This is a genomic window from Paraburkholderia tuberum STM678, assembly GCF_902833905.1.
Taxonomy (GTDB): Bacteria; Pseudomonadota; Gammaproteobacteria; order Burkholderiales; family Burkholderiaceae; genus Paraburkholderia; species Paraburkholderia tuberum.
The window spans coordinates 29,606-86,696 of sequence record NZ_CADFGP010000036.1 but is presented as its reverse complement, the minus strand read 5'-3'; the positions used below and the strand labels follow the sequence as shown (position 1 = coordinate 86,696).

General features: G+C 63.6%; 52 protein-coding genes and 3 pseudogenes. 22 read left to right on the top strand and 33 right to left on the bottom strand.

Annotated elements, in window-relative coordinates:
- Nucleotides 1-4: 4 nt before the first annotated feature.
- Nucleotides 5-157 carry an IS4 family transposase gene (locus HWY30_RS27245; protein ID WP_425199405.1) on the top strand — a complete coding sequence of 51 codons (153 nt, stop codon included), beginning with the start codon at nt 5-7 and terminating at the stop codon, nt 155-157.
- A gap of 156 nt (nt 158-313) precedes the next feature.
- Here HWY30_RS27245 and HWY30_RS27240 read toward each other — a convergent pair whose 3' ends face one another.
- The 3 genes from HWY30_RS27240 to HWY30_RS27230 are packed head-to-tail and all read right to left on the bottom strand — an operon-like array spanning nt 314 to nt 1,756.
- On the bottom strand, nt 314-766 hold the full coding sequence (locus HWY30_RS27240) for a hypothetical protein (protein WP_143037272.1): 453 nt from the start codon (nt 764-766) through the stop codon (nt 314-316).
- The gene (locus HWY30_RS27235) at nt 750-1,313 is read right to left on the bottom strand and encodes a lysozyme (protein WP_090809552.1); all 564 of its coding nucleotides are present in this window, start codon (nt 1,311-1,313) and stop codon (nt 750-752) included. Before HWY30_RS27235 ends, HWY30_RS27240 begins: the two co-directional genes overlap by 17 nt.
- Nucleotides 1,313-1,756 (bottom strand): hypothetical protein, encoded by a 444-nt coding sequence (locus HWY30_RS27230; RefSeq protein WP_090810489.1) that lies wholly within the window; start codon nt 1,754-1,756, stop codon nt 1,313-1,315. The genes HWY30_RS27235 and HWY30_RS27230 overlap by 1 nt, the downstream gene beginning before the upstream one ends.
- Nucleotides 1,757-2,014: 258 nt before the next feature.
- On the opposite strand from HWY30_RS27230, the pseudogene HWY30_RS27225 reads away from it, so the two are divergent.
- Nucleotides 2,015-2,395, top strand: a pseudogene (locus HWY30_RS27225) (transposase domain-containing protein); the annotation flags it as partial.
- 123 nt (nt 2,396-2,518) lie between these two features.
- Here HWY30_RS27225 and HWY30_RS27215 read toward each other — a convergent pair.
- The 3 genes from HWY30_RS27215 to HWY30_RS27205 all read right to left on the bottom strand — a co-directional run bounded on the left by HWY30_RS27215 (nt 2,519) and on the right by HWY30_RS27205 (nt 4,927).
- Nucleotides 2,519-2,917 (bottom strand): hypothetical protein, encoded by a 399-nt coding sequence (locus HWY30_RS27215; protein ID WP_244145025.1) that lies wholly within the window; start codon nt 2,915-2,917, stop codon nt 2,519-2,521.
- Nucleotides 2,918-3,126: 209 nt separating this feature from the next.
- Nucleotides 3,127-4,077, bottom strand: a complete 951-nt coding sequence (locus tag HWY30_RS27210) for a hypothetical protein (RefSeq protein ID WP_090809551.1) — start codon at nt 4,075-4,077, stop codon at nt 3,127-3,129.
- A gap of 271 nt (nt 4,078-4,348) precedes the next feature.
- Nucleotides 4,349-4,927, bottom strand: coding sequence for a hypothetical protein (locus HWY30_RS27205; RefSeq protein ID WP_090809549.1), 579 nt, complete (start codon nt 4,925-4,927; stop codon nt 4,349-4,351).
- A 241-nt stretch (nt 4,928-5,168) separates the two neighbouring features.
- Between HWY30_RS27205 and HWY30_RS27200 the strand changes: the two genes are divergently transcribed.
- Entirely contained in the window at nt 5,169-5,444 is a 276-nt protein-coding gene (locus HWY30_RS27200; protein ID WP_090809546.1) for a metal/formaldehyde-sensitive transcriptional repressor, read from the top strand.
- Between the two features lie 6 nt (nt 5,445-5,450).
- Nucleotides 5,451-6,368 (top strand): CDF family Co(II)/Ni(II) efflux transporter DmeF, encoded by a 918-nt coding sequence (gene dmeF / locus HWY30_RS27195; protein WP_090809544.1) that lies wholly within the window; start codon nt 5,451-5,453, stop codon nt 6,366-6,368.
- Nucleotides 6,369-6,510: 142 nt separating this feature from the next.
- Here the strand turns inward: dmeF and pcaF are convergent, their stop codons facing one another.
- The 7 genes from pcaF to HWY30_RS27160 all read right to left on the bottom strand — a co-directional run bounded on the left by pcaF (nt 6,511) and on the right by HWY30_RS27160 (nt 13,610).
- A complete protein-coding gene (gene pcaF, locus HWY30_RS27190) occupies nt 6,511-7,713 on the bottom strand; it encodes a 3-oxoadipyl-CoA thiolase (RefSeq protein WP_090810485.1) in 1,203 nt (400 codons plus the stop codon).
- A gap of 366 nt (nt 7,714-8,079) precedes the next feature.
- Nucleotides 8,080-9,060, bottom strand: coding sequence for a D-erythronate dehydrogenase (denD, locus tag HWY30_RS27185; protein WP_090809542.1), 981 nt, complete (start codon nt 9,058-9,060; stop codon nt 8,080-8,082).
- 33 nt (nt 9,061-9,093) lie between these two features.
- Entirely contained in the window at nt 9,094-9,894 is an 801-nt protein-coding gene (otnI, locus tag HWY30_RS27180; protein ID WP_090809539.1) for a 2-oxo-tetronate isomerase, read from the bottom strand.
- A gap of 61 nt (nt 9,895-9,955) precedes the next feature.
- Nucleotides 9,956-10,618, bottom strand: a complete 663-nt coding sequence (otnC, locus tag HWY30_RS27175; RefSeq protein WP_090809537.1) for a 3-oxo-tetronate 4-phosphate decarboxylase — start codon at nt 10,616-10,618, stop codon at nt 9,956-9,958.
- On the bottom strand, nt 10,615-11,928 hold the full coding sequence (gene otnK / locus HWY30_RS27170) for a 3-oxo-tetronate kinase (RefSeq protein ID WP_090810483.1): 1,314 nt from the start codon (nt 11,926-11,928) through the stop codon (nt 10,615-10,617). The genes otnC and otnK overlap by 4 nt, the downstream gene beginning before the upstream one ends.
- 14 nt (nt 11,929-11,942) lie before the next feature.
- Nucleotides 11,943-12,833, bottom strand: coding sequence for an L-threonate dehydrogenase (ltnD, locus tag HWY30_RS27165; protein ID WP_090809535.1), 891 nt, complete (start codon nt 12,831-12,833; stop codon nt 11,943-11,945).
- Nucleotides 12,834-12,905: 72 nt separating this feature from the next.
- Nucleotides 12,906-13,610 carry a FadR/GntR family transcriptional regulator gene (locus tag HWY30_RS27160; RefSeq protein WP_090809533.1) on the bottom strand — a complete coding sequence of 235 codons (705 nt, stop codon included), beginning with the start codon at nt 13,608-13,610 and terminating at the stop codon, nt 12,906-12,908.
- A gap of 244 nt (nt 13,611-13,854) precedes the next feature.
- On the opposite strand from HWY30_RS27160, the gene HWY30_RS27155 reads away from it, so the two are divergent.
- Nucleotides 13,855-14,679 (top strand): IclR family transcriptional regulator, encoded by an 825-nt coding sequence (locus HWY30_RS27155; protein WP_090810481.1) that lies wholly within the window; start codon nt 13,855-13,857, stop codon nt 14,677-14,679.
- Nucleotides 14,680-14,763: 84 nt separating this feature from the next.
- On the opposite strand, the gene HWY30_RS27150 is transcribed toward HWY30_RS27155, so the two are convergent.
- Nucleotides 14,764-15,954 (bottom strand): M20 aminoacylase family protein, encoded by a 1,191-nt coding sequence (locus HWY30_RS27150; protein WP_090809531.1) that lies wholly within the window; start codon nt 15,952-15,954, stop codon nt 14,764-14,766.
- A gap of 111 nt (nt 15,955-16,065) precedes the next feature.
- On the opposite strand from HWY30_RS27150, the gene HWY30_RS27145 reads away from it, so the two are divergent.
- On the top strand, nt 16,066-16,974 hold the full coding sequence (locus HWY30_RS27145; RefSeq protein WP_090809528.1) for a LysR family transcriptional regulator: 909 nt from the start codon (nt 16,066-16,068) through the stop codon (nt 16,972-16,974).
- A gap of 15 nt (nt 16,975-16,989) precedes the next feature.
- On the opposite strand, the gene phnN is transcribed toward HWY30_RS27145, so the two are convergent.
- Genes phnN through phnF form a run of 3 tightly spaced genes read right to left on the bottom strand, consistent with a single transcriptional unit; the run spans nt 16,990 to nt 19,057 of the window.
- The gene (gene phnN / locus HWY30_RS27140) at nt 16,990-17,541 is read right to left on the bottom strand and encodes a phosphonate metabolism protein/1,5-bisphosphokinase (PRPP-forming) PhnN (RefSeq protein ID WP_090809526.1); all 552 of its coding nucleotides are present in this window, start codon (nt 17,539-17,541) and stop codon (nt 16,990-16,992) included.
- Nucleotides 17,538-18,302 carry a DUF1045 domain-containing protein gene (locus HWY30_RS27135; RefSeq protein ID WP_090809523.1) on the bottom strand — a complete coding sequence of 255 codons (765 nt, stop codon included), beginning with the start codon at nt 18,300-18,302 and terminating at the stop codon, nt 17,538-17,540. The genes phnN and HWY30_RS27135 overlap by 4 nt, the downstream gene beginning before the upstream one ends.
- Complete coding sequence (phnF, locus tag HWY30_RS27130; RefSeq protein ID WP_090809521.1) at nt 18,299-19,057, bottom strand: phosphonate metabolism transcriptional regulator PhnF; 759 nt, start codon at nt 19,055-19,057, stop codon at nt 18,299-18,301. The genes HWY30_RS27135 and phnF overlap by 4 nt, the downstream gene beginning before the upstream one ends.
- A gap of 179 nt (nt 19,058-19,236) precedes the next feature.
- On the opposite strand from phnF, the gene phnG reads away from it, so the two are divergent.
- From phnG to HWY30_RS27095, 7 genes are read left to right on the top strand one after another with little or no spacing between them, the layout of a single operon-like run.
- Nucleotides 19,237-19,752 carry a phosphonate C-P lyase system protein PhnG gene (gene phnG / locus HWY30_RS27125; RefSeq protein ID WP_090809519.1) on the top strand — a complete coding sequence of 172 codons (516 nt, stop codon included), beginning with the start codon at nt 19,237-19,239 and terminating at the stop codon, nt 19,750-19,752.
- Nucleotides 19,752-20,363, top strand: a complete 612-nt coding sequence (gene phnH / locus HWY30_RS27120) for a phosphonate C-P lyase system protein PhnH (RefSeq protein ID WP_090809517.1) — start codon at nt 19,752-19,754, stop codon at nt 20,361-20,363. The genes phnG and phnH overlap by 1 nt, the downstream gene beginning before the upstream one ends.
- A complete protein-coding gene (locus tag HWY30_RS27115) occupies nt 20,363-21,499 on the top strand; it encodes a carbon-phosphorus lyase complex subunit (RefSeq protein ID WP_090809515.1) in 1,137 nt (378 codons plus the stop codon). Before phnH ends, HWY30_RS27115 begins: the two co-directional genes overlap by 1 nt.
- Complete coding sequence (locus HWY30_RS27110; RefSeq protein WP_090809513.1) at nt 21,496-22,434, top strand: alpha-D-ribose 1-methylphosphonate 5-phosphate C-P-lyase PhnJ; 939 nt, start codon at nt 21,496-21,498, stop codon at nt 22,432-22,434. The genes HWY30_RS27115 and HWY30_RS27110 overlap by 4 nt, the downstream gene beginning before the upstream one ends.
- Nucleotides 22,431-23,201 carry a phosphonate C-P lyase system protein PhnK gene (phnK, locus tag HWY30_RS27105; RefSeq protein ID WP_090809511.1) on the top strand — a complete coding sequence of 257 codons (771 nt, stop codon included), beginning with the start codon at nt 22,431-22,433 and terminating at the stop codon, nt 23,199-23,201. The genes HWY30_RS27110 and phnK overlap by 4 nt, the downstream gene beginning before the upstream one ends.
- An 8-nt stretch (nt 23,202-23,209) precedes the next feature.
- Nucleotides 23,210-23,986 carry a phosphonate C-P lyase system protein PhnL gene (gene phnL, locus HWY30_RS27100; protein ID WP_090809509.1) on the top strand — a complete coding sequence of 259 codons (777 nt, stop codon included), beginning with the start codon at nt 23,210-23,212 and terminating at the stop codon, nt 23,984-23,986.
- Between the two features lie 36 nt (nt 23,987-24,022).
- Nucleotides 24,023-25,156: an alpha-D-ribose 1-methylphosphonate 5-triphosphate diphosphatase gene (locus tag HWY30_RS27095; protein ID WP_090809508.1), complete on the top strand. Its 1,134-nt coding sequence runs from the start codon at nt 24,023-24,025 to the stop codon at nt 25,154-25,156.
- A gap of 26 nt (nt 25,157-25,182) precedes the next feature.
- Here the strand turns inward: HWY30_RS27095 and HWY30_RS27090 are convergent.
- The 3 genes and pseudogenes from HWY30_RS27090 to HWY30_RS27080 form a co-directional block, all read right to left on the bottom strand.
- Nucleotides 25,183-25,380: pseudogene (locus HWY30_RS27090) on the bottom strand (FCD domain-containing protein); the annotation flags it as partial.
- Between the two features lie 31 nt (nt 25,381-25,411).
- Nucleotides 25,412-27,250, bottom strand: coding sequence for a diguanylate cyclase domain-containing protein (locus tag HWY30_RS27085; RefSeq protein ID WP_090810479.1), 1,839 nt, complete (start codon nt 27,248-27,250; stop codon nt 25,412-25,414).
- Nucleotides 27,250-28,491: an extracellular solute-binding protein gene (locus HWY30_RS27080; RefSeq protein WP_425199404.1), complete on the bottom strand. Its 1,242-nt coding sequence runs from the start codon at nt 28,489-28,491 to the stop codon at nt 27,250-27,252. Before HWY30_RS27080 ends, HWY30_RS27085 begins: the two co-directional genes overlap by 1 nt.
- Before the next feature lie 652 nt (nt 28,492-29,143).
- On the opposite strand from HWY30_RS27080, the gene HWY30_RS27075 reads away from it, so the two are divergent.
- The 5 genes from HWY30_RS27075 (at nt 29,144) to HWY30_RS27055 (ending at nt 35,571) form a co-directional block, all read left to right on the top strand.
- A complete protein-coding gene (locus HWY30_RS27075; protein WP_090809506.1) occupies nt 29,144-29,926 on the top strand; it encodes an ABC transporter substrate-binding protein in 783 nt (260 codons plus the stop codon).
- 266 nt (nt 29,927-30,192) lie between these two features.
- Nucleotides 30,193-31,308 carry a succinylglutamate desuccinylase/aspartoacylase family protein gene (locus tag HWY30_RS27070; protein WP_090809504.1) on the top strand — a complete coding sequence of 372 codons (1,116 nt, stop codon included), beginning with the start codon at nt 30,193-30,195 and terminating at the stop codon, nt 31,306-31,308.
- 329 nt (nt 31,309-31,637) lie between these two features.
- Nucleotides 31,638-32,816, top strand: coding sequence for a porin (locus tag HWY30_RS27065; protein ID WP_090809502.1), 1,179 nt, complete (start codon nt 31,638-31,640; stop codon nt 32,814-32,816).
- A gap of 363 nt (nt 32,817-33,179) precedes the next feature.
- Complete coding sequence (locus HWY30_RS27060) at nt 33,180-34,472, top strand: MFS transporter (RefSeq protein ID WP_090809498.1); 1,293 nt, start codon at nt 33,180-33,182, stop codon at nt 34,470-34,472.
- A 43-nt stretch (nt 34,473-34,515) separates the two neighbouring features.
- A complete protein-coding gene (locus HWY30_RS27055) occupies nt 34,516-35,571 on the top strand; it encodes a serine hydrolase domain-containing protein (protein WP_090809496.1) in 1,056 nt (351 codons plus the stop codon).
- A gap of 130 nt (nt 35,572-35,701) precedes the next feature.
- Here the strand turns inward: HWY30_RS27055 and HWY30_RS27050 are convergent, their stop codons facing one another.
- From HWY30_RS27050 to HWY30_RS27040, 3 genes are all read right to left on the bottom strand, one after another.
- On the bottom strand, nt 35,702-37,435 hold the full coding sequence (locus tag HWY30_RS27050) for an IlvD/Edd family dehydratase (protein WP_090809494.1): 1,734 nt from the start codon (nt 37,433-37,435) through the stop codon (nt 35,702-35,704).
- Between the two features lie 225 nt (nt 37,436-37,660).
- On the bottom strand, nt 37,661-38,086 hold the full coding sequence (locus tag HWY30_RS27045; protein ID WP_090809492.1) for a DUF1801 domain-containing protein: 426 nt from the start codon (nt 38,084-38,086) through the stop codon (nt 37,661-37,663).
- A 182-nt stretch (nt 38,087-38,268) separates the two neighbouring features.
- Nucleotides 38,269-40,470, bottom strand: a complete 2,202-nt coding sequence (locus tag HWY30_RS27040; protein WP_244145023.1) for a winged helix-turn-helix domain-containing protein — start codon at nt 40,468-40,470, stop codon at nt 38,269-38,271.
- A gap of 243 nt (nt 40,471-40,713) precedes the next feature.
- Here HWY30_RS27040 and HWY30_RS41870 point away from each other — a divergent pair, with 243 nt between their 5' ends.
- On the top strand, nt 40,714-40,947 hold the full coding sequence (locus tag HWY30_RS41870; protein ID WP_244145022.1) for a hypothetical protein: 234 nt from the start codon (nt 40,714-40,716) through the stop codon (nt 40,945-40,947).
- 1,291 nt (nt 40,948-42,238) lie between these two features.
- The gene (locus tag HWY30_RS27035; protein ID WP_244145021.1) at nt 42,239-42,787 is read left to right on the top strand and encodes a LysR family transcriptional regulator; all 549 of its coding nucleotides are present in this window, start codon (nt 42,239-42,241) and stop codon (nt 42,785-42,787) included.
- A 299-nt stretch (nt 42,788-43,086) separates the two neighbouring features.
- Here the strand turns inward: HWY30_RS27035 and HWY30_RS27030 are convergent.
- A pseudogene (locus HWY30_RS27030) lies at nt 43,087-44,112 on the bottom strand (IS110 family RNA-guided transposase).
- Between the two features lie 154 nt (nt 44,113-44,266).
- Between HWY30_RS27030 and HWY30_RS27025 the strand changes: the two are divergent.
- The gene (locus tag HWY30_RS27025; RefSeq protein ID WP_090809488.1) at nt 44,267-45,244 is read left to right on the top strand and encodes an IS5 family transposase; all 978 of its coding nucleotides are present in this window, start codon (nt 44,267-44,269) and stop codon (nt 45,242-45,244) included.
- A 460-nt stretch (nt 45,245-45,704) separates the two neighbouring features.
- Here HWY30_RS27025 and HWY30_RS27020 read toward each other — a convergent pair whose 3' ends face one another.
- The 9 genes from HWY30_RS27020 to HWY30_RS41865 all read right to left on the bottom strand — a co-directional run bounded on the left by HWY30_RS27020 (nt 45,705) and on the right by HWY30_RS41865 (nt 56,221).
- Nucleotides 45,705-46,478: a response regulator transcription factor gene (locus HWY30_RS27020; protein ID WP_090809486.1), complete on the bottom strand. Its 774-nt coding sequence runs from the start codon at nt 46,476-46,478 to the stop codon at nt 45,705-45,707.
- A gap of 373 nt (nt 46,479-46,851) precedes the next feature.
- On the bottom strand, nt 46,852-47,979 hold the full coding sequence (locus tag HWY30_RS27015) for a DUF2827 domain-containing protein (RefSeq protein WP_090809484.1): 1,128 nt from the start codon (nt 47,977-47,979) through the stop codon (nt 46,852-46,854).
- Nucleotides 47,976-48,467: a DUF4019 domain-containing protein gene (locus tag HWY30_RS27010; protein ID WP_244145020.1), complete on the bottom strand. Its 492-nt coding sequence runs from the start codon at nt 48,465-48,467 to the stop codon at nt 47,976-47,978. The genes HWY30_RS27015 and HWY30_RS27010 overlap by 4 nt, the downstream gene beginning before the upstream one ends.
- A gap of 87 nt (nt 48,468-48,554) precedes the next feature.
- Complete coding sequence (locus HWY30_RS27005) at nt 48,555-49,709, bottom strand: DUF2827 domain-containing protein (protein ID WP_090809482.1); 1,155 nt, start codon at nt 49,707-49,709, stop codon at nt 48,555-48,557.
- Nucleotides 49,706-50,881, bottom strand: a complete 1,176-nt coding sequence (locus tag HWY30_RS27000) for a DUF2827 domain-containing protein (protein WP_090809480.1) — start codon at nt 50,879-50,881, stop codon at nt 49,706-49,708. Before HWY30_RS27000 ends, HWY30_RS27005 begins: the two co-directional genes overlap by 4 nt.
- Before the next feature lie 21 nt (nt 50,882-50,902).
- Nucleotides 50,903-52,612 (bottom strand): tetratricopeptide repeat protein, encoded by a 1,710-nt coding sequence (locus HWY30_RS26995; protein ID WP_090809479.1) that lies wholly within the window; start codon nt 52,610-52,612, stop codon nt 50,903-50,905.
- A complete protein-coding gene (locus HWY30_RS26990; protein WP_244145019.1) occupies nt 52,612-54,444 on the bottom strand; it encodes a tetratricopeptide repeat protein in 1,833 nt (610 codons plus the stop codon). Before HWY30_RS26990 ends, HWY30_RS26995 begins: the two co-directional genes overlap by 1 nt.
- 207 nt (nt 54,445-54,651) lie before the next feature.
- The gene (locus HWY30_RS26985; RefSeq protein ID WP_090809477.1) at nt 54,652-54,981 is read right to left on the bottom strand and encodes a hypothetical protein; all 330 of its coding nucleotides are present in this window, start codon (nt 54,979-54,981) and stop codon (nt 54,652-54,654) included.
- Between the two features lie 28 nt (nt 54,982-55,009).
- Nucleotides 55,010-56,221, bottom strand: coding sequence for a YadA family autotransporter adhesin (locus tag HWY30_RS41865; protein WP_244145018.1), 1,212 nt, complete (start codon nt 56,219-56,221; stop codon nt 55,010-55,012).
- 22 nt (nt 56,222-56,243) lie between these two features.
- Here HWY30_RS41865 and HWY30_RS41860 point away from each other — a divergent pair.
- A partial coding sequence (locus HWY30_RS41860) for a hypothetical protein (RefSeq protein WP_244145017.1) occupies nt 56,244-57,091 on the top strand: 848 nt, incomplete at its 3' end.

The following is a 57,091-nucleotide window of genomic DNA, read 5'->3' as shown; positions in this document are numbered from 1 at the left end:
CACTGTGAATGAGGTCGTGCGGCTGATTGCGCAAATCGGTGGTTTCCTCGGCCGAAAGAGCGACGGTGAACCGGGTGCCAAGACCATCTGGCGAGGGCTCGATCAGGTACTCGCTGCCGCTGACACGCTACGCGCGCTCCGCGACGGGCTCGGCTAAGGACTTATGTATAACGCTATGGCCTATGCCCAGTCGTGGTGATGCCGCTTGCCTGCATGACCTGCCCTTAAATGGCCCCGTCGAAACGGGTCGTTCAACCCGTTTTTATTGGATAGAGGTCGACACAAATTCATTGCGTCACTCTCGCAATCCTTTCTACTGACTTCTCCGAAGTAATTTATTGATCGCAGCACATTTTGGAATTTTTGATGTTTCCATATCTCCAGGACAAGCCAGCCACTTATAGAATTCCATTTCCTGCGACGCGATCTTCAACCGGCATTCCGCAACCTGAAAACCAGTATCAGGAGCATAGCGATCACTCCATTCGTTAAACGAATAAGCAATTAAAGTACAGTCCGATGATATTTTTTCATCCCATACTTCAAAATTCCTGTCTAGAGCAATTTGTTTATCTCCCGTCGTGATCTTCCTGATGCCTCGATACAGCTTCTCTGCGTCAGCGAGAATTTTTTCTGTGTCGGCGTTAGTGCAGGCAAGAAAATCGTTTCGCGTTTTTGCCTTTTCTTCACATGACGTATCCGCAAACACGGAAATAGATGCCGATACAATTAATACGGCCACGATGGCTTTAATGGCTGTGGTCATAATTTCCGTCCTTGAAAAGACTACCTTCTGAGCGACGTCGCTTGATCAGTCCACGCGGACGCACACCACCGGCCATCGTGTACTCTAAAAATTTGGCCGGCACGCGGTCATAATGACCCGAGTTAACAAGATTCAGCAAGCCGGCATTACCACTTGGAAGATTATATACAAAGCAAACGAGTGCGTCGTACTCGAACTGATATAGTGGCACGCGAATGTTTTTATTTACAATGCGTTCCGGGTATTCAAGATCAAGCAGCAATAATTCTCGCGCCTGCGCAATTGTTATGCCATTACGAAACGGCACTTCAGGCGCCGCACCAGATATTGGCCCCATATGAACCAGATGCCCATATCCAACAGTTGCATTACCTCCTTTACCAGCCCCGTCATTGTCATATATATGCGGCATGAAAGCTTCCCAGCCTGCAATGAAAGTTATCCCATGTTGCGATATCTTCCAGGGTTTGCCTAGTCGTCTGGATTGGACCACCAGATTCGAATCCGGATTTGTATTCGTTACCGCTGTTCCAAGTGCGTCAGGCATTACGCCTCCTCTCTGTGACCAAGATAAATATGTATGGATTGAGCGCCGTTTGTTTTGTAGCGTTTAGTGCGCCCCAGCCCATCCGTTACGCCGTGGACGAGCGAACCGGACGGCAGACGAACCGTGTAATACGTGTCGGGCATAACGCGGCCGTCACCATCTTTGAGTGTGTATTGTTCGTCGTGAGTGCGATCCTTCGACGTTAGCGCCGGCGCTGCCTTCCGCCCGCGACAGTCGCACGCCCATGCGTAACCCAGGGCTTCGGCCATGTCGTAACCGTTTGAATACGATCTCAGCCTATCGAACGGAAACCATTCGCCGGTTTCGGCGTTCAGCGCCATGGCGGACGACATTGGCGGGAAGTTTGAGTAGATTGAATAGGTGATACGGCAAAGCTGGCACTCTTCCTTGCCGCCGGTTTTATCCTGTTTCTGCTGTCCCATTTGACCTTTGCTGATTTTCCAGAACACACGCAGAGAATTAACCATCTAACACACGACACGGTCAACGACTTTAATTTGAGATAAAACCATTTTTACAAATGTTTTCGATTCTGATGATTCCAGGCATCTCATCCAGTGCATTTTTCCGATATCACGGCCCAACAAAAATGGCGGCATTGTGCCCTAATGCCGTTCAGTTAAGCGACTGAACGGCATTTTGTTTCCTGCGCAAAGTAGTTGTAAACGGGGCGTGGCGATTACCGACACCAGTCAATCAGCGAGGTCGTCGATGAACTGGACCTTGCGTTACCTGTGGCCGATGCGTCGTTTGTCAGCAGGAGTGCCATCACCCAGGCGCGGTAGCGCGTCGGCGAGGCGCCATTGGCGCGGCTGTTTCACGAATCAGCCAGAAACTGGGTTGCGCAGGATCAGCACCGATACCTCTTCAAGGGATTCTCGCTGTTCGCGATGGATGGCACCACGCTGCGCCCCGCCGACAGTGCCGCCAACCGCAGACATTTCGGCGCCTCTGCCGCTGCTCATGGCCGCAGTGGTAGCTACCCCCAACTGCGCGCGGTTACGCTCACCGCGCTTGCCACGCATCTGGAGCCGGGCTATCGCCGCATGCGTCTCGACACGCTGCCGACGATGCAAGCGGCGCTCGGCCTCTACGCATCGCTGGGATTCGAGCCCATCGACGCCTACGTGTTCAATCCGATCCCCGGCGCGATTTTTCTGGAACGCGATCTGACGCGGCCGCGTTCAATGTAATGGCGGTGCAGGCCTGACCCGGCCTGCAGGTATGCACTCGCTCATTGCCCCGTTCTGCTGGCTCAAGCCACGCACGACCACCTCGGACGATTTGCCGTCACGCCGCGCGAGTTCGGCCAGATCGAGCAACGCGGCGTAGCGCGCGGAACAGTCGCTCGCCGCGCCGGCGGCGGGGTTCGCGCGAAGGTCGTCGTTGGCGTCGCCGGCGTCGATGACTGCGTTGACCGCCAGCAACGTCGCCACGACGATCGTCGCGAGCGCGACCGTTTTGCGGAGCGCGCCCCGCGCAGCCCTTTGCGCTCGCGAGTGACGCTCCCCCTCAGCAGCGGGGTTCGCGCGAAGGTCGTCGTTGGCGTCGCCGGCGTCGATGACTGCGTTGACCGCCAGCAACGTCGCCACGACGATCGTCGCGAGCGCGACCGTTTTGCGGAGCGCGCCCCGCGCAGCCCTTTGCGCTCGCGAGTGACGCTCCCCCTCAGCAGATGGTGGACACGAGCCCGCCATTTCGCACATCGCGTCGCACATCGCGTCGCACCGCGCGGCGCGACGTGAGCGCCACGATTCTACGCAGGTTCTGATTCTCATCGCCGCGCTCATCGTCAGGCCCAATGCGCCGGCACCCACACGCGCCCGACCCAATGGCCCGGCACCCAGACCACAGCCCGCGGCGCGACATACACGGGACGCGGCGCGACGTAGACGGCCGGCGGCGGGGGCGGCGCCACGACCACCACCGGCGGCGGAGCATAGGCCGGCGGAGGCGTCACCACGACCGGCGGCGGCACGTACACGACCGGCGGCGGGACGACGACCGGCGGAGGCGGCGCCACGACCACCACCGGCTTCGGCGCAACGACCACGGTCGTACCGGTCGCCGTCGTGGTCCCGCCCGCGACCACCACGCCGCCTGTTACCACCGTACCGCTCGACGTCACCGTGTGGCCTTGCGTGCCGGTCACGCTCGTCGAAGTCGTCACGACGCCGGGCGCGACCCGCGTCGCGGTGCCTGAGTGATAGACGTTGTTGTTGTCCGGACCCGTCACCGTGCCCGAGCGCGCGCAGGTCGACCCCGCGCAATTCGTCGACGCAGAATGATTGACCGTATTGCCGTTCGATCCGGTGATCGAGCCCGACGACGAATACTGGCCCGGCGCGGTGCGCGTCACGTCGCCGGACGTCGTCGCCGTTTTGCCGTCGGGACCGGTCAGCGTGCCGCTATGCGAGCAGGAGCCGCCCGCGCAACTGGTGTCGCCCGAGTGCTGCACCGAGTTGGTGTAGCGGCCCGTCGCGGTACCCGAGTTCGAGAACTGGCCGGGCGCCGTGCGCGTGACCGTGCCAGTGTTGCTCGCGACGCCGCCATAGGGGCCGGCCACGCTGCCCGCATGCGAGCAGCTACCGCCGCCGCACGAGCCGTAGTGCGCGCCGTTATAGACGCCCCGCGACGTGTACGCGGTGCCGTGACCCGACCACGCGAACGCCGATGCGCTGCCGAGCGCGAGCACGGCGGCGGCCGCGCCGAGCACCGCGTTGCGCAGCGCGCCTCGCGCCATGCTGGCGCAGACCCTCTCGGAACCTGCGAATGAACGATTTTTCACGGTATGTCCTTGCTGGATTCGGGCCACTTGCGTCACTGCCGCGTGGCGACGAACGGACTATAGAAAAACACTCCGCGGAAATCATCACGGAACATATGTCGCGCTGTTTCACCGCGACGCGGGCCCGCCAGGCAAGGTTTTGCGGGCATTCGGCGGGAGCCGTGACATATTTCGACATAGTTTGCGAAACAGATGCGGCCGCCGGAATCGACTGCGGCCCCGCCGCTCACTGCCCGACCGGCGTCACCTGCACCGCGGCGGCCGACACGAACGCCGCATGCACGGTGTCGCCGACCTTCACGTCGCTCAAATCGACGTCGGGCGCTGCTTCGAAGGTCTGGGTCTGATACGCGCCGCGCAGCGTCACGAGGCGCTGCTTGCGATCGATCTTCAGCACGGTCGCGAGCACCTCGGTCTGCCGCGCCGACTCGTACCCACCCGACGCCGGCGCATAGCTCCGCCGGTCCACCCGCTCGCGAATCCCCTTGCCCGCGCTGCTTGCCTTCTCGACCTTGGTGAGCAACGCATTCTTGTACAGCACGTCGACGCGATCGCCGATCTTCATCTGATCGAAACCGGCGACCTGCTGGCTGACGAGCACGATCGCGACGTCGCCATGCGGGCCCTTCAATGTCAGCGAGCGGTTGCCCGCATCGATGGCGACGATCTCCGCCGTCATATGCACGGGCTGCGCCGCGCTGAGCACCGCTTGCGCGGTGCTCGCCATGTCGTCCTGCGCTCGCGCCGGCGGGGCCGCGGCCACCACCGCGCTGACCAATGCTGCAGCTATCGTCGCTGTTTTCATCCGCGTTCTCCTCCTGCAAGGTATCAATACGGCTTGACGGTCGGTCATGCGCGTCGAGCGCAATCGCTTCGTGCTACGCAGCATTCGTGCCCAGCGTCATGAACCCGCGTCTACAGGACAACCACGGCCAACAGTATGACGCGAACGATTTGCCGACGTATGCATCGGCATGGCCGCCGACAGCCATCAGAAACGCCATCTCTGTACCGTGCTATCCTATATACCCATAGGGGGTATATGTATGGCACATCTGAGCATACACAAAGACGGCTTATTGAAACGCGTTCGTCGCATCGCGGGCCAGGTTCAGGCTATCGAGCGTTCACTGGAGTCGGACGCCGATTGCGAAAAAGTCCTGCACCTGGTGGCCGCGACCCGCGGCGCAATGAACGGCCTGCTCGACGAGATCGTCGAGGCGCACGCGCGCGAACATGTCGCGCATCCGGACCTGACGGCCAGCCAGCGCAAGAAGGGAGTTGATGCATTGATCGGCGCAATCCGCCGCTATTCGAAGTAAGTTTGTATGACTGACCATCTGATCCGCAAACACGAGCACTCGTTTCTCGGCAGCTCGCACGACGACAACGCGCGCCGGACCCGCTTCGTCGTCGCGCTCACCGTTGTCATGATGATCGGCGAAATCGCGGCCGGTTACGTGACCGGCTCGATGGCGCTGCTCGCCGATGGCTTCCACATGGCGACGCATGCCGGCGCGCTTGGCATTGCCGCGCTCGCGTATGCGTTCGCGAGACGCAACTCGGCAAACCGCGCGTTCAGTTTCGGAACGGGAAAAGTGGGCGAGCTTGCCGGCTTCGCTTCGGCGCTGATTCTCGCGCTGGTGTCGCTTGGCATCGGCATCGAATCGGCGATCCGGCTCGTTCATCCCACCGGTGTCGCGTTCGGGCAGGCCGCGGTGATTGCGGCGATCGGGCTGGTCGTGAACATCGTCAGCGCGCTGCTGTTGTCGGGCGGCCATGCGCACCATGGGCATCACGATCATCACCATCATCACGACCATGCGCATGGGTCCGACAACAACCTGCGCTCGGCCTATGTGCACGTGCTCGCCGATGCGCTGACCTCGGTGCTGGCGATCGTGGCCATGCTGGCCGGCCGCTATCTCGGGTGGGTCTGGACGGACCCGCTGATGGGCATCGTCGGATCGATCGTCATCGCGCGCTGGGCATGGACGCTGATGCGCGACACGGCCGACGTGCTGCTCGACAGAACCGACGAGCACGTGGCCGGCGAAATCCGCGAAATCCTGGATTCGCACGGCGACGCCGAGATCGCCGACCTGCACGTCTGGCAGATCGGCCCGCAGGCGCGAGCGGCGATCGTCAGCGTGCGCACGCATGGCGGCGTTACGGCCGAGACGATCCGCGCGCGGCTCGCACCGGTGCATGAGGTCATACATCTGACCGTCGAAGCGGCGTCATAACGCCTGCGCCCGGCGCAACAAGGCGCGATCAAAACAAAGGGCCGGCGTGTCTCGACGCCGGCCCTTCTGCTTTTTACTATTCAGCTTGCGCGGAGACCCGCCTAGCGCGGGGACCGAAGCTCGCGCTAAACCAGCTCACGCATCACACGCGCTCGATCGCGATCGCGATGCCTTGGCCGACGCCGATACACATCGTGCACAGCGCGAAGCGGCCCTGCGTGCGTTGCAGCTGATACGTCGCGGTCGTCACCAGACGCGCGCCGCTCATGCCGAGCGGGTGGCCGAGCGCAATCGCGCCGCCGTTCGGGTTCACGCGGGGATCGTCGTCGGCGACGCCGAGGGCGCGCAGCACCGCGATACCTTGCGAGGCGAACGCTTCGTTCAGTTCGATCACGTCGAACTGATCGATCGTCATGCCCAGACGCGCGAGCAGCTTCTGCGTGGCGGGTGCCGGGCCGATGCCCATCACGCGCGGCTCGACGCCGGCGGTGGCCACACCGAGCACGCGGGCGCGCGGCGTGAGGCCGAAGCGCTTCGTGGTCTCTTCATTGGCAAGCAGCAACGCCGCCGCGCCGTCGTTCACGCCCGATGCATTACCGGCCGTCACCGTGCCGTCCGGACGCACGACGCCCTTCAGCTTCGCGAGCGTTTCGAGGCTCGTTTCGCGCGGATGCTCGTCCTGCATGACCGTGATCGGATCGCCCTTCTTCTGCGCGATCGTCACGCCGACGATCTCCTGCGCGAGCGTGCCGTCGCGTTGCGCGCGCGCCGCCTTCTGCTGGCTGCGCAGCGCGAATGCGTCCTGGTCGGCGCGGCTGATGTTGTAGTCGGTCGCGACGTTTTCGCCGGTTTCCGGCATCGAGTCGACGCCGTACAGCTTCTTCATCAGCGGATTCACGAAACGCCAGCCGATCGTCGTGTCGTAGACCTCGTTCTGACGCGAGAACGCGCTGGTCGCCTTGGGCATCACGAACGGCGCGCGGCTCATGCTTTCGACGCCGCCGGCAATCATCAGCGCGGCCTCGCCCGACTTGATCGCGCGCGCGGCGATGCCGACCGCATCCATGCCCGAGCCGCACAGACGGTTGACCGTCGAGCCCGGCACGTCCTTCGGCAGACCCGCGAGCAGCAGCGACATGCGCGCGACGTTGCGGTTGTCGTCACCGGCCTGGTTCGCGCAGCCGTAGATGAGGTCGTCGATCGCGGTCCAGTCGACGTTCTTGTTGCGCTCCATCAGCGCCTTGAGCGGCACCGCGCCCAGGTCGTCGGCGCGCACCGACGACAGCGAACCCGCATAGCGGCCAATGGGGGTGCGAATCGCGTCGCACAGAAATGCTTCGGTCATGGGATGTCTCCAGTTGAGATGCTGCGTGCGCTGCGCCTCGGCCGGCTTCGCACCGATGAGGCCGGTTCGAGGCGCCGAGGCATCGGCCCTGGGCGCCAACGGCCGCGGACGGGCAACTGCAAAATGGCGGCGGCGTAGCGCGCCGACACGTCGAAGCAGCTTAGCGCAGGATCGTGAACGATGGGCTTGGGATTGACGACCGATACGGCTGTCGCCTCTTCTTCGCCCTGCCTCATGTTCTATATACGAACACAAGGTCATATATCGAACAAAACAGCCTCGATAATAGGCGGGGGCGCGAAAGCATGTCAAGCACGGCCGCAGCCGTGCCAAGCGACACCAGGGAATACGCGGAGGGGGTGATCTTCAGCGAACTTCGATTCCTTCATCGGCGATGTAGCCGCGAATCACGTCCGCGAAACTGCGCTCGGTCGCGAGCCCGAGCCGTTCGGCGCGCGACGTATCCCACGCGCCGGGCCAGCTCCCAACGATCTTCTCGATGCGCTCGTCGGGCTGCCGCACAATGCGGCTCGCGACCGCCTCGCCCGCGACCTCGCGCAGTGCCGCGATCATCTCGTCGACGCTGACCGACAAGCCCGGCAGGTTCAGCACGCGTTGCTTGCCAAGCGCGGCGCCATCGAGTTCGAGGCCGGCGATAAGACCCTCGATCGCCTTGCGCGGCGACAGCAACCACAGCCGCGTCGAACCGGCGACCGGACACACGGCCTCCTCGCCATTGAGCGGCTCGCGGACGATGCCGCTCGCGAACGACGACGCCGCCGCATTCGGCCGCCCCGGCCGCACGCTGATGGTCGGCAGCCGCAGCACGCGGCCGTCGACGAAACCGCGCCGCGAATAATCGTTGAGCAGCAGCTCCGCGATCGCCTTCTGCGCGCCGTACGACGACTGCGGATTGAGCGCGGTGTCGTCCTGCACGACCGCAGGCAGATCGCCACCGTAGACCGCGACCGAACTGGTGAACACGACGCGCGGTTGGTGCCCGCGCTGCCGGCAGATTTCGAGCAGCAGCCGCGACGCATCGAGATTGATGCGCATGCCGAGATCGAAGTCCGCCTCGGCCTGGCCGCTGACGATCGCAGCGAGGTGAAAGATCGCCGAGGTTTGATCGTCGATCACGCGTTCGAGCACACTGCGCTCCGCGATATCGCCGACTTCGGTGCGCACGCGCGCATCGCCGAAATCGTGTGCGCGCACGACGTCGAGCAACACGAGCCCGGTAATCGCTTGCGGTGCGCCGTGCGCATCTTTCAGTGCGCCGCGCGCGAGCAGTTCGCGCGCGAGACGCTGGCCGAGAAAACCGGCACCACCGGTGATCAGTACTTTCATGGTTACGTGTGCGTCAGTGGTTGTCGGAAAGCGTCAACGCCCCGCATCGAGATAAGGCTTCAGCCAGCCAAGCCCCGCCGAGGTCCCCGCGCGCGGCCGGTATTCGCAGCCGATGTAGCCGTCGTAGCCGAGCGCATCGATCAGATCGAACAGGTACGGGTAGTTCAGCTCACCGATGTCGGGCTCGTGCCGCTCGGGCACACCCGCAACCTGGATGTGACCGATGCCGGCCATATCGCGTTTGAGCTTCGTCGCGAGATCGCCCTCGACGATCTGGCAGTGATAGCAATCGAACTGCACCTTCAGATTCGGCGCGCCGACTTCGGCGCAGATCGCTTGCGCGTCGTCCTGTCGATTGAGGAAATAGCCGGGCATGTCGCGCGTATTGATCGGCTCGATGACGACCGTGATCTGTTCGGCTTGCGCGGCCCGCGCGGCATAGACGAGGTTGTTCAGGTACACGTCGCGTTGTGTTTTGCGCTGCGTTTCGCCCGCTCGATCGCCGGCGATCAACCCCGCCATCACATGCAGCTTGCGATTGCCGAGCACGCGCGCGTACTCGAGTGCCGTGTCGATGCCGCGGCGGAACTCGTCCTCACGGCCCGGCAACGACGCAAGGCCGCGCTCGCCGCCGCTCCAGTCGCCGGGTGGCGCATTGAACAGCGCCTGCGTGAGGCCATGCGCGTCGAGCCGCGCCTTCAGCTCGCCCGGGCGGAACTCGTAGGGAAACAGGAATTCGACCGCGTTGAAGCCGTCGCGCGCGGCGGCGGCGAAGCGATCGAGGAACGCGTGCTCGTTGTACATCATCGACAGATTGGCGGCGAAGCGAGGCATGGCGGCAGCTCCTTCAAGACAGTTCGATACGGTGCGCGGCGTTCATCGGTCATGCGCGCTGCTACCAGCGCGCGCCGAACGCGGCACGGAGTTGTTCGATCGCGGCGGCGTCGAGCGGCGCGGGCCGCGGATTCGTCATCAGCCACAGGCGCGCGGTCTCCTCGAGTTCTTCGAGCGCATACGACGCGCGCGCGACCGAGCGCTCCCACACTACCGGCCCCAGACGTTCGAGCAACACCGCGCGCACCCGATCGGCCAGCGCGGCGATCTGCGCGGCCACTCGGGGATCACCCGGGCGTTCGTAGCGAATCAGCGGTACGTGGCCCACTTTCATCACGTAGTACGGTGTGATCGGCGGCAACACGTCCGCTTCGCTCCATACGCCCGCGAGCGTCAACGCGACCAGATGCGTTGAATGGGTATGGACGATGCCGCGCGCCTCGCCGTTGCGCGCATAGATACCGCGATGCAGCGCCAGCGTTTTCGACGGCTTGCCGCCCGACACCGCGTGGCCGTTTGCATCGACCTTCGCGATGTCGGCGGGATCGAGGCGGCCGAGGCACGCGTCGGTCGGGGTGATCAGCCAGCCGTCGTCGAGCCGCGCGCTGATGTTGCCGGCGCTGCCGACCGTATAGCCGCGCTGATACAGGCTCGCGCCGACCGCGCAGATTTCCTCGCGAACGCGCGCTTCGGCGCAGGTGTGAAGTGCCGGTGCGTCGCTCATTGCGCGGCTCCGTCGAGATGGCGCAGGGCCTTGTCGAAGAAGTCGGTGGTGCCGAAATTGCCGGATTTCAGCGCGAGTGCGAGCGGCTCGGCGCCGGTCGTCGCCGTGGCCGGCACGCCCGGATCGATCTGTGCGCCGATGCGCAGCATGCGCACGTCGAGCGCCTGCACGACGGCGCCCGAAGTCTCGCCGCCCGCGACGACGAACTTGCGCACACCCCGTTCGCGCAGACCGCGCGCAATCGCCGCCAACGTCTTCTCGACCAGATGCCCGGCCTCGTTGACGCCGAGTTCGCGCTGCACGGCCTGCACTTCGTCGGGCGATGCGGTCGCATAGACCAGCACCGGTTCCGCGTGCACGAAGCGCTGTTGTGCGAACGCGAGCGCCTCGCCGACGACGTCCTCGCCGCGCGCCGCCGCGAGCGGATCGATGCGGAACGCGGGCCGTGTCGCGCACCAGGCGGCGACCTGCGCGTTGGTCGCCGTCGACGCACTGCCCGCGAGCACCGCCGACAAACCTTCTATACGCGGCAATTGCGCGGCATGGGTTTGCTCGCCGAGCAGACCCGCGCGCCGGAAGTTGGCCGGCAAACCAAGCGCGACGCCGGAGCCGCCGGTGATCAGCGCGAGGTCCGCGCAGGCCAAGCCGAGCGTGTGCAGATCGGCGTCGGACACCGCATCGGCAATCGCGATGCGCACGCCGTCGGCGCGCAACGCGGCGAATGCGGCACGCACGGCCGCATCGCCTTGCGCGAGCTGGTCGTAACGCACGAGCCCGACCTTCGATTGCGTTTGCCGCCGCAGCACGCGCACGAGGTTCGCGTCGCGCATCGGCGTCAGCGGATGGTTTTCCATGCCCGACTCGTTGAGCAGCGCATCGCCGACGAACAGATGACCGCGAAAAATCGTGCGGCCGTTCTCGGGAAACGCGGGACACGCGATCGTGAACGACGCGCGCTGAGCGAACTCGGCGGACAGCGCATTCAGCAACGCATCGGTCACCGGGCCGATGTTGCCCGCATCGGTCGAATCGAAGGTCGAGCAGTACTTGAAGAAGAATTGCCGGCACCCTTGCGCGCGCAGCCAGACGAGCGCGGCCAGCGATTGCGCGACCGCGTCGGCGGCCGGGATCGTGCGCGACTTCAGCGCGACGACGAGCGCGTCGGCGCCAAGCGCTGCGTTGGAGGTGGGCACGCCGATCGTCTGCACCGTGCGCATGCCACCGCGCACGAGCATGTTGGCGAGATCGGTGGCGCCGGTGAAGTCGTCGGCGATGCAGCCGAGCAGCGCGGGTTTCGTTTGAGCCGTCATGACCTCTTCCACGCCTATTGCTTCGTCGGCAATTCGATGCCTGGGAAAATCTTCACGACCGCCGAGTCGTCTTCGCCACCGTGGCCCGCCGTCGACGCCATCATGAACATCTGATGCGCTGCCGCCGACAGCGGCAGCGGAAACTTCGTGCGACGCGCGGTATCGAGCACGAGGCCGAGGTCCTTGACAAAAATATCGACCGCCGACAGCGGCGTGTAGTCGCCCGCGAGAATATGCGGCACGCGGTTCTCGAACATCCACGAATTGCCCGCGCTGTGCGTGATCACGTCGTACAGCGCGTCCGGGTCGACACCTTCGCGCAGGCCGAGCGCCATTGCCTCGGCGGCCACCGCGATATGCACGCCGGCCAGCAGCTGGTTGATGATCTTCACCTTCGAGCCTGCGCCATGCGTGGCGCCAAGCCGATACACGTTGCCGGCAATCGCGGCGAGCGCGTCTTCGCACGCGGCATAAGCGGCCGCGGGACCGGACGTCATCATCGTCATCTCGCCCGACGCCGCGCGCGCCGCGCCGCCCGACACCGGCGCATCGAGCATCTGCAGACCGGCCGCCTCGACGCGCTTGCCGAGATCGCTCGCGAACTCCGGCGCGACCGTGGCACTCGCGATCACGACGCCGCCCGGCTTCATGGCCGCGAGCGCGCCGTGCTCACCGAACAGCACGGCCTCGGTTTGCGCCGCATTCACGACCAGCGTGATCACGACCTCGCACTGCGCGCCGAGCTCCGCGGGCGTCGCACAGCCGATGCCCCCTTCATCGACGAACGCCTGCAGCGCGTCGCGCCGCAAGTCGCACGCGTGGACCCTGAAGCCCGCACGCAACAGCGAGCGCGCGACGCCGAGCCCCATGGCCCCCAAGCCAATGACACCGACATTTCTCGACATGCATGACCTCTATGGATGGGTGCCGCATTCGTGAGTTCGCGCGCGTCGGAATCACCGCGCGCCTTCAGCGCGTCAGACGATGCCCGCCTCGGCAAGCCGCCGCGCCGCGTTGTACAGATGCGTCTGCGCGGCATTGCGCGCCGCCATCGGATCGCCGGCGCGAATCGCCGCGGCGATCGCCGCGTGCTCCTCGCGCACCTGCCGCGAGAAGTCCTCGCGCAGCGCCTCGTTGCGGCGCGTGACGACCGTGCCCGCTTCGAGGTACTGATTGAGGAACGTCAGCGTCTTCAGGAAATACGGATTGCCCGTAGCCGCCGCGATCGCGCGATGAAACGCGACGTCTTCGGCGACGCCGTCTTCGCCATTGCCGACCGCGCGCTCGATGCGCGCGAGCGCGGCGTCGATCGCGGCCATCTCGGCATCGCTGCGGCGCATCGCGGCTTCCGACGCGACCTCCGCCTCGATCGCGCGACGCAGCGCGAGGATCTGCACGACCGAGCCCGGCTCCACGGCTTGCGCGTAGTCGATTCGCAGCGGGCGGATCGCGCCGTGCCCGGCGACGAACACGCCACTGCCCTGGCGCGGCTCGACCACCCCCTCGTTCTTCAGTCGCGACAGCGCCTCGCGAATCACCGTGCGGCTTACGCCGAACTGTTGTGCGAGCACGGCTTCGGTCGGCAGCCTGGCGCCGCGCGCGAAGGTGCCCTTGTCGATCTGCTTCAGCAGTTGCTGCGCGACGGTGTCGCTCAAAGCGCGCGCGGGAATCTTGTCGAACATGGCGGATCGGTTGGACCGGGTGTCTCGAACTAGTCAGGTTATCGGGTCATCATACAAATTTGGAGTGGGAATCGCATCCACGCAAACCCTGGGGTTTTTGCACGAATCGGCGTTATTTGGCGAAATAGAAGGCTTAAGCTATCGTCTCGCCTTTGCGCCGCAACGCAAAACGCGTCGCCGCATCGAAACGATCGCGCGTCGCGCGTCCTTCGCGCGCACTCTTCCGAACCCACGATCAAGGTCCATGAGCAAAGCCCTGCCGCCGTCTTCCGTCGCGCCCGCCAACGCCGAACCGGCCCCGGAGAAACCGGGCGACTCGTACGTGCAGTCGTTCGCGCGCGGCCTCGCGGTCATCCGCGCGTTCGACGCGACGCGGCCTGAACAGACGCTCACCGACGTCGCCGCGGCGACTGGCCTCACGCGCGCCGGCGCGCGCCGGATCCTGCTGACGCTGCAAACACTCGGCTATGTGGAAGCCGAGGGACGCCTGTTTCGTCTGACGCCGAAGATCCTCGACCTCGGCTTCGCGTATCTGACCTCGATGCCGTTCTGGAATCTCGCCGAACCGGTGATGGAAAGCCTGTCGGCGCAGGTGCACGAAAGCTGCTCCGCGGCCGTGCTCGATCGCACCGAGATCGTCTACGTGCTGCGCGTGCCGACTCACAAGATCATGACGATCAACCTGTCGATCGGCAGCCGCCTGCCCGCCTACTGCACGTCGATGGGCCGCGTGCTGCTTGCCTCGCTCGACGACGAGACGCTCGACGCGACGCTGAACTCGACGCCGCTCTACTCGCACACGCCGCGCACCGTCACCGACAAGCAAGAGTTGAAGAAGCTGATCGAGCAGGTGCGTCGCCAGGGGTGGGCGATCGTCGATCAGGAGCTCGAAGGCGGCTTGATTTCGCTGTCCGCGCCGATTCGCAATCGCCAGGGCCGCGTGATCGCCGCGATGAACATCAGCGGCAACGCACAGCGCAATTCGGCCAAACAGATGGTGAAGGCGTTCCTGGAACCGCTGCAGCGAGCCGCACAGACAGTCTCGGAGATGGTCGCGCGGCGCGGCTAATGAACGCTTCGTGGCTCTGGCCGCGCGGTGATGAGCAGCCGGGCGCGCACGCCTCGTGCGCGCCGCGTCGTTTGCATCAAGCGCTCACTGCGCGAGATAGCGCTCCACCAACCGCGCCCAGAACGCCGCGCCGATCGGCAGACTGCTGTCGTTGAAGTCGTAGTGCGGGTTGTGCACCATGCAACCTTCCTCGCCGACGCCATTGCCAATGCGCAGGAACGTGCCCGGCCGCTTCTGCAGCATGAATGCGAAGTCCTCGCTGCCCATCAGGATGTCGGTCTGCTCGACCACCTTGTCGTCGCCCACCAGTTCGCGCGCGACCTGCACCGCGAAATCCGTTTCGGCATCCGTATTGATGACGACCGGATAGCCTTCGATGTACTCGACGTGCGCTTTGCCGCCATAGCTTGCGGCCTGCGACTCGGCCAGTTCGGTGATGCGCCTCTTCAGCAACGCGCGCACCTCGGGGCTGAACGAGCGCACGCTGAGTTCGAGCCGCGCGCTGCTGGAAATCACGTTGTTCGCGGTGCCCGCGTGCATCGAGCCGACCGTCACCACGGCGGGCTGCGACGGATCGACGTTGCGCGCGACGATCGTTTGTAGCGCCATCACGATGCTCGCGGCGACCACGACCGGATCGACGGTCAGATGCGGACGCGCCGCATGGCCGCCGACGCCTTCGATCGTGATGATCGCCTTGTCGCCCGCCGACATGAACGGTCCCTTGCGGAACAGCAACACGCCCGGCTCGGCTCCCGGATGGTTGTGCAGGCCGAACACGGCGTCGCACGGGAAGCGCTCGAACAGGCCGTCGTCGATCATCTTCAGCGCACCGCTGTCGATGCCGCTTTCCTCGGCCGGCTGGAAATACAAATGCACGGTGCCCGAGAAATTGCGCGTGGCCGCGAGACGTTGCGCGGCGCCGAGCAGGATCGTGGTGTGACCGTCGTGGCCGCACGCGTGCATCTTGCCGTGGGTGCCGCTCGCGTACGGCAGGCCGGTCTGTTCGATGATCGGCAACGCGTCCATGTCCGCGCGAATGCCGATGCTGCGCTTGCCGCCACGCTCTTTCAGCGTGCCGACCACGCCGGTCTTGCCGACCCCGCGCGTGACCTGCCAGCCCCACTGTTCGAGTTTTTCCGCGACGAGCGCCGCGGTCTGCACTTCCTCGTACGCGAGTTCCGGATGGTGGTGAATCTGATGGCGAATCTCGCGCAGGCTCGCGGCGGCGGGTTCCAGATCGGACACTTCGGTCAAACGCGGGGTCTCGTTCATAGCTTGTATGGCTCCAGTGAGTAGCCTCGCACTATAGCCACGCTGTTTTGTTCGAATAAGATGCTATTTTTTTCACCCTGATTAACAGGTCTTATATACGGGGTTACCCTTATGAAGCTGCAGCAGTTGCAGGCCTTCGTCGCCGCCGCGCATCACCGCAGTCTGCGCGCCGCCGCGCGTGAGCTTGGCGTCACGCAGCCGGCCGTCACGCATACGATTCGCGAGCTGGAAAGCGCGCTCAACGCCGCCCTGATGGTGCGCAGCGTGCGCGGCATCGAGCTGACCGCGTGCGGGCTCGCGCTGTTGCCGCGCGCCGAGCAGTTGCTCGGCGACATGCGCCGCACGGTCGAGGCCGTCGAGCAGGTCAAGGGCGAACTGGCCGGCAAGGTCAGCGTCGGCACGATGCCATCGCTCGCGCTGACGGTACTGCCGCATGCGGTGTCGAGCTTTCGCGAGCGGATGCCGCTCGTGAGTCTGCATCTGGAGGAAGTGACGGTGCCCGACGCGCTCGCGCGTCTGCGCAACGGCGCGCTCGATCTCGCGGCGATCCATCACGTTCTGGCATTGGATAACGATCTGGTGCAGGTGCCGCTGTACTCGACGCAGTTCGTCGTCACGATGCGCGCCGGCCATCCGCTCGCGAACGTCACGCGTCTATCCGAGCTGCTCGACGCCGAGTGGATCGTCACGGTCGGCGCCGATCACTTCCCGCACAGCGTGATGATGGCGATGTTCAGCGCGCACGGCTTGCCGGTACCGAAGCGCTTGCTGCGCGCGCCGTCGTCGTTTGCAGTCACGCTCGGGCTCGTGTCGCAGACCGACGTGATCAGTTGCTTCACGCGGCCGCTTGCGCAGAGGGTCGCGCCGCTCGGCATTCGCGTCGCACAGATCGAAGACGCGCTGCCGAACTACGATCTGAGCATCATCTCGCGACGCGATCTGCTGCCGACGCCGGCCGTGCAGCAGTTCGTCGCATGTTTGCGGCAGGTGACGCGGGAGCGGATGGGAGCCGTGCAGTAAGGCCGCGTGCTTGCGCTACGCGCTCACCTGCTCCTTGAGCACCGTGATCAATGCGTGCCCCGCTTCTTCGAGCGCGCCGGAGTTGTCGATCGTCGTGCAGCGCACGCCGGCCGGCAACGCAAACGGCGCGCGCCGCGCGAGCCGCGCCGCGACCTGCTCCGACGATTCGCGCGCCCGCGCGCCGAGCCGTGCTTCGAGAATATGCGGCGCGGCGCTCACGTGCACCACTTCCGCGCGTGGATAGCGCGCGAGCGCATGCTGCAGGTACTGCCGCGAGCCGTTGACGACCACCGTGCAGCCGCGCGCGAGCCACGCATCGAGTTCGATGCCGATGCCATAGCGCAGCGAATGGCTCGACCATTCGAGCGCGAACAGGCCAAGCACCGAGCGCGCGGCGAACTCCTCGACACTTAGTGCAACATGCACCTCGCCATTGCCGCTCGGCCGCGTGATGTAACGATGCGCGAATACGAGCGGCTCGCCGGCGAGCCGCATGCGCGCGAACTGCAGCAGCGAATCCTTGCCCGCGCCCGACGGCCCCATCACATAGATCAAACGCCCAGTCATTGGCTGCTCACCTCGTCTTGCTGCTTGTTCGTGCGATCGCCAGGTTGCGCGCCGTGGCTGAACGGCAGCGGCTGCCATAGCACGAACGGCTCACCCGGCGCCGGCTCGACGAACAGCGCGGCCTGATCGACAGCGAGCGGCCCGAGCGCGGGCGTGCGCTCCCGCCACCATGCGAGCAGCGTCGCGCGCTCGTCGGCATCGGCGAGCGAACTGGACAACGTCATATGAAAACGGAACTCGTCGAACACGTACGGATAGCCCCATTGCAACAGCAACGCACGTTGGCGTTCGCTGAGCGGCGCGGCGAGCCGTCGCTCGAGATCGGCCGCCGACGGCCGCGCGCACAGCCTGTCGAGCGACTGCAGCGCGTTCGACGCGAGTTCGCGAATGCGCGTCTCGCCATCTGCATCGGCCGGTCGCAACGCGACGAAGTCGCCCAGCGTGGCCGCTTCTACCGGCAACGTGAACGGCCGCTGCGCGAGCGCCCAGGCTCGCGCGGCCGCGAGCACGTCGGGCTGCGTGACGCCGGCGCCGAGCCGGAACGGGGCGACCAGCGTGCCATGCCAGCCATAGCGGCGCGGCGCGTCGGTCAACGCGGCGAGCGGGCGCGTCAGGCCTGGCGGCTGCGGCTGCGCGCGGCGCTCGCCGCTGTGCACATCGCGGCCGAGCCATGTCGAGCCGGCCTGCCACCACGCCGATTCAACCGACGGCGCGTAGTACAGCGCAAAGCGCGCTTCGGCACTCCATACGGGGCCGCTCACAGGTCATGCTCCACGAGCAGTTGCACGCGATCGGCCGCGAAATGCGTGAAGCCGTATTTGACCGGCGTGCCCTGCAGATCGACGTCGACGTTCTCGACCCACAGCACCGGCTGCTGACGGTTGATGTTGAGCCGCCGCGCGACTTCCGGCTCGGGCAGCACGCTGCCGATGCGGCTCCACTTGCGCAGATAATCGTCCACGCCGAATTCGGCCAGCGCTTTCGTCGTGCCGCCGAGGCGTTGCACGACCTCCGGCAAATCCGGAAAACGCGCGGCCGGATACCAGCTGCGCGCGTATGTGAGCGGCACGCCGTCCGACTCGTTCAGCGATTCGATGCGATAGACCGCCGCGCCCGCGCGCAGACCCAACGCCTTCGCGACACTGGGCTCGGCCTTCACGCGTGCGGCCGACAGCATCGTGCCCGCGGGCGAGTGGTGTTGTTGACGCAGGTTTTCGGTGAAACGCGTACGGCGGCCGATCGAATAGTCGATCGCGCCGGGCTGCACGAACGTGCCACGCCCCTGCTCGACGCTGACGAGGCCGAGCGCGGCGAGGCCGAGCATCGCGCGGCGCACCGTGTGACGGTTGACGTCGAAGCGCTTCGCCAGCTCACCCTCGCTCGGCAGCCGCCCTTCTTCGCCGAACCCGCTTGCCGTGATCTCTGCGGCGAGAATCTGTTCGATCTGTCTCCAGACGGCCACGCCCGCGCCCCGTTCGAGCGTCGTGGCCGGCGCCGCGCTGTCGTTCGATGTCATGGTGCTGTCATTCCCTTCGGTTCAAATGATCGCCATGACGTGCATTGTAGTGCGCGAGCCGTGATGAAAATATGAATGTCCGCCGCGCACGACAGTCCAGACAACTATGCTTATAAACGTCTAGACGTTTAGATGAATAGATGCTTCAATGTCCACTCGCTGGATCGACAGGAAATCCGATGAGCCCGAGTTCCGTTCCGCCCCGTCCATCTTCTTCGCCGTTGCCGGCCGTGTCTTCGGCGGCGCGGCGCGCCTGGATGGCCGTGCTGGCGCGCACGCCGCGCGCCGACCTCGAAGCCGCGCTGCAGCGCGCGCTGCAAGGCCGCCCCACCCCCGCCTACGACTGGCTGCGCCCCCCTGAAATCGGCCTCGCGATGGTGCGCGGGCGCATCGGCGGCAGCGGCGATCCGTTCAATCTCGGCGAAGCCACGGTTACGCGCGCCACGCTGCGTCTGCATGCGAGCGGCGACGCCGAAGCCACCGTCGGCGTCGCCTGCCATCTGGGACGCGACCGCCGTCGCGCCGAACTTGCCGCGCTCGCCGATGCCTTGCTGCAGATGCCCGAGCATCACGACAGCCTGCATCGTCGATTGATCGAGCCATTCGCCGCGCAACAGCAGGCCCGGGGCGCGCAACAGCAACAGGACGTCGCGGCGACGCGCGTCGAATTCTTCACGATGGTGCGAGGCGACTGATGGAACGTTCACCGATTGCGTTGTCCACGCTGACGCCGGGTTTCGCGGACCCGGTCCACGATACCCAGGCCGTGTTTCGCACGCTGCTCGACGCGTTGTCGCGGCCCGGCACGATCGGCGTGATCCGCGACGTGCTGCCCGAGTTGCGCAACACGCCGGTCGAACCCGCCGCGTTTGCCGCACTGCTGACGCTCTGCGACTACGCGACGCCGGTGTGGCTCGCGCAGCCTGATCCCGCGCTCGCGTCGGCGTTGCGTTTTCATACCGGCGCGCCGCTCGTCGATGCGCCCGGCAACGCCGCGTTCGCGTATGTGCACGATGCCGACGCGTTGCCATCGCTCGAAAGCTTCGCGCCCGGCAGCGCCGAGTCACCGGAACAATCGGCCACGTTGCTGATCCGCGTCGACGCGCTGACGGGCGGCGCAGCGGTCACGCTGAGCGGCCCCGGCATTCTGGATGCCGAAACGATTTCGCCGGTCGGTCTTCCCGCGCGGTTCTGGCAAGAACGCGCAATGCTCGCGCCGCTGTTTCCGTGCGGCATCGACTGTTATCTGGTTTGCGGCCCGCGCGTGATCGGCCTGCCGCGCACAACCGAAGCGAAGGTGAACTGATGTACGTTGCCGTCAAAGGTGGAGAACGCGCGATCGAAGCGTCGTGGCGCCTGCTCGACAAAGCGCGCCGCGGCGATACGCGAATCGCCGAACTGAGCGTCGCGCAGATTCGCGAGCAGTTGCGGCTCGCGGTCGCACGCGTGATGACCGAAGGCTCGGTCTACGACGAGGAGCTTGCGGCGCTCGCAATCAAGCAGGCGGCCGGCGATCTGGTCGAGGCGATTTTCCTGCTGCGCGCGTATCGCACCACGTTGCCGCGCTTCGGCTATACGCGCGCCATCGATACCGAAACGATGCAGGTCGAGCGACGCATCTCGGCGACGTTCAAGGACCTGCCCGGCGGCCAGTTGCTCGGCGCGACCTATGACTACACGCAGCGTCTGCTCGATTTCGCGTTGCTGGCCGATGGTGAGGACGCGCAGCAAGACGTGACGCGGGGCAGCGGGCCGGTTCCGCAAGAGCCGCCCGAGGCGGAATCGATGCCGCGCGTCGTGTCGCTGCTCGACAAGGAAGGCCTGATCGAACAGGAGCGCCCGACACCCGACGGCGCGGAACCCGGCGACCTGTCGCGTGAACCGCTCGCGTTTCCGGCGAGCCGCGCGACGCGTCTGCAAAATCTCGCGCGTGGCGACGAAGGCTTTCTGCTCGCGATGGGCTATGCGACGCAACGCGGCTACGCGCACTCGCATCCGTTCGCCGGCGAGATCCGCTTCGGCACGATCGCGGTCGAGATGGACCTCGACGAACTCGGCGAAGCGGTCGACATCGGCGATATCGACATCACCGAATGCCAGATGATCAACCAGTTCGCGGGCAGCGGCACGGTGCCGCCGACCTTCACGCAGGGCTACGGCCTCGCGTTCGGCCACTCGGAGCGCAAGGCGATGGCGATGGCGCTCGTCGATCGCGCGTTGCGTGCCGAAGAACTCGGCGAGACGCTCGCGTCACCGACGCAGGACATCGAATTCATGCTGTCGCATAGCGACAACGTCGAGGCGTCGGGCTTCGTGCAGCACCTGAAGCTGCCGCATTACGTCGACTTCCAGGCGGAGCTGGAACTGGTGCGGCGTTTGCGCGCGCAGCATCACAGCAACGATGAAACAAGCCGCGCCACCGACAAGGAGCAGGCAGCATGAACGCGCCCGACACCGCTGTTGCCAATACCTCATACGACACCGCCGCGCACGGCTACAACTTTGCGTATCTCGACGAGCAGACCAAGCGCATGCTGCGCCGCGCGCTGCTGAAGGCAGTCGCCGTGCCGGGCTACCAGGTGCCGTTCGCGTCGCGCGAAATGCCGCTGCCGTATGGCTGGGGCACCGGCGGCATCCAGGTGACGGCCGCGATCATCGGCAGGACGGACACGCTGAAGGTCATCGATCAGGGTTCCGACGAAACCACCAACGCCGTCAACATCCGCCGCTTCTTCGCGCGCACCACGGGGGTGGCGACCACGCGGCACACGAGCGAAGCGACGATCATCCAGACGCGGCACCGGATTCCCGAAACGCCGCTGACCGAGCGGCAGATCCTCGTCTATCAGGTGCCGATGCCCGAGCCGCTGTACCGGCTCGAGCCGCGCGTCGCCGAATGCAAGAAGCTGCATGCGCTCGCCGATTACGGGCTGATCAGCGTGAAACTGTACGAGGACATCGTGCATCACGGCAGCATCGCGACCACGTACGACTACCCGGTGGTCGTCAATCATCGCTATCTGAGCTCGCCGTCGCCGATCCCGAAGTTCGACAATCCGAAGATGCATATGAACGCCGCGCTGCAACTGTTCGGCGCGGGCCGCGAGCGCCGCATTCACGCGATTCCGCCTTATACGCCGGTGCGCAGCCTCGACTTCGACGATCATCCGTTCGAAGTGCAGAAGTGGCAGCACGCGTGTGCGCTGTGCGGATCGAAGGAAAGCTTTCTCGACGAGATGATCGTCGACGATGCGGGCACGCGCATGTTCGTGTGCTCGGACAGCGACTACTGTCACGGGCGGCGCGGCGATGGCGACGACGCTATCGAAGCGCAAGCGCCGCTGCCCCACGCCACGCGCGAAGGAGAATCCGCATGACGCCGCTTCTGAGCGCACGCGCGCTCACCAAACAATATGGCGGCCGCAACGGTTGCCGCAACGTGAGTTTCGATCTGTATCCGGGCGAAGTGCTGTGCATCGTCGGTGAATCGGGTTCGGGCAAGACCACGCTGCTCAACACGCTGGCGCTGAAGACCGAGGCCGATAGCGGCTCGCTGCACTACACCGCGTCGCATGGCGACTCGCTCGATCTGCGCGCGCTGTCCGAGCCGCGCCGCCGTCTGCTGACGCGCACCGAGTGGGGCTTCGTGCAGCAGAATCCGCGCGATGGCCTGCGCAGCGGCGTATCGGCCGGCGCCAACATCGGCGAGCCGTTGATGGCGGTCGGCGCGCGCCACTACGGCGAAATTCGCCGCACAGCCACGCAATGGATGGAGCACGTCGAGCTCGACCCCACTCGCATCGACGAATTCCCCGCCGCGTTTTCGGGCGGTATGCAGCAACGTCTGCAGATCGCGCGCAATCTCGTCACCGGTCCGCGTCTGGTGTTCATGGACGAACCGACCGCCGGTCTCGACGTGTCCGTGCAGGCGCGTCTGCTCGATTTGCTGCGCACGCTGAGCTCGACGCTGCATCTGTCGGTGCTGATCGTCACGCACGATATCGGCGTCGCGCGTCTGCTCGCGCATCGGCTGATGGTGATGCAGGCGGGCGAAGTCGTCGAGGCGGGTCTGACCGATCAGGTGCTCGACGATCCGCAGCACCCGTATACACAAACGCTGGTTTCCTCGGTTCTGCCGGTTTGAGGCTCACGATGCAATCCACTGAGGTAGTCATTGACGCACGCAGCGATGCACGCCACGGCGAGCGCGCTTTCGCCGACAACGCGGCGCTGATGCTGCGCGCCGTCGGCATCGGCAAGACTTTCACGCTGCACGGCCAGGGCGGGGTGCGGATCGACGCGCTCGCGAACGTGTCGCTCGAGGTCGAGCGCGGTGAATGCGTGGTGCTGGTCGGGCCGTCGGGTGCGGGCAAGAGCACGCTGCTGCGCTGTCTGTACGGCAACTATCTCGCGAGCACCGGCTCGATCGCGATTCGCGACACCAGCGATCACGGCCGGCCCATTGCAATCACCCGTGCCGAACCGCGTGACATACTGCGGCTGCGCCGTCGCGTGGTCGGCTATGTGAGCCAGTTTTTGCGCGTGATCCCGCGCGTGCCGACGCTTGCGCTCGTCGCCGAGCCGCTGGTCTTGGACGGCGTCGCCGAACCTGAAGCCAGCGCGCGCGCCGCTGAATTGCTGGCGCGGCTCAACGTGCCCGAGCGTTTGTGGTCCCTCGCGCCCGCGACGTTTTCGGGCGGCGAGCAGCAACGCGTGAACATCGCGCGAGGTTTGATCGCCGAACATCCGCTGTTGCTGCTCGACGAACCGACCGCTTCGCTCGATGCGGAAAACCGCGACGTTGTGGCCGATCTGATCGTCGAGGCGCGCGAGCGCGGCGCGGCGATCGTTGGTATCTTTCACGACGAAGAGACCCGCAACAAGGTCGCGACGCGCCGCCTGGAACTGCGGCCGCCGCTGCGGCACTAAATTGACACCAGTCCCGACTGACTACGGAGCAAGTCGATGTTGATCAGCAACACTCGCATCGTGACGCGAGACGAAGAATTCATTGGCACCGTGCGCGTGGAAGACGGCGTGATTCGCGACGTCGAACGCGGCGCGGGTTTGGCGCGCGACGCCGAAGACTGGGACGGCGATTATCTGCTGCCCGGTCTGATCGAACTGCATACGGACAACCTCGAGAAGCACCTCGTGCCGCGTCCCGGCGTCGAATGGAATACCGACGCGGCCTTCGTGATTCACGACGCGCAGGTCGCCGCAGCCGGCATCACGACGGTATTCGACGCGCTCGCCATCGGCTCGCGCTCGAGCGTTGGGCTGCGTAACCGCGACGTGCAAACGCAATGCGCCGGTTCGCTGCTGCGGCTGTCCACGCGTCGACTACTGCGCGCCGAGCACTTTCTGCATCTGCGCTGCGAGATCGCGACCGCCGACGTGCTCGAGGTATTCGATTCGCTGTGCGCGCATCCGCTGCTGCGGCTCGCGTCGGTGATGGACCATACGCCGGGCCAGCGCCAATGGCACGACCGGGAGCAATGGCGCCGCTTCCAGGAACGCAACGGCAAGATGAGCGACGAGCGTGTCGCGAGCACGCTCGCCGAACTCGCGGTCGAACAGGAGCGTTACGCGGACGAGCACCGCCGCGAGATCGTCGCGCGTTGCCGGCGGCTCGGCATTCCGGTCGCGAGCCACGACGACACGCTGATCGAGCACGTCGAACAGGCGAAGGCCGAGGGCATCGTGCTCGCCGAATTCCCGACCACGCGGATCGCCGCGCAAGCCGCGCGCGAGCATGGCATCGCGACGATCATGGGCGCGCCGAACATCGTGCGCGGTGGCTCGCATTCGGGCAACGTGTCGGCGCTCGAACTCGCGCGCGCGGACCTGCTCGACATCCTGTCGTCGGATTACGTGCCGTCGAGCTTGCTGACCGCGGTGTTCGATCTCGTCGAAAAAGCGGGCTGGTCGCTGCCGCGCGCGATGGCAACGGTCTCTGCCGAGCCGGCGCGCACCGCCGGTCTCACGGACCGCGGCGCGATCGAGCCCGGCCTGCGCGCGGATTTCGTGCGCGTGACGATGCTCGACAAGCTGCCGGTGCCGCGCGCGACTTATCGCGCAGGGGTGCGGATCGTTTGAGTGGGCTGGTTGAGCGCGCCTGCGTCTCAGGTCGACAACGGCATACGCTCCGGCTCGTCGGCCTCGAACCACGCGGGATTGCGCTCGCCGATGAGGCCGAGCGACACGAGGATTTCGCGCAGATGGTGGCGCATCGCGTCTTCTGCGGCGCTCGGGTCGTGCGCGCGCAGTCCCGCCAGAATTTTCGCGTGCTGACGAATCAGCAGATCGAGCGGCGACACCTCGAAAACCCTCAGCGGCGCGGGTAAAACCGCGTCACGCGGTGGGCTCCGCCTCGCGCCCCTCGGTCGCATCGCGCGCGGCGTGCGCCTGGGCGAGCTGGGACTGGGCAGCCCTCGCCTGCCCAGCCTGTTCGTCGAGCCGCATGGCGAGCAGATCCTGATAGCGCAGATACGCGCAACGGCCCCCCGATTTCGCCGCATACATCGCGGCATCGGCGTTCAGCAGCAGTTCCTCGGCATTGCCGCTGTCGTGCGGGAACTCGCTGATGCCGATGCTCGCGCCGACCGTCATGCTATTGCCGTCGACGGTCAGCGTTTCGTTCAGCGCGTCCATGATGCGCTCGGCGATTTCTGGCGTGACCTCGGCCGCGCGCTGCCCTTCGATCAGCACGATGAATTCGTCGCCGCCGAGCCGCGCGACCACGTCCCCGGCATACAGCACGTCCTTCAGACGGCGTGCGACCGCTACCAGCACCTTGTCGCCGACCGAGTGACCGAACTGATCGTTGATCTGCTTGAAGCGGTCGAGGTCGACGAACAGCACGGCGAGGCCTTCGCGGCGGAAGCTTGCCTCCTCGATCGCGTTCTCGAGCTTCTGCATGAACAGCATGCGGTTCGGCAAGCCGGTCAGCACGTCGTGCGAGGCCAGATGCACGAGCTCGCTCTGCTTGCTGTGCAGCGTATCCATCTGCGCGCGGATTTCGCAACGCAAACGCTCGAAGCAGCGCGCGAGCACGCCGATTTCGTCGGTGCGTTTGAGCGGCAAGGTGTGCATCGCGTGGTCGGCGAACAGGTGCGTCGCCGCATACGCGAGCAGATGCAGCGGTTTGGTCAGCGCTCGCGCGAACAGGATCGCCAGCAGTACCGACAATGCGCTGAACACCAGCACCATGCGAATGATCCGCGTGCCGAGCTGATTGGCGCCGGTCAGCACGTCCTCGAGCGGCTTCGCGAGACCGAGCACGATGAAGCGGTTGCCCTCGGAACCGCCGAACGGCCGCCGCACGAACGCGAGCACACGGCCGGCCGCCTCGCCGGGTCTGGCGAGACCGTTGATGAGCACCTCGCTTTGGCGTTGCTCGAACAGCTGCTTCGTGGCCGGGAAGCTGTCCTGCATCAGCACGCGCCGGCCGCGGTCGAAACCGAAGGTTTTCGACGCGTCGGGATGGATCAGGAAGTCGCCCCACTCGTTCGCCAGATAGACCTGATAGTCGCTCGGCAGATCGCTCTGTAAACGCCGCAGCATGCCGGCCAGATCGACATCGATTACGACGACGCCGACCACCGTGCCGCGCGCATCCGCGATCGGCGTGCCGAGACGCAGCGTCGGCTTGCCTTGCGCCGCATGCGTGCCGGATTCGTGATTGACCGAAATCGGCGACGTGTAGATGCGGCCCGGCGAAAACGCGAGCGTTTCGAATACGTAGGGAAACTGAGCTTTTTCCTGCAAATCGTCACCCTCTACACGCACGAGGCCATCGCTGTCGCGATCGAAACGGATCAGTTCGAGACCGTGATGCTGCCGCGTGATCAGCCGCACCTGCAGATACTCCGGGTGGTGCAGCATGAAGCTCGAATACACCTGCGCGAGCCGCTCGCGGCCGAGGTTCGGGCCGATACCGTCGTCGGTCTGCGCGACGCTCACCGACGACGGCATCGTCGCGAGCACGAGCGCGTCCGCCGCGACGTCGTCGATCGATACCGCGATGCGCTGGCCGAGCAGCTCCGTCGACGTCTGCAGGCTGTGCTCCGCTTCGTTGACCAGCATCGTGCGATTCGCGCGATACGCGTAATAGCCGGTCGCGCCCGACGCCAGCACGCCGATGCACGCGAGCAGCACGGATAGCTTGAAGGTCAGGCCGCGATGCAGCATCAGAAGCGCTCCGAACGGTCGCCCGACACGATGCGCGTCCACAGTTGCTCGCGGCGCTCGATATCTTCCACCGGACTGATCCAGACGATGTGCGCGTTGGCGCTGCCTTCGGCCGGCTCGGTCAGCGTGTTCGCGAGCCCCTGGCGCTGTGTCAGCAACGCGCTCACGCTCGGCTCGAGCATGTAGTTGATCCATGCGAGCGCAAGCGGCTGGTCGCTCGCCGCGCGCGTCATCGACCAGCAATCGAGCCACGCGAGCGCGCCTTCGTCCGGAATCACGTAGCCGACGTCGGCGCCCGCGCGCCGCAGCAACTGCACCTGCTGCGTGCCGTAGTTGCCGAACATCAACGCGACCTTGTGCTGGATGAAGAATGCGGTCGCCTCTTCGGGCAGCGTGTAGTAGGTCAGCAGGTTGCGGCGCAGATCGACGAGCTTGTGCGCGATCGTGCGCATCTGCGCGGGGTCGAGTTGAAACGGATGCGGATAGCCGAGCGCAAGCGCGGTGAACGAGAAGTTGTGCTGCGCGCTATTGAAGTCGAGCACCTTGCCACGATAGCGCGGGTTCCACAGTTCGAGCATCGAATGCGGCGCAACCGGAATCTGCTTGCGATCGTAGATGAGTCCCATCGACGAATACGTGAACGGAATCGCGTATACCTTGCCCGCCGAGGTCAGGCCGTCGATCGAGCCGAGCGCCTGGAAACGCGGCAACTGCTTCTTCGTATTCGGCAGACTCGCGAGATCGAGCGGCGCGAGCAGATTCGCCTGCGTATAGCGGCGGATTTCGGCGGTGTTGGCGGCGAGTACGTCGAACGGCGGCGCGCCCTTGCTGTGCATCTGCGCCCACAGCGCCTCATCGGAATCGACGAGCGTGACCTCGACCTTCGCGCCGTAGCGCGCTTCGAACGCCTTCACGACGTCCGGGTCCGCATAGCCGGGCCATGCGAGAACGTGCAGCACTTTCTCGGCGGCCGCTGCGGGCGTCGCCGCGCCGAAACCCGCGCACAGCAATGCGCCTATCAGAACGCGCGACACGCGGGGCAAAACCCCGGAAAAAACGTCGCACGCAAATCCGGATGAGCCAATCGATGAAAATCCCGATGTAACGCTCGACAAAAAACCGTCAAAAATCCGGCGCTGCAATAATGCCGCGCGAGCCCGCACGCCGGTGCTCGCGATTCGTCGCTTGAAAGTCTGTTTACAACGGCCTGTTCGATCCGCCGTGAACAACATCGTGTGCATGCATAACACCGTTGAGCAGAAAGGCCATGTGAGCGAGCGCAAACGCGCGGAATTTGAATCTTGACGGCGGTCCGACGACCTGCGCCCGAGCGATCCCCGCCTGCGCGGGCGGCCGGCGTCCAACGCAGGGAGCATCGATGATAGCGCCAAAGCCTTTGTTTTTGCACCGGTTCGAAACGGCCGGGCAAAAATATCGGTGTTGGTAATAACGTGCAAGGCAATAGCCTCGAGGCCGTTCTTAATTAACGGCAAATTCAGCCGCGAGCTTTAACGATCCGTCCACGTTTCAAACTCGCGTTTCAAACCGGTTTTCGGCGAACTCGCGAGAAAACCGGCGTAAATCCCAGTCGATTACGCTCGCCGGCCCTTCGTATTACCGCTCGTGCATTGCATCCGCGTTACGCAAACCCTACCAACGGTGTACGATCCGGTCACACCGGCTGGGGCGCAAGCGTTGCTCTAGAGGGCCTCCTCCCGCGCCATCCGGTGTTTTACTAGCTTCCCAATATTTTTGAACTGATAAGCTTGGCGCGCGTTGCAGGCCACCCCCGGCTTGCATCCTGACCAGAAGCCCGTTTGCGAGACGCGCCGGGCGTCCCAAGGCGGCACAACCGCCGAGGGCGTAATTGAACTACACCGAGGAGTAAAAACAGTGAAAAAACTGCTAGCGGCTTTGACGGTTGCTCTGCTTGCCACCGTCTCGATTGGCGCACACGCTAAAGATTGGTCGACGATCCGTTTTGGTGTTGATGCCAGCTATCCCCCGTTCGAGTCGAAAGGCGCGGACGGCAAGCTCGTTGGCTTCGATATCGACCTCGGCAACGAAATCTGCAAGCGCGTCGGTGCGAAGTGCGTGTGGGTGGAAAACGACTTCGACGGCATGATCCCGGCACTGAAGGCGAAGAAGTTCGACGGCGTGCTGTCGTCGATGTCGATGACGCCGCAACGCGCCGAACAGATCGCTTTCTCGTCGAAGCTGTTCAATACGCCGACGCGCCTCGTCGCGAAGCAGGGCTCGGGCATCCTGCCGACCGCTGAATCGCTGAAGGGCAAGACGGTGGGCGTCGAACAGGGCACCATCCAGGAAACCTACGCGAAGACCTACTGGGAACCGGCGGGCGCGAAAGTCGTGGCGTATCAGAACCAGGACCAGGTCTACGCCGACCTGATCTCGGGCCGTCTGGACGCAGCGCTGCAAGACGCGGTGCAGGCTGACCAGGGCTTCCTGAAGACGCCGCGCGGCAAGGGCTTCGCGTTCGTCGGCAAGGACCTCGACGATCCGAAGATCCTCGGCAATGGCGCCGGCATCGGCATGCGCAAGGAAGACACCGATCTGAAGGTGAAGGTCGACAAGGCGATCGCCGACATGATCAAGGACGGCACCTACAAGAAGATCGAGAAGAAGTACTTCGACTTCAACGTGTACGGCAGCTAAATCGCCCACGCGCGCCGCACGGCGCGCCGGCAGCTTGTCCGAAACGGGCTCCGCGACGCGGAGCCCGTTTTGTTTTGCGGCTCCACATCTAGCCGCATCAAGCCACATCGTGTGGCATATCGGCTAAGATCGTGCGAGACGCGGCTCCCCTGAGACAGGTTGCCGCAGTCCGCGCATGCGGACCACGCGCGCTGCCGGCGCGCATCTTTCCCCTTGCAATCAACCACCTAGCGCGGCTGCTCCGAACGGGCCGCGAAGCCAAAACCATGCAAACCCAGACCCATCCGCTGATTGCCCCGTCGCTTGGCACCGCCCGTGAACTGACGAGTTTCCACTACGGTCCCGGCGGCGGCCAGAAAATCTATATCCAGTCGTCGCTGCATGCGGACGAACTGCCCGGGATGCTGGTGTCGTGGTCGCTGCGACGCAAGCTGGCCGCGCTCGAAGCCGCGGGCAAGCTGCGTGGCGAAGTCGTGGTCGTGCCGGTGCCGAATCCGATCGGCCTTAATCAGCATCTGCTCGGCCAGATGCTCGGCCGCTTCGAAACCGGCAGCGCGCAGAACTTCAACCGCAACTTCTACGACCTCGCGGAACTCGTGCAGCCGTTCATCGAATCGCGTCTGACCAGCGACATCGACGCGAACCGCGCCGCCATCCGCACGGCGATGCGCGAAGCGCTCGACGCGCAGCAGCCGACCACCGAACTCGGCTCGCAACGCCTCGCGCTGCAAAAGCTCTCGTACGACGCCGACGTCGTGCTCGATCTGCATTGCGACTGGGAAGCCGCGATGCACCTGTACACCAATCCGGACCTGTGGCCCGAAGTCGAGCCGCTCGCGCGCTACCTGGACGCGAAGGCGTCGCTGCTCGCGCTGAACTCGGTCGGCAATCCGTTCGACGAAATCCACAGCTTCTGCTGGTCGGATCTGCGCGGCCGTTTCGGCGAGCGCTTCCCGATCCCGAACGGCGGCATCTCGGTCACGATCGAGCTGCGCGGCCAGCGCGATGTGTCGTACGAACTCGCGGAAAAAGACGCGCAGGCGATCATCGAGTATCTGACCTCGCGCGGCGTGGTCGACGGCGAGCCGGCGCCGATGCCGGCGCTCGAATTCGCGGCGACGCCGCTCGCGGGCGCCGAGCCGCTCGTCGCGCCGATCAGCGGCGTGCTCGTCTATCGCTGCGAGGTCGGCACGTGGGTGGACGTGGGCCAGCAAATCGCGGACATCGTCGATCCGTTGACGGACCGCGTCGTCACGATCAAAAACACCGTGGCCGGCGTGCTGTACGCGCGGCATCTGGCGCGTTTCGCGACGGCCGGCCTCGAATTCGCGCGCATCGCCGGCCAGACGCCGTTCCGCAGCGGCTCGTTGCTGAGCAACTGACCCCAGAGCCGCTGCGACCGTCGCTGCTGTCGCGGCCGGCCATGTAACTGAATTTTCACGCACCAGCTGAAATAACCGATCGCCCGCCGCCAGGCGGGCGATTCGCTGCCACGCGTCCAGCCTCGCTCCAGGGTCGACCGACCCGCCCCGCCACCGATACACCTGCCTCCGGTGCACACGCAAAGTGTCGCGCCGACACGACACCGTGAAAATAATTTTTCAGTGTCACAGACCTTACTCAGCGTTCCCTTAAATTGCCGGCCATCGCGCGACGTTGCCGCAGAGCAGCGCGTCGCGATCGCCAAAATTTGCTAACCCGGAGAAGTATTTTGAACAAGAAAATCCTGACCGCCGCTACGCTTGCCGTCTTCGCCTCCGCCGCTCACGCACAAAGCAGCGTCACGCTGTACGGCCTGATCGATGCCGGTATCAGCTACGTGAACAACTCGAAAACGGCCACCGGCCACAGCAGCCTGACCAAGTACGACGACGGCGTCGCGAACGGCAGCCGTTGGGGCCTGCGTGGCACGGAAGACCTCGGTAACGGCCTGAAGGCGCTGTTCGTGTTGGAAAACGGCTTCAACAGCGGGAACGGCACCGCCGGCCAGGGCGGCGCGATGTTCGGGCGCCAGGCGTACGTCGGCGTGTCGCAGAACAACGTCGGTTCGCTGACGTTCGGTCGCCAGTACTCGTTCTCGACCGACTACCTCGGCTCCAACTACGCGACCGGCGGCCAGACCGTCGCGGGCAACTACGCTTACCACATCAACGACGTCGACCAGCTGACGTCGAGCCGTATCAACAACTCGGTCAAGTTCAGCAGCGCGAACTTCTCCGGCCTGACCTTCGGCGCGATGTACGGCTTCTCGAACACGGCAGGCGGCTTTGCCGGCACGCCGGGTACGGGCACGTCCACTGCCCCGGTGGCAGGTTCGTCGCGCGCTTACAGCTTCGGCGCGAACTACGCGAACGGCCCGTTCGGTATCGGCGCGGCGTACACGGACATCCGTTATCCGGGCCAGGCATCGCCGGCCTTCTCGACTTCGCTGGCAAACGTCAGCTTCCCGACGATCGGCAACGGCCAGATCCAGGATCTGCGCACGTTCGGCGTTGGCGGCCGTTACGGATTCGGCCCGGCGACGCTGTGGGCCCTGTACACGAACACGCGCCTTGCACCGATCTCGGGTGGGTCGACCACGTTCGCCGCCTATGAAGCAGGCGCGAAGTACGCGGTCACGCCGGCTATCACGGCAGGCGCGGGCTACACGTACATGCACCTGAGCGGCGCGAACGTCGGTCACTGGAACCAGGTGGACCTGAGCGGCGACTACGCGCTGTCGAAGCGCACGGACGTGTACGTGCTCGGCATCTATCAGATCGCGTCGGGCCGCAACGGCACGCAGGATCTGCAGGCACAGATCGGTTCGAGCACGAGCTACTTCAGCACGTCGGGCGTCGGCGCCGACAACCAGCTGGCGTTCCGTGTCGGTCTGCGTCACAAGTTCTAAGCAGACGGTTCGCGGTGGGGAACACCTGTGTTCCCTGCCTGATTGAATCGATGGAAAGCGCCCTGCGGGGCGCTTTTTCTTTTGCGGCGCGAAATCGGTCGAGCAACGCCGGATTCTCGATCGCGCCCGTCAGCAATTCGACGAACGCCGGATCGAACGCGAGGCCTTCGAGACTGCATGCGATATCGAATAGCTGGGTCAGCTCGATTCCGCTTTGCCGTTTCGGCAACGATATCTGCCAAATATTGTAATTGTCTATAAATATCGTCCACCCCAACATCGGGTCACACGCTTCGATCCCGCGCCCGCGCCGCTCACGCGACACTGCCGGCGCGCCTCCCAATGCCGCCAGAGGACTTCGTCATGAGCATGGACTCCGTCACCACCGCCGACGCGCTCGCGCGGCACACTTCGCGCTCGAGCGTATCGCGGCTGATTCTCGCGACCTCGATCGGCAACGCACTGGAGTTCTACGATCTGGTCGTGTACGGCTACTTCGCGGCCGTGCTGTCGCGCACGTTTTTTCCGGTGCACGACCGCACCGTATCGCTGCTGCTCACGCTCGGCACCTTCGCGCTGTCGTATCTCGCGCGACCGATCGGCGCGCTCGCGCTCGGCTCGTTCAGCGACCGCAAAGGCCGCAAGGCATCGTTGACGCTATCGATTGCGATGATGACGCTCGGCACCAGCATGATCGCGTTGATGCCGTCGTATGCGGCGATCGGCGTGCTCGCGCCGATTGGCGTATTCGCGTCGCGGCTGTTGCAGGGATTCTCGGCGGGCGGCGAGTTCGGCAGTTCGACCGCGTTTCTGATCGAACATGCGCCGGAGCGCAAAGGCTTCATGGCGAGCTGGCAGTTCTCGAGCCAGGGCGCGAGCACGGTGCTGGCGTCGCTGTTCGGCGCGGTGTTGACGAGCACGCTGACGACCGCGCAACTCGAAGGCTGGGGCTGGCGCATTCCGTTCCTGTTCGGCATGCTGATCGGTCCGGTCGGGCTCTACATTCGCCGCCGCATCGACGAAACGCCGGAGTTCGAGCGCGCGGAAAAATCCGCCGCGCCGGTGCGAGAACTACTCGCGACGCAAAAGGAACGGGTGCTCGTGTCGATCGGCGTGCTCGTGCTGACCACCACGGCCAACTACATGCTGCTCTACATGCCGACCTACGCGGCGCGGCAGCTCGGACTCGCACCGTCGTCGGGCTTCATCGCGACGCTCGCGGCCGGTCTGATCATGATGATGCTCACGCCGCTCGTCGGTCATCTGTCCGACAAGGTAGGCCGCGTGCGCATCATGCTCGGCGCCGGCGTGCTGTTCTTCGCGACCGTGTATCCCGCCTTCGTGCTGATGAACGCGCGCCCGTCGCTCGGCTCGTTGCTTGCCGCGGTCACGTGGGTCGCGTTGCTGAAGGCGACCTACTTCGCGCCGATTCCGGCGTTGATGTCCGAGTTGTTCCCGACCCGCACGCGCACGACCGGCATGGCGTTCGGCTACAACATCGGCACCACCGTGTTCGGGGGCTTCACGCCGCTCGCCGTTGCCGCGCTGATCGCGGCGACCGGCAATAATCTCGCGCCCGGACTCTATCTGATGCTCGCGGCCGTGCTCAGCCTTTTCACCGTGATGTGGGCACGCGTGCGACTGCACGCACGCTGAGTCTCTGCCTCGCGGGCTTCGTTGAACCGACAGGAACTTATCCATGCAAGACCGTTTGCAGCAAGCCGTGCAGTTCGCGGTGGATCATGAATCGCTTTGGGACCGCCATGTGAGTGGCGCATGGGGTGTGCACGTAAACGACCCGCCGCCGTGGAACAGGCTGCTCGGTCCCGTGCATGATCGCGGGCCGGTGTCGGGCGCGATCGCCGTCGACGGCCGCGTGCTGACGAGCTGGGGCGAACCGGATCGCGCCGACCTGACCTTCAGTGTCGCGAAGATGTACCTCGCGCTGCTGGCCGGCGTCGCTCACGATCGCGGCCTGTTGCCCGAGCTCGACGAACCGGTGCGCGTGCGCGTACCCGACATCGGCTTCGACGATGAACACAACGCGCCGATCAGCTGGGCGCATCTACTGCAGCAAACGAGCGAATGGCGCGGCACGTACTTCGGTTTGTCGGATCAGGCGGATCACTACCGTGCGGTCAATTTCGCCGCGCCGCCCGACGGCAAAAAAGGCGATCTGCGTCCGCCGCAACGGCCGGGCACGTACTGGGAATACAACGACGTCCGCATCAACCAGTTCTCGCTCGCGCTGCTGCATCTGTTCCGTCAGCCGCTGCCCGATGTGTTTCGCGAAGCGATCATGCGGCCTTCGGGGGCGAGCGAAAACTGGCAATGGGTCGGCTACGACAATGCGTGGGTCGAAATCGACGGGCGACGCATGCAGTCGGTGCCGGGCGGCACGCACTGGGGCGGCGGCGTATCGGTCAGCGCGAACGATCAGTTGAAGGTCGCACAGATGCTGCTCAACGACGGCGTCGCGAACGGCCAGCGCGTGCTGTCGTCCGAATGGATCGCGCGCATGCGCACGCCGTGCGCGATCGCGCCGTTCTATGGCTACCTCGTGTGGCTCAACACCGGGCGCAAGGTGTTCCCGAACGTGCCGGAGTCGAGCTATTTCGGTGTCGGTGCAGGCAGTTCGTTCACGTGGGTCGAACCGGAGCGGCGCATGACCGTGGTCGTGCGCTGGCTGAATCCGGCCGCAGCGAACGAGTTCTTCGGACTCGTGCTCGACGCGGTCGACAACCTCGGCCAATAGCCATTAGCGGCGCACCTTCCAAGGCAGCTGCGCCGCGAACGCCAACCACAGGTCATAAAAAAATGCGGGCGATGCACGAATGCATCGCCCGCACGGTCATGGGCCGAGCCGTTGCCGTTGCAACGGCGCGTCAGTGCGAATGCCGCGGCACCGCGGAACCTCTACACCCCACGAGGAAGTCGAGGTCGCAACCCTCATCGGCCTGCAGCACGTGATCGATATACAGGCGCCTGTAGCCGCCGCCTTCCGGCGGCTGGGGCGGCACATGCTGCGCGAGACGGCGCTCGAGTTCCGCGTCGCTGACATCGAGGTGCAGCGTGCCCGCGTCGCAATCGAGCTCGATCCAGTCGCCGTCCTGCACCGCGGCGAGCGGGCCGCCGGCCGCCGCTTCCGGCGTCACGTGCAGCACCACGGTGCCGTAGGCGGTGCCGCTCATGCGCGCATCGGAAATGCGCACCATGTCCTTCACGCCCTGCCTCAGCAGCTTCGGCGGCAGGCCCATGTTGCCGACTTCGGCCATGCCCGGATAACCCTTCGGCCCGCAGTTCTTCATCACCAGCACCGAATTCGCGTCGACGTCGAGCGTCTCGTCGACGATGCGCGCCTTGTAGTGCTCCAGGTTCTCGAACACGACCGCGCGTCCGCGATGCTTGAGCAACTCGGGTGTCGCCGCCGACGGCTTCAGCACCGCGCCGCGCGGCGCGAGATTGCCGCGCAGCACGCGGATGCCGCCATCGGCGACGAGCGGCTTGTCGAGCGGACGGATCACTTCGTCGTTGGTGTTGGGTGCATCCTTCACGTTGTCCCACAGCGACTTGCCGTTGACCGTCAACGCGTCCGGATGCGGCAGCAGGTTCGCTTCGCCAAGCCGGCGCAGCACGGCCGGCAGGCCGCCCGCGTAATAAAACTCTTCCATCAGGAAACGGCCCGACGGCATCAGGTCGACGATCGTCGGCGTGTCGCGGCCGATGCGCACCCAGTCGTCGAGATCAAGATCGATACCGATGCGCCCCGCGATCGCCTTCAGATGAATCACCGCGTTGGTCGAGCCGCCGATCGCCGCATTGACGCGAATCGCGTTGACGAACGCCTCGCGCGTGAGGATCTTCGACAGCTTCAGGTCTTCGAGCGCCATTTCGACGATCCGGATTCCCGACATATGCGCAAGCACGTAGCGGCGCGAGTCGACCGCGGGAATCGCCGCGTTGTGCGGCAATGACGTGCCGAGCGCCTCGGCCATGCAGGCCATCGTCGACGCGGTGCCCATCGTGTTGCAGGTGCCCGCCGAGCGCGACATGCCCGCCTCGGCCGACAGGAACTGATGCAGATCGATCTCGCCGGCCTTCAGCGATTCGTGCAGTTGCCACACCGCGGTGCCAGAGCCGATGTTCTTGCCGTCGAGCTTGCCGTTCAGCATCGGGCCGCCGGTCACGACGATCGCCGGCACGTCGCAGCTCGCCGCGCCCATCAGCAGCGCGGGGGTCGTCTTGTCGCAGCCGGTCAGCAGCACGACCGCGTCGATCGGATTGCCGCGGATCGCCTCCTCGACATCCATCGCCGCGAGATTGCGCGTGAGCATCGCGGTCGGACGCAGATTCGATTCGCCGTTGGAAAACACCGGGAACTCGACCGGGAAGCCGCCCGCTTCATAGACGCCGCGCTTCACGTGCTCGGCGAGCTTGCGAAAGTGCGCGTTGCACGGCGTCAGCTCGGACCACGTGTTGCAGATACCGATCACGGGACGCCCGTCGAACTCATGATCGGGAATGCCCTGATTCTTCATCCAGCTTCGATACATGAAGCCGTTCTTGTCAGCCGTGCCGAACCACTCGGCCGAGCGCAATTTCCGCTTTTTTTCCGACATACTAGGTCCTTGATGCATGTGCCGGGACCCCTCACCGGCCAATTTGACTGAAGCGGCCCGCCCGACGTTACGGCGCAAGGTTGCCGCTCAGTGTCCAGGGATGGTGAAGTGTACGGAGCGAGTTGATATCTTTCCAATTATATTTTGGGTGATATCGATATCAATTCTGGTATCCACCCACCGGGGTTCGCGAGCGGCGCGGCTGGCGAGCAGACTGTGCCGGCCTCAGGCGTCGCCGGGCGCCCGCTTACGGCCGGCTTTCGGTAGTGCGCCGCGCATGTTCTGCTTCAGATGATTCTGGTTATAGTCGATTGCGGCGCGCACCAGCGCTTTCAGTGCGCGCTCGTCGACCCCGTCGCTCTCGAAGAAGTCGATAGCGCGCCGCGCGTTGCCTTCGAGGCCCGCGTTGAACAAGCCATCCGGGTCGGCCAGGCCCGCCCCATGCGCGAAGGTCAGCTTGACCTTGCCCTTGTGGGCGTTGGCGACCGCGATCATGCCGTCGCGCGACCAGACCGGACTACCCATCCACTTGAATTCCTCGACGATCGCCGGGTCCGCCGCGAGCACGCATTGACGGATGCGAGCGAAGGTCGCGCCGCGCCAGTCGGTGAGTCCCGCGATCAGTTCGTCGATACGTTCGGATGCGTTCATTGGAGTGAGGTCAAAACGGCAGGATGCCGTAACAATCTGGCCATTGTAATCTCCGGTCGTGTTCGCGGTTGGCCCGCACGCGTATTGACTTCGATAAGCTCGCGGCCGGCCATTGCGCAGAAAAAGTCGCGTCGTCGCTCGCAATGTCCAAGCCGGGGCGCTTCTGGAACCACCTCGCTCCGCTACATTGCGGCGCGCCCCTCGCCAACGCCAAAACCCAGGACGCTCTGCACGGCTTCGATGCGCGAGCTCACGTTGAGCTTTTCGAAGATGTTCTTCAGATGCCATTTGACGGTCTCGGGCGCCAGTTTCAACGATCGCCCGATTTCCTTGTTGGAAAGTCCGAGCGCAACGCAGTTGAGGATCTCCAACTCCCTGACACTCAGGATATCTGACGATGTTGTCATGACCCTGACAGACCTCGGGGGAACGGATTGGGAACCATCGCGTGCGTCGAACGCCGCGAGCAATCTGTCGGCATAGGCCATTTCCGCGGTCACAATGCTGCCCGATCCTCGGCGAAACCGTTGCAATAGTGCGCGCACGGGCTGCCCTTCATCGACGAAGCTGTTGACGATGCCGATCGCACCCCCAATGCTCAGCGCACGGCCGAGTATAGCGAGCGCCCTGTCGGTTTCCCCGCATTGTTCAAGCGCACGGGCAAGCAGAAGCGAAACGAGCGCCTCGGAACCACGCCAGCCCATTGCGGCGACCGTATCGAGCGAGCGTTCGAGAAGCACGACAGCTTTGGCAGCGAGGCCTTCGGCCATCTGAACCCGGGCCTGCAGGATGCAATAGTTCGTCCAGCTCTCGATAGCCGATCCTTTCCGCCCTTCACATAGCGCTGGGACGCTCCCGCTCAGCTCGTCGGCGATCCGCTTCGCTTGCGCCAGGTTGCCGGCTTCGATCAGAAATCGCACCGCTTCGGCATCGCAGGTAAGCTTCAGACGCAACCATTGCCGGGTCAACGCGACCTGACGGCCGTCTTCGAGAACGGCCAGTGCCGAACCCGTCTCCCCGTCACGCCACAGCAGGCGTGCCGCGGCAAGTATGTGCCGCACCAGCGCACCCATCGGAGCGCTCTCCAATACGATGTTCGTGCGGCCGGCAATCATCTCCCGCGCTTTCGGCAGTTCATTGCACTCGTAGCAGATGTATGCAACACAACCGGCGATGCCCGCCACGCCAGCCGCCGAAGCCCCCAGATCACGCTCGGCGCGCCGCAACGTCGCTTCGAACGTTCGTCTCGCCTCGGCCAGCTCGCCATGCATCAACGCGGCGAAACCATACATCGAGTCTCGCAGCAGGTCCGAGTGGTGCGGCTCGGGATTGGCTTCCGTGCGGTCTTTGACGAGGTCCCATATACGAAGGATCTGGTCGAATCTGCCCCGATAGATCAACCCGAAGAATTGCACTGTTTGCGAGTAATGCTTGACCCACGGTGCAACTGCCACACCGCAAGCGTCCACCGCGCATCCCAGTTCAAGCGCACGCTCGCTGTCGTCACCGATACCGGCGACCAGTGCAGCAACCACGTTGACCTCGGCCAGCATCGCTTCGTCGATCACGCCACCATCCGCGTGATGCTTCCGGTTGAATTCGTCGACAATCGTGCCGATTTCCTTCGACGCTCGGGTGATCTGAAGCGAGAACGCAAGCGCCCATGCTTTGGCAAGCCGCAAACGCAACCGTCCACGAACGGCATCGGGCGGAAGCTTGTTGATCCAACCGAGCAGCGCGTAGGGGTCGCCGCGCTCCAGCATGTCTATTGCGCAGTTCTCCGCCCACTGCGTCGCCAGTTCGAAATCGCCGGCGGCCAGAGCATGACGGACCGCCTCGGGCCACAGACGTTGCGCCGCAAACCATTGGCATGCGCGACGATGCAGCACCGGAATCTGTTGCGGCATCTGGCGCAAGAGACGCCGTCGCAGCGCATCGGATAGCACTGCGTGATAGCGAAACCAGTCTTGCCTTTCGTCCAGTGGTCGGATGAAGACGTTGTGCCGTTCAAGCCAGTCGAGCTTTTCTCCGCTTTCGCCGTCTTCATCCCCCATGATCGCATCGCATACACCGGGACTGAGCCGCTCGAGAATCGACGTGTGCAGCAGGAACGTCAGCATGGGCGGCGGCAAATGCGCGAGGACCGTATCGTTCAGGTAGCGGTCGATTACTGAACCCGGGCCCGCCAGATTGTCGGCGAGCCTGGACGCGTCACGCATTTGACCTAACGCCAGCGAGGCCAGTTGGAGACCCGCGACCCATCCTTCGGTCGTTTCGTTCAACAGCTCGATGTGGCTTCGTTCGAGCCGCACAGTACCTGCCCGGTCAAAAAACGACTGTGCATCGTCGATCGAAAAGCGCAGATCCTCGGCGCCGATGCGCATCAGCTTTTCCGGCGTTCGAAGTTGCCCGAGCGTCAACGCGGGTTCGGCGCGCGCGCCAAGCATGACGTGCATGTTCTCAGGCGCATAGCGCAGCAGACGAGAGATCACCGCCAGCACCGGTTTCGCGGTCACACGATCGACGTCATCGAGTACGAGGAAAATGCAGCGGCCGCATCCGGCAATGCCATTCAACAGCACCGAAATGACTGTTCTGATCGGCGTCAGTGAATCGAGTTTCAGCAATTGCTGCGCTTGCCACGCGATGTCCTCCGCCACGCGGGACAGCGCCGCCACCAGATAGGCGACGAACAGTTGCGGGTCATCGTCTTCTCCGTCGAGGCTGAGCCACGCGACCGGGTGCTTTTCCTCCGACAGCGCTTCGCTCCATCCGGTCAGCAACGTGGTCTTGCCAAAGCCTGCCGGCGCCGTCACGACGACGACGCTGCCTGGTCGTCGCTCATCGAGCCTGTTGAGTAAAGCAAGCCGTTGCACGCAGCCGGACGGAATACGCGGCGCGATCATTTTGGTCTGGATCAATGACACGCTCCACTCGCGATCGGCACTGTTTGAAGAGGCTTCCATGACTATTCCCCATCCCGCCGAACCACCGCCCAAAAGGACGTCTCCATTGGCTGCACGGGGGACGTTTTATGTATACGTTGAATTGCTTTAGTACTAAACACGAATTGCTCGCTATCTTAATATCCAGAAACGCCCAATCCGGGTGAATCGTAGAAACGATTCGCGAAGTTGCTACGGCGCGACATCGCGTCTGACGGCGAAGGTCACCGTGCCCACGTGCATGGAAAATTGACGACAGCACCGAAGTGCAAGCGACAACCGTGTGACGGCGCCAATCGCAACGGAAGCGGGCAACAGAAGTGGATCGGGAAATGAAAGCGGAGTAATCGCGAATGACGTCGACTTTTAAAAAGTTCACATCGCGCTATTGGCCTTCTGATACCTTCGGGCCTGCATCAAACGCCTCGCCACCTACTCATGATTCGACTGCACGCACGATATGACTGGACCTTGAGCGCTCCAGTCTCTAGAACCATTCCTTGCTAGCGTTGAAATCACTTGAGCAGTATCTGACGGTATGCATTGCTGATGCCGCATATCGTTTGGCACACGTATAAATTGAATGTCAGATATTGAAAAGTAGCTGATGCTCACGATAGTCTCCCATACGCGTATCGGAAGCGCTGTGCCATTAGCATGAGCACGCCACTGCCCACCTGTGTCCGCATATGTGTGGAAGCAGTTATCCTCCGGGATTCTTTTTTGTGCGCAACGCGACGCGCTTTATACAGCAGTCCAGTGCAAAGTCCCGCAGCCGCGCAGCACGGCGCTACCCGTGGCGATTGAAACGCATCGCATGCCTGCGCGGGTCACGATGAAAACGAAGGTCGTTCGCGCCAGACCACAACCGGTTGGCAACGGCACGTCTGACGTGTCACGCAAACATCGACAGCATGACCGTCAGGCAGCGCCGCACACATGGCTACCGTCGGATTCGATGGGCGGGCAAACCCGCCTCGAGGCCGCGCATCGGCCGCACGCGCGTGATCGCGCCGCGGATCGACACCGGTGGGCACTACCGTCGATGAGCGGCGCTAAGGCCAAGCTGCGGAACGGCTGCGGCGCTTTCTGGGGATTGCTTGTCATCTTGCTCCCGGCGATGCCTCGTGGTGGATTGATGATCGAAGTTTACTTTTACCCGGGATTGCATCAACATCGGAAATAATTAGCTCAATAAGTGTAGGTTATGCGGATCAGGGATATTGAAGTGTTCAGGGCGGTCATGAACGCAGGAAGCACGAGCAAGGCGGCGGCCCTGCTCGGCATTTCGCAACCGGCTGTCAGTCAGGCCATCAGGCGTCTGGAAACCATGGCGGACTTCGGCCTGTTCGAGCGGATACGCAGCCGGCTCGTTCCCACCCCGGAAGCCGTTGCCCTGATGCGTGAGGTTGACCAGTACTTTCGCGGATTTGAGGTCATCGAGCATCGAATCCGTAGTTTGCGCTCCTACGGATTGGGCCGGATGGCGATCGCCTCTCTGCCGGCACTGGGCACAGGCTTTCTGCCACGTGTCATTGCGGCGTTCGATGCCCCGTCCAGAAACGTGCAAATTTCGCTACAGGTGATGAGTTCGCGCGAAGTGCATGAGAAGGTCTCGGCTGGACAGGTGGATTTCGGCCTGATGTCCGACGAGATGTCGATGGCCGGCCTCGAACACTCGGTGTTCGCGCGTATGCGGGCTGTCGCAGTGATGAACTCGCATCATCCTTTGGCACTACAAGGGCTTCCCCATTGAGTGCAAGCTCAAACGCGGTTTTCTGTTGTTGCAATGTTGCCTTGCCGGCGTCATGTGAGAAAGTGAAGGACTGCTGTACTACAACCGATCATGTTGGGCCGATGGCCCGGACCCTGATGAAAGACGCGCGCGAGGACCTCGTTCGCTGACCGGGAATGAATCCCTGTAGCCTTATCAGGTATACCTCGCGCGGGTCCAACCGCTTCACATCACCGCTGGCAGTGCAAAGTGATCATTTAATCGCTCATGGGTACCGTTGCTTCTCGTTGGTGAACGGTTGACGAATACATCGGTGGAACTCACCCGGCGGCTGGCTCGTGCTTGAAGTCCTCGCCGTACTTGAGGACCGCCCACGCCATTCGCGCATTCTTGGCTGCGATCGCTACGGCCGCGCGCCAATATCCGCGCCGCTCAACGAGGCTTCTCGCTCAACGGCTGAAGCGATCCTGCTTCTCGCCGGGATTCGCGATGACGGCGCGCGCACCGTTCACCAGCAGACAGCGCAGATAGGCGTCGCCTGCCTACGTGATGCTGCCAAGCCGCTGCTTGCCGCCGCTGCTATGCTGCCCTGGCGTCAATCCGAGCCACGCGCCCACCTGGCGACCATTTTGGAAGTCATGTCCGGCACCCAGGCTCGCAAGCAGTGCGCTCGCCGTGGTCGGGCCGATACCGCGCAACTGCATGAGCCGCCGGCTGCGTTCGTCATCGCGCGCAATTTGGCGAATCGCGCGGTCGTATTCGGCAAGCCTGGCCTCGATGTTGCCTGCGTGCTCAAGCAGATCGCTGATGCAGCGATTGGCCCAACTGGGCAAAGAATCAAGATGGACTGTGATCTCTCTTCGCAGACGCTCCGGGCTTTGCGGCAGCACCACGCCAAATTCCGAAAGCAGGCCACGTATCCGGTTGTAGATTGCGGTCCGTTCCTCGACAAAGCCCTGCCGCGTTCGATGCAGGCAGAGTGTCGCCTGCTGGTGTTCGTCCTTCAGCGGCACGAAGCGCATGCTCGGACGTGTCACCGCCTCACAGATCGCCGCTGCGTCCGCCGCTTCGTTCTTGCCGCGCTTGCCCGACATACGGTACGGTGCCACGAGTTTCGGCGCCATCAGCTTCACGGTGTGACCGTACTGCTGGAACATACGTGCCCATTGATGCGCACCCGAGCACGCTTCCATGCCGATGAGACAGGGCGGCAACTGGGCGATCAGCGCGAGCAGTTGATCCCGTGAGACACGCGGTTTGACCAATACTGCCTTGCCGGCTTCATCCACTCCGTGAACCGCAAAGACGTTCTTGGCAAGATCGATTCCGACAGTGACAACAGGCATGGACTTCTCCTCTTGTTGGTGTGGTGAACGTTCGAAACTTCATGATGACACGTCGATGCCCATTTACGACTTCCACCGCAGCCGCGGGACGGGGAAGTCCCTTTCATTCGCTGAAAAAGGTCAAGGTCGTTGGGCGGTAAGACGTTAAATTCGGATGAAACAACAGACCCTTGCGATGGCCGCCGATCAAGGCGCCGGATTCGAACAGTACCGTCGGCCCACCAAACGCGATGTGTTCCTTGAGACGATGGAGCAGATCGTACCGCGGACGCAGTTGTGCGAGGTTGTCGAGCCGCACTATCCGAAGGGGCAAGGCGGTCGCCCGCCAGTCGGACTGGAGCGCATGCTGCGCATGCACTTTGTGCAGCACTGGTTCAACCTGGCCGATGAAGCCTGCGAGGAGGCGCTGCTGGACAGCACCGCATTGCGGCGATTCGTTGGGATTGACCTGGGGCGCGAGCGCGTTCCCGATGGCACGACGCTGTTGAAGTTTCGCCGGCTGCTGGAGCGCAACAAGCTCGGCGAGCAGTTGTTCGCCAAGGTCGGCGAGGTACTGCAAGGGCACGGCCTGAAGGTTGGCACCGGCACCATCGTGGATGCCACCATCATCGGTGCGCCCAGTTCCACGAAGAACGCGGACAAGGCGCGAGACCCCGAAATGCATCAGACGAGGAAGGGCCAGCAGTGGTACTTCGGCATGAAGCTGCACATCGATGTGGATAGCCAAACGGGTCTGGCACACAGCGCGGTAGTCACGGCGGCAAACGTGCATGACAAGCATCCGCTGCCAGCGCTGCTGCATGGCGACGAGCGGCGTGTGTACGGTGACAGCGCCTATGCGAGCCAGAAGGAACTCATCGCCAGCAAGGTGCCGAAAGCGAAGGACTTCACCAACCAGCGTGTGCGCAGGCGAAGTGGCGAGGTCGATGACACCAGACGCTCGAAGAATCGCAACAAGTCGAAGATTCGTGCCCGGGTCGAGCACGTCTTTGCGGTGGTCAAGAGGTTGTGGGGTTTCGTCAAGGTGCGCTATCGCGGCCTGGCGAAGAACGCCACGCGCGCCTTCACCGCACTGGCGTTGAGCAACATCTACATGAGCCGCCAGCGGCTCATGGCACAGGTGCGTCCATGAGGGGCCAAAGCGGGTCGAGAGACCCGCTTACAAGGCCCTTCAGGGCAAGAAAATCGAACCAGTCGCGTCGCTGATCTCGCATTCCGAAAATTCAGCAACAAACCGTGGGCGAAAACGGCGGCTTCTTCAGCGTAGCCCTAACCAGGATGCGTCGTTTGGACATTGGCCCGACGAACGACCCGCCACTGCGGTGACACGAGGATTGACAGCCGCCACCAACCCGGATGCAACCGACTGGATGAACCATATCGTGCAGCGCCGAATCACAGACGTAGCCGAACAGCTTTCCGGGTCCAGGTAGCGTTGCCAGGCCCGTGCTCTCAGAGCGTTCCGTCGCATAACGAGCTGATGGCGCGCGTCGCGCGCAGAGTCCGCGACAGCCCGCCGATGCAGGGCCGGCTTCAGACCAGACGCAAGGAAACGCGCCCTGCTCCGATCCGAAGTCCTGGCCGATGCTGCTCTAGCAGGCCGTGGGCAGGAGCCAGGGCTTGGGTGCAGCACGCTCTTCCGACGCCTCACAGACCAGCGTGTCGCTTGCCACGCTATGCACGACAACCTCGTCCAGACGGTATCCGTGCGTATAGACGGTGCTCAGGCGCACGCCGTTCTCCGAGTGCAAAGACAGCTTTCGCCGCAACCGATAGATATGGGTGTCGATCGTGCGGGACATACTATCGAGTTCGCGTCCCCATGCAAGCTTCGCCAACAGGTCCCTGGAAACCACGCGCCCGATATTGGCGAAGAGAAACGCGGCGACGTCGAATTCCTTCGCCGTCAACTCTATTGTCTTGCCGTGAAGAGAGACGTTGCGGCGCTCCACATCGAAGACGTAGGGCCCCACGGCTATCAGGTTATCGACCTTTTCCTTGCGGTAGGTGCGACGCAATAAGGCGCTGATTCTGGCAACCAGTTCGATCGCGCGGAACGGTTTCACAACGTATTCGTCGGCGCCCGCATCGAGCGCACGCGCAACGTCGACCTCCAGCACTCTGCTCGTCAGGAACAGCACGGCGACCTCCCGACCGATATTGCCGCGTATCCAGTGCAGGACTTCTAGTCCGGTCATTCCGGGTAATTTCCAGTCGAGCACCACGAGATCGACTTGATTGATCTTAAGGAAGCGCACGGCATTTTCGCCAGAATCCGCCCGGCTTATTCTGTGCCCCGATTGCTGCAATGCTTTTTCAACAGCCGAAGCTTGCGCAAGATCGTCTTCCACCAACAGGATCTTCATGTGTCACCTCTTTCTTTCGAGCCGACGGACCTGCGAATCGAGCATCCGGCGGAACGAACCGGAGTGCGCGATCTGGACCACCCCATCGGGATGGCCGAGTCGAGTAGGCACGAACCCCCTCACGGGACAGACATCCGGCGATTGTTCAGGGTTGCGCCCCCAACAAACGCCGTCGTTCCGCATAAACTTTGTGAACTTCTGAAATTCAGGATAACCGGTGTGCATCGGCAACATAGCCCCCCATATGGGGGGCGGGAGATCTGTTCGGCGGGTTGCAGGCCATCCGTCTCCCCGACCATGTGAAGATCACAATCGAGGGCCAACGCAATGCTTTCGAAACGAGATCGAAATATCGGGCAACGATGCACATCGGTCAACGAAGCGGGCGAGTCATTAGTTCGTCGAGCAGCGCGGCGTAGGTTGCGACCAACTGCGCGTTGTTCGGCAAATACCGTTCGATTAATGCCCGTTGCCGCTCCCGATACGACGACGCCTGCGCATCGTGTGTGTCGATGGCCTCGATGACGCGTCGCGCGCCCTCGGTGGCGTCGTTATCGCGATAGTAGTAGCCAAGATCGTCACAGAGCGACGCGTTGTGTATCAGCGGGTAGCCTTGCCAGCACACTTCCAGGTAGAAGTAATTAAGCGGATTTTCCATCTGGTGCGAGACGACGATGTCCGTATTGCCGGCGAGGAATGCTGGTGTGTCGTAACGCCCGAGAAACACGGCCTTGTGTTCCTTTACGATATCCAACTGATTGAGCAACGTGATGAATTCGAGGCTTTCCGTCGCGATCGCCTCCGCATTGGTCACCTGCAGAATAGCGATGCTCTCGGGCCGCTCGCGATAAGCAAGCTCGGCGATCAAGGCGGGATACAGGCAGAACTTCACGACGTTGATGTTCGGCTCCATCACGCTCAGACGCTTCGCGCCAGAGCGCGGCTGGTATTCTCCGGCATGTTCGATGGCGGCGACGCGTTCATCGAGAAACATGGGACTCCATACGAACGGCACGACGCGTGCGGTCTGACGCCGCAAGACCTCGAAGTAGGACTGGCTGATATGCGCAACCTGTGGAATGAGCCAGATGTCGTCGTAACGCTGATTGACGAATAGGTTTTCACCCCACAGCCGCCTGCGAAAAAGCACCGACTCCATCGCGTGAATGTATTCGAACCCGCAGCAATAGGAGACGAGGCGCGCGCCGCGCTGCTTCAGGTAATCGGTCTGCGCGCCGTCGATCTGCCCTCCGAGTTCGATCAGCACATCCACCGAGTCTTTCGCGGCTTCGAAGCCGACCGTCGGATAGCGGGCGAGATCCCACGGCAACGCCGGCGTAACCGGCACCGCCGTCGTATTGACCAGCACCACACCGGCCACCTGCGGGCAATGCCGCAACGCCTCGGCGAGGAATACTGCGTTCTGTTTGATGCCGTTGTTCCACAACGCCTCGCCCGCGTGATGCAGGCCGATCGTGATGCCGATGCGCAGTGCGCTCATTTCGCGCCGGCGCGCACGGCGCTCTCCGCGCCCTGGGCTTGGGCTTGGGTCAGACGCGGCGTATATCCGGTCAAGTGCCATTGCCCGTCGGCTCCCAACTGGAAGCTCAACAGTTCGAAAGCCGTGTGGCCATTGGCAAGTGTCGATGTGGAGTCCACGTTCGCATAAAGACCATCGGGCATTCCGGAGACGCCAATGGACTGGATGCGCGTAACCGACGACCAGCCACGCCGTGTCACCGCTCCAAGCGTGTGACGAGCGTCGCTCATTGTCTTGACGAACTGGTCCTGCGGAATTTTCCCCTTGATGAATGGCGCCGCATCCTGCCAGACCTCGGCGTACCTGTTCGAGTCGAACTGCTGAAAGATACGCTCGGCATCGTTCAGCAGTTCGTCGGCCGAGTTACCTTGTGCGGCTGCGGCCAGCGTGGCCGACATGGTCAGTGCGCAGACGGCCGCCAGCTTGAAGATCATGGTGACGTGTTTCAAATGATGCTCCCCGTGTATGAATATGTACTCGTATAAAGAAATAGTGATGTGGATAGTCCTCGCAAGCAAGGACGTGTTCCGGCCCGCTCACTCTCGTTCATAAAGCGCGGCCAACGCATCGCTGTATATCCGCACGTTGTCATCGTGCTCGGGATCGAGCCCGCGCAGAAATGCGTTCGCCGTGCGCCGGTAGGCGTCAACATGCGTGTCGTGCCCGGCGAACGCCCGCTGCAATGCCCGGCCACCCTCCTCGCAATCGAAGCCGTGATAGCGATATCCGCAATCACCAATCAGGTGCGAGTTATGAATCAGCGGATAGCCACCGTACAGCGCCTCGTAGTAGACATAGTTCTGCGCGTTTTCCCAGTGATGGCTCACGACGACATCAACATGCTCCGAGACCACGCGACAAAATGGAAAGCGCCCTTCGAACGAACTCAGGCCATGCTTCACGATATCGAGGCTGCGGACGAAACCGTTGAAGCTCACGTGCTCTTTCATATGGAACGTGTTGTACGCCCACACTTTTTCGATCATGTCCGGATTCGCACGATGCGCCGCTTCGCAGGTCAGCAGCGGAATGAAGCTCGTCTTCACCATGCAGATGTTGGGCTCGAACAGACCGGCCCGCCAACGGCGACGTCCCGGCTGGTAGCCGAAGCTGAGCCCCTCCGGTAGACGCGCCGCTTCGCGCTCCAGCATGACGGGACTCCACAGATGCGGCATCACGCGCACTGGACAGCGGAACGTACTGGCGTAATACGGCACACAGGTATTCTCGTACTCAGGCAGCGTCCAGACCTCGTGATACGGCGCGGCCGTGAATAACAATCCATGCGACTTGTCGAAGATCATGCGCTCGATATCGATCACATAATCATTGCCCACTCGCATCGACACGATCTTGCCGCCGCGCTCGCGAAATGCCACGACCCACTCGCGCGCAAGTTGCGCGCTCATTTCGATCATCACGTCGAGCGTCGCGGCCGCTTCGTCCATATCGATCAGCGGCACCGGCGAATCAGCCAGAAAATTTCGCGCGTCCTCGGGACTGCCGTCGCCTCCTCCCGCCACGAGATACGTGGCTTCGACTAGCGGCGAGCGCATCAGCAGCATCACCAGAAAAATGCAGTTCTGGTAGATGCCGTTTTCCCAGACCGACTGCTCGCCCTTGCGCACGAAGATCGACACGCCCACGCGTAAGTTTCGGGGGACCGAATGGGGATTGGGTTGGACACTCATCGGCGGCTCGCGGAATTGGCAAATTTCGTGCTACGGCACAGATGCAGGAGCCGGGCCGCATAGGCGTCGAGATTGTGCTGGTTGAACGGATCGACTTCGGCGAACACGCGTTGCGAGCGGGCGCGGTAGTCGTCGATACCGCTTGCATGTGCAACGGCCGCGCGCTGCAATTGCGCGGCGCCATCGCGCGCGTCGAAGCCGTGGTAGTAGTAACCTGCCTCGCGCAGCCACGGCGAGTTGTGAATCAGCGGATAGTCGCCATAAAGCGCATCGAGATAGCTGTAGTTCTGTTCGTTCTGCCATTGATGCGACACGATCGCATCGGCATGCTGCACCATGAAGCCGACAATGTCGTGCCGGCCATGAAACGTGGCTTTGTGCTGACGCACGAGGTCCAGCGAGTTGGCCAGATAAAGCATCGTAGGATGGTCTTTCATGTGCAACGTATTGAGCACGTGCATCGCTTCCACCGCGCCGGCATCCGCACGGTACGCCTCGTCGCACACCAGCATCGAAATGGTCGAGGCCTTCACGACCGAAATGTTCGGCTCGAAAATCGCCACGCGCAGGCCGCGTCGTGCGCTGGCGGCGACAACATCGCCCGCGTTGCCGGTAGCATCGCGCGCGTCGAAACCGTAACGAAGGCCGAGTTCCTCGACCTCCCTCACCCGTTGCTGAATGAACTGCGGATGCCAGATGAACGGTACCTCATGCAAGTCGCAGCGGTTCAGCAGGCGCATCATCGGCGCGTACGCTGCGTCTTTCGGCAAATACCAGATTTCGTCGCAACGCTCGGGCCGCGGCGAGTATGAGGGCTTTGAGAAGATCGCCGGCTCGACGAGATTGACATACGGCTGACCGCAGCAGTGAAACACCACTTTCTTGCCACGCGCACGTATTAGATCGAGCCATTCGATATCGAGTGCGCCTCCCATTTCGATGACCACGTCCACTTCGTCGGTGGCCTCGCGCACCCTCGTCAGTCTGAGATTGCGTGCGGCCAGATCGATTTGCGGCGGCATCGCATTCTGGTCGCCGACATCGATCAGCAGCACCGATTCCACAAAGGGCAAGCGCTGAAACAGTTCGGCAAGAAAGAAGACATTCTGGCCAAGGCCGTTCTCCCAGATGCTCTGCCCACTACGACTAATAACGGAAATTCCGATTCGCACGATTCAGTTCTCTACGCAATGTCATAAACCTTCGCTCGTCGCCAGGGTTTGCAGCTTGATTCGCCATTGTCCATACTGCTCCAACGCCACCGCGACCCGCCCTATGACCTCGGCCCAATCCCCGGGCGTCGCTTGCCGGTAGATACGCATTACGTGCGGATACCAAGGGGAATCGGTCCTGCCGTGCATCCAGCGCCAGTCCGTCCACGGCTTCTGCAGCAGGAGCCAACACGGCTTGCCGAGCGCCCCCGCGAGGTGTCCGACCGCGGTGTCGACGGAAATCACGAGATCCAGTTGGCTGACGAGGGCCGCCGTATCGGCGAGATCCGTCAGGTCTGGCGCGGCGCACACCATCGGCAATTGCTTCGCCAGAGCCGCAGGTTCGTCTTCGCCTTGCCCTTTCTGCAGACTCACGAACGTTACGTCCGGCACCGACCAAAGCGGCGCGAGCGACAGCAGACCAGGCAAAGACCGGTCTGCGTCGTGACTATGTGAAGTCGAGCCCTTCCAGACGAGTCCAACCTTGATCCCGTGTGCGGGCAAGCAGGTACGCCAACGCCGTACCCGATCGGGCAGCGCGCGCAGATACGGCAGACGTGCGGGAATGTTTGCGGTCGTGGTGCCGACATGCAAAGGTAGGCTCATACTCAACGACCAGAAATCGTGCGGTCCGACTTCCAGCATATTGCAGACCACTTCATCCACGCCTTCGAGCGTCTTCAGGAGTTCCTGCAACGGCTCGGGGCAAAACAAAGTAAGACGGCGCAGGCCTCGCGCCTTCAGGAGCGGCACGTATCGGGCAAACTGGATGGAGTCGCCGAGACCTTGCTCGTGACAGATCACGAGTGAGCGGCCGGCCAGCGGTTCGCCCCGCCACTGCGGATAGCCCGGATCGGGGAGGAAAACGGGAGTCGTCCGATGCATATCGTAGCGAGCCTCCGCATGCTGCCAGCCCTCCGCGTATCGCCCCTGAGCCAGCAGCAGGAGCGCCAGATTCCAGCGGGCATCCGCGAAATCAGGGCACTGCTGCAGCACGCTCCGGTATGTCGCCTCGGCGTCCGCGTAACGATGCTGCTCCCGCAGCGCCGTACCAAGATCGTTCTGCGCGTCGGCGTACGCCGGATCGATTTCGAGCGCGCTTCTGAAGGCCAGTTCGGCCTCGCCGAAACGGCCTGCTCGCAGAAGCAGTAAGCCGAGGTTGTAATGCGCGCGCAAGTAGCTGGGATCGTTGCCGATCGCGCGACGGTATGCGGTCTCGGCCTCGTTGGCGCGCCCCATGCCTTGAAGGAGGACGCCGAGGTTGTTCAGCGCGTCGTTCGACGCAGGGGCGAACGTCAATGCCTGACGAAGCGCGTGCTCCGCCTCGTCCCTGCGCCCCGTCGCCATGAACAGCAGACCGAGGTTGAAGTGGGCCGGTGCATGGTCGTGCTTCAGTTGGATCGCGCGGCGGCATGCTGCCTCTGCATCCGCGTGCAGTCCCTGCTGGCGTAGCACATCACCCAGGTTGCCGAAGTAAACGGCAGTCGGCGTGATGCCAACTGCCTGCTGCATCAACGCCGCAGCCTCGGGCAACGCGCCTCGTCCGGCGTGAATCAAACCCAGCAAATGCAGCGCATCGGCGTGCCGGGGATCGTACTTGAGTACGCGGCGATAACCTGCTTCGGCTTCCTGAAGATGCCCGCATCGATGTGCCTCGAACGCCGGCAGAAAGATCGCTTCGCACGGCACCATCACGCGCTCGCCTTTTGAGTCAACTGGTGCGTTGCCGTCACGACTAGCGCCGCGAGATCACGCGCGACCTGCGTCAGCACCGGTTCCCATTGGCCATAGACCTGTTGCCGGTACAGCCGGATCGACGGATACCACGGGCTATCGTTACGTTCGATCATCCAGGTCCAGTGCGGTCTGACGTCGAGCAAGACCCACGCACGCACGCCTAAAGCGCCGGCCAGATGTGCGACCGACGTACACACGGTGATCACCAGATCCAGGCTGTGCAGCAAGGCCGCCGTGTCATCGAACGACCGGAGTTCGCCAGTTGGGTCGGACACACTCATCCCGGCCTCGCGCATCGCTTTCGTCTCACTGCCGGCGCCGATCTGCAGGCTGACAAAATCGACACCCCGCACGGCGCCGAGCGCGCTCGCAAGGACGCGCGGGTCGACTGAGCGCAACGGATTGCGCTGATGCGTGCGACCGCCGCTCCAGACCAGCCCAACCTTGAGTCGGCCCGTGTCCGACTCGTGCCGCGAACGCCAGGCACCGACCTTCGCGTGATCCGTCTTGAGATAGGACGTCGCGGCGGGAAGCTGGTCCGGCGTCACACCGAACGCAAACGGCAGGCTCCCGAGCGGCAAGTGGTAATCGATCGCAGTCTCGGGAAGCGGCTGCTCGCTCGGGATGACCGCCTCCACCTCATCGCCAAGGCTGCGCTGCATGAGCGTCAGGAGGCTCGCATAGCAAATGAAGATGAGCTTGCCCCCCGCCTGTCTGACATTCCGGGCAACGAGCGGCAGGAACCGTGCGAATTGCAGAACATCGCCGTTGCCCTGTTCACTCCACACGGCAACGCTCTTGCCGGACAGAGATTGCCCTGTCCATCGCGGCATCGGTAAATTAGGCCAGCTGCCGTTCAATTCAGGGGAGCCGTCCCATCGCGCTTCATGGTTCAACCAGCCCGCCGCATAGTCGCCACGCAGCAATTGCAACATCGCGAGCGACCAGACGTAAGACATATTGGCCGGCTCAAGCTCTACCGCGCGTTGCGCAAAATGCAGCGCCATGTCCCATTGCTGCAATTCACTGAATACATTCGCGCAGCACTGCAGCGCAACGGGATAGTTGGGTGCGAGCGAACAGGCACGCTCTGCGGCCACCTGGGCTGCTGTCGGATCGCCCCGTTTCAGTAGCATCGTCGCGAGATTGGTCCACGCCAACGCATTGCCGGGATCATCACGGAGAACATCCCCGAGCAGCGATTGCACCTCGTGGTAATTTTCCGTCGCAATGTACGCGGCCGCCATATTGTTGCGCAGCATTGGCAACGCGTGATCGAGCCGCATCGCACGCGCATAAGCGTCGAGCGCCAGATCATGCCGCTTGCCGAGCTGGTACGCGAGGCCAAGCGAGAACCAGCCTGAAGCGCTCCCAGGCATGCGTTCGCAATACGTTGCCGCGACGCGTTGTGCCACATCGAACCGGCATAGACCGCACAGGAGATCGATCCAGTCCAGTACCCATTGCTCGCCTTCCGTACCTTTGCGGTACGCTCGCTCGAACCACCCATCGGCCACTTCGCGCTCGCCAAGATCTCGCGCGACATACGCAAGCTCTGTCACCACGCGGGTGTCGTCCAAAGCGCCCTGCAACGTACGATCCAGCAATGCACGGGCTTCCGCGTGGCGTCCTCGCAGACGCAAAAGGCGCCCAGCCGCCGCCACTATGCCCGGATCGCCGGGGCGCGAAGCACCGTGAGCCTCCAGCAAACGCCAGGCGCCAACGAGATCCCCCTCGGCCATCAATTCATCAATACGTTCGGAGTACGACGCCATCGCGCTGCTCATTGTGCACAATCCCTCCAAAACGGCCCGACTCCGGCGCTCCAGGCCCACGGGCGCAGGACGGTCCAACGTGATGCAAGCTCGCCTGCGCTCATCCAAAGCCTCGGCGCTGGAGTCTGCGCATTGTGCTCCTGTTCACGTGCCTCATGCTCCTCCTCATGCGAGGAGGAGACGTGATTGACTGCGTTGCGCGGTCTCCTCGACATCCCCCTACCTCAACTGCGCGATGATAGAAACCGCGGCGGCAAGACCCAAAACGAGACCAGTCGCCCGACCCTGCCACGCCCCCGCGCGCGGCCAGGTTTCGGCGAAGAGCGTGCGTCGGGAGCGCGCACATACGCACCATAGCCAGGGCAAGACAAACAGGGTGACAGAAGCCAGCAGTACAACCAGACATAGCTGCACAACCTCCGGCGTCAGGCCGCCTATGCCGTTCGCGAACCAGTTGAAATAGCCGACGACAGACATCGTCAAGCACGTCACCAGCCCTCCCGCCAGCAGATTGGCTATGAAACGATCGGTGTAATCCGTCACACTCATACGCGCTCCTTCACTCGCGCCATCCGCCTTACCATTGATAGCCAATGCCAGCTCCAACCACGCTGCCCGATCCGCTGGTACTCGCGCCGCCCTTGATCTTCAGATTGTCGGTAAGGCGTGCCGAGAAGCCGATCGCGACCGCCGAGTAGCCCTTGTAGTTGCCCGAGCCGATCCCGACCGCCAAGGTTTTGCCCGGGTCGACGTCGGGAATCATCGTCAGAGCGGTTGCGCCCGCGATACCGGAGTACGCCTGCCGCGCCAGCGCGTTCACGCCCTGCTGAACGGAGTTCAACTGCGACATGTTGACCGCATCGGTCGGATTCACACCCGGCGCCACGTTCGTGAGGGTCCGCTCGCTGCCCGGCGAGCCGAACGACACCGAATTCGCCTCGTTGGCGATCGAGCCGGAGCCCACCGCCACGGAGTTCGGCGCGGCGGCCACCGCGTTCGAGCCAATCGCCGACGAATTGGAGCCCGTCGCCTGTGCACCCGAACCCACGGCAACGCTATGGGCCGAGCTCGCGGTCGAATTGCCGCCGACCGCCACCGATTCCGTCCCCGTAGCACTCGCCGCACTACCGGTCGAATTCACAGAGACATACTGCGACGACGTGCTGGCGACTGTCGACTGCGAGGTCTGCGGAAGCTGGGCGCCGAGTGAACCGTTGCCGAGCGAGCTGATTTGCGTTTCGAGCGCAAACAACTGGCTACCGTTGATCGCATCGGTGCTGGTGGCGGAGATCGTGCCCGCGGCTACATTGGTGAGCGCGACCGCCGAGCTCGCACCGACGCCGCCGAGCGTCACGCTGTTATGCGTGGCGCTGTCGTACAGCACGGCGTCGTTTGCCACCGAGGCCACCGCCTGCAACTGGCTCACGTTCACTGCATCGGTCGGCGCCGTACCGGCGGCGACGCCGGTCAGCTGACGCGCGCCCGCGGTGCCGGTGAAGTCGACGCTGGTGCCGCCCGTGCTGGCTCCCACCGTGATGACCCCGTTGCCCGGCGCGCCGCCTACCTGCTGCACGAGACCGATTGTGCCTGTGGCGATGCCCGTGGACAGCGCGCTGACGCCGCTGGTTGCCGTACTAACGCTGGTGGACAACAGTGCCACTGTGCTGTTGGTCGTGCTGAGGCCCGTCGACAGGGACGCCACGCCGCTCTGAACCGTGCTGAGGCCCGTCGAGGTCGACGTCGACAGCAAGGTGAGGCTGCTGTTGGTCGTGTTCAGGCCCGTCGACAAGGACGCAACGCCGCTCTGAACCGTGCTGAGGCCCGTCGAGGCCGACGTCGACAGCGAAGTGACCGTGCTGTTGGTCGTGCTCAGACCTGTCGACAACGATGTCACGCCGCTCTGGACCATGCTGATCCCCGTCGAGGCCGACGTCGACAGCGACGAAATACCCGTCGATGCGGAGGTCGACAGCGAGCTCACGCCCGTGGACAGCGAAGTCACGCCGCTCTGCGCCGTGCTGATGCCCGTCGAGGCCGACGTCGACAGCGAGCTCATGCCCGTGGACAGCGACGAGATACCCGTCGACGTGGAAGTCGACAGCGAGCTCATGCCCGTGGACAGCGACGACATACCCGTCGAGGCCGATGTCGACAGCGAAGAGATACCCGTCGACGTGGAGGTCGACAGCGAACCCAGGCCTGTGGACAGCGAATTCACGCCGCTCTGCGCCGTGCTGATGCCCGTCGAGGCCGACGTCGACAGCGAGCTCATACCCGTCGACAGCGAATTCACGCCGCTCTGTGCCGTGCTGATCCCCGTCGAGGCCGACGTCGACAGCGACGAAATACCCGTCGAAGTGGAGGTCGACAGCGAGCTCACGCCCGTGGACAGCGAATTCACGCCGCTCTGCGCCGCGCTGATCCCCGTCGAGGCCGACGTCGACAGCGACGAAATGCCCGTCGATGCGGAGGTCGACAGCGAAGAGATACCCGTCGATGTGGAGGTCGACAGCGAACTCATACCCGTGGACAGCGAATTCACGCCGCTCTGCACCGTGCTGATCCCCGTCGAGGCCGACGTCGACAGCGACGAGATACCCGTCGACGTGGAAGTCGACAGCGAGCTCATACCCGTGGACAGCGAATTCACGCCGCTCTG

Coding starts and splice junctions, on each gene's coding strand:
- HWY30_RS27240 (WP_143037272.1), bottom strand. CDS start 766: ATGACCACAGCCATTAAAGCCATCGTGGCCGTATTAATTGTATCGGCA.
- HWY30_RS27235 (WP_090809552.1), bottom strand. CDS start 1,313: ATGCCTGACGCACTTGGAACAGCGGTAACGAATACAAATCCGGATTCG.
- HWY30_RS27230 (WP_090810489.1), bottom strand. CDS start 1,756: ATGGGACAGCAGAAACAGGATAAAACCGGCGGCAAGGAAGAGTGCCAG.
- HWY30_RS27210 (WP_090809551.1), bottom strand. CDS start 4,077: ATGGCGCGAGGCGCGCTGCGCAACGCGGTGCTCGGCGCGGCCGCCGCC.
- HWY30_RS27205 (WP_090809549.1), bottom strand. CDS start 4,927: ATGAAAACAGCGACGATAGCTGCAGCATTGGTCAGCGCGGTGGTGGCC.
- HWY30_RS27200 (WP_090809546.1), top strand. CDS start 5,169: ATGGCACATCTGAGCATACACAAAGACGGCTTATTGAAACGCGTTCGT.
- dmeF (WP_090809544.1), top strand. CDS start 5,451: ATGACTGACCATCTGATCCGCAAACACGAGCACTCGTTTCTCGGCAGC.
- pcaF (WP_090810485.1), bottom strand. CDS start 7,713: ATGACCGAAGCATTTCTGTGCGACGCGATTCGCACCCCCATTGGCCGC.
- denD (WP_090809542.1), bottom strand. CDS start 9,060: ATGAAAGTACTGATCACCGGTGGTGCCGGTTTTCTCGGCCAGCGTCTC.
- otnI (WP_090809539.1), bottom strand. CDS start 9,894: ATGCCTCGCTTCGCCGCCAATCTGTCGATGATGTACAACGAGCACGCG.
- otnC (WP_090809537.1), bottom strand. CDS start 10,618: ATGAGCGACGCACCGGCACTTCACACCTGCGCCGAAGCGCGCGTTCGC.
- otnK (WP_090810483.1), bottom strand. CDS start 11,928: ATGACGGCTCAAACGAAACCCGCGCTGCTCGGCTGCATCGCCGACGAC.
- ltnD (WP_090809535.1), bottom strand. CDS start 12,833: ATGTCGAGAAATGTCGGTGTCATTGGCTTGGGGGCCATGGGGCTCGGC.
- HWY30_RS27160 (WP_090809533.1), bottom strand. CDS start 13,610: ATGTTCGACAAGATTCCCGCGCGCGCTTTGAGCGACACCGTCGCGCAG.
- HWY30_RS27155 (WP_090810481.1), top strand. CDS start 13,855: ATGAGCAAAGCCCTGCCGCCGTCTTCCGTCGCGCCCGCCAACGCCGAA.
- HWY30_RS27150 (WP_090809531.1), bottom strand. CDS start 15,954: ATGAACGAGACCCCGCGTTTGACCGAAGTGTCCGATCTGGAACCCGCC.
- HWY30_RS27145 (WP_090809528.1), top strand. CDS start 16,066: ATGAAGCTGCAGCAGTTGCAGGCCTTCGTCGCCGCCGCGCATCACCGC.
- phnN (WP_090809526.1), bottom strand. CDS start 17,541: ATGACTGGGCGTTTGATCTATGTGATGGGGCCGTCGGGCGCGGGCAAG.
- phnF (WP_090809521.1), bottom strand. CDS start 19,057: ATGACATCGAACGACAGCGCGGCGCCGGCCACGACGCTCGAACGGGGC.
- phnG (WP_090809519.1), top strand. CDS start 19,237: ATGAGCCCGAGTTCCGTTCCGCCCCGTCCATCTTCTTCGCCGTTGCCG.
- phnH (WP_090809517.1), top strand. CDS start 19,752: ATGGAACGTTCACCGATTGCGTTGTCCACGCTGACGCCGGGTTTCGCG.
- HWY30_RS27115 (WP_090809515.1), top strand. CDS start 20,363: ATGTACGTTGCCGTCAAAGGTGGAGAACGCGCGATCGAAGCGTCGTGG.
- HWY30_RS27110 (WP_090809513.1), top strand. CDS start 21,496: ATGAACGCGCCCGACACCGCTGTTGCCAATACCTCATACGACACCGCC.
- phnK (WP_090809511.1), top strand. CDS start 22,431: ATGACGCCGCTTCTGAGCGCACGCGCGCTCACCAAACAATATGGCGGC.
- phnL (WP_090809509.1), top strand. CDS start 23,210: ATGCAATCCACTGAGGTAGTCATTGACGCACGCAGCGATGCACGCCAC.
- HWY30_RS27095 (WP_090809508.1), top strand. CDS start 24,023: ATGTTGATCAGCAACACTCGCATCGTGACGCGAGACGAAGAATTCATT.
- HWY30_RS27085 (WP_090810479.1), bottom strand. CDS start 27,250: ATGCTGCATCGCGGCCTGACCTTCAAGCTATCCGTGCTGCTCGCGTGC.
- HWY30_RS27080 (WP_425199404.1), bottom strand. CDS start 28,491: ATGCACACGATGTTGTTCACGGCGGATCGAACAGGCCGTTGTAAACAG.
- HWY30_RS27070 (WP_090809504.1), top strand. CDS start 30,193: ATGCAAACCCAGACCCATCCGCTGATTGCCCCGTCGCTTGGCACCGCC.
- HWY30_RS27060 (WP_090809498.1), top strand. CDS start 33,180: ATGAGCATGGACTCCGTCACCACCGCCGACGCGCTCGCGCGGCACACT.
- HWY30_RS27055 (WP_090809496.1), top strand. CDS start 34,516: ATGCAAGACCGTTTGCAGCAAGCCGTGCAGTTCGCGGTGGATCATGAA.
- HWY30_RS27050 (WP_090809494.1), bottom strand. CDS start 37,435: ATGTCGGAAAAAAAGCGGAAATTGCGCTCGGCCGAGTGGTTCGGCACG.
- HWY30_RS27045 (WP_090809492.1), bottom strand. CDS start 38,086: ATGAACGCATCCGAACGTATCGACGAACTGATCGCGGGACTCACCGAC.
- HWY30_RS27040 (WP_244145023.1), bottom strand. CDS start 40,470: ATGCGCATCGGCGCCGAGGATCTGCGCTTTTCGATCGACGATGCACAG.
- HWY30_RS27035 (WP_244145021.1), top strand. CDS start 42,239: ATGCGGATCAGGGATATTGAAGTGTTCAGGGCGGTCATGAACGCAGGA.
- HWY30_RS27025 (WP_090809488.1), top strand. CDS start 44,267: ATGAAACAACAGACCCTTGCGATGGCCGCCGATCAAGGCGCCGGATTC.
- HWY30_RS27020 (WP_090809486.1), bottom strand. CDS start 46,478: ATGAAGATCCTGTTGGTGGAAGACGATCTTGCGCAAGCTTCGGCTGTT.
- HWY30_RS27015 (WP_090809484.1), bottom strand. CDS start 47,979: ATGAGCGCACTGCGCATCGGCATCACGATCGGCCTGCATCACGCGGGC.
- HWY30_RS27005 (WP_090809482.1), bottom strand. CDS start 49,709: ATGAGTGTCCAACCCAATCCCCATTCGGTCCCCCGAAACTTACGCGTG.
- HWY30_RS26995 (WP_090809479.1), bottom strand. CDS start 52,612: ATGGTGCCGTGCGAAGCGATCTTTCTGCCGGCGTTCGAGGCACATCGA.
- HWY30_RS26990 (WP_244145019.1), bottom strand. CDS start 54,444: ATGAGCAGCGCGATGGCGTCGTACTCCGAACGTATTGATGAATTGATG.
- HWY30_RS26985 (WP_090809477.1), bottom strand. CDS start 54,981: ATGAGTGTGACGGATTACACCGATCGTTTCATAGCCAATCTGCTGGCG.